The 57671-nt window shown below is 34.5% G+C and carries 56 protein-coding genes (1 of these 56 only partly in view); 28 read left to right on the forward strand and 28 right to left on the reverse strand.

Annotation, left to right across the window (positions count from 1 at the left end; all coding sequences use genetic code 11):
- Positions 1 to 184 precede the first annotated feature (184 nt).
- Together IWX84_RS08715 and IWX84_RS08720 are read left to right on the forward strand one after the other, a co-directional pair.
- Positions 185 to 1180 (forward strand): NAD(P)H-dependent glycerol-3-phosphate dehydrogenase, encoded by a 996-nt coding sequence (locus IWX84_RS08715; RefSeq protein WP_196850354.1) that lies wholly within the window; start codon positions 185 to 187, stop codon positions 1178 to 1180.
- A 38-nt stretch (positions 1181 to 1218) separates the two neighbouring features.
- Positions 1219 to 1434: a hypothetical protein gene (locus IWX84_RS08720; protein WP_196850355.1), complete on the forward strand. Its 216-nt coding sequence runs from the start codon at positions 1219 to 1221 to the stop codon at positions 1432 to 1434.
- Between the two features lie 214 nt (positions 1435 to 1648).
- On the opposite strand, the gene IWX84_RS08725 is transcribed toward IWX84_RS08720, so the two are convergent.
- The 3 genes from IWX84_RS08725 to IWX84_RS08735 form a co-directional block, all read right to left on the reverse strand.
- Positions 1649 to 2056 carry a hypothetical protein gene (locus IWX84_RS08725; RefSeq protein WP_196850356.1) on the reverse strand — a complete coding sequence of 136 codons (408 nt, stop codon included), beginning with the start codon at positions 2054 to 2056 and terminating at the stop codon, positions 1649 to 1651.
- Between the two features lie 189 nt (positions 2057 to 2245).
- Positions 2246 to 3265: a phenylalanine--tRNA ligase subunit alpha gene (gene pheS, locus IWX84_RS08730; RefSeq protein WP_196850357.1), complete on the reverse strand. Its 1020-nt coding sequence runs from the start codon at positions 3263 to 3265 to the stop codon at positions 2246 to 2248.
- Between the two features lie 126 nt (positions 3266 to 3391).
- Positions 3392 to 3748, reverse strand: coding sequence for a hypothetical protein (locus tag IWX84_RS08735; RefSeq protein WP_196850358.1), 357 nt, complete (start codon positions 3746 to 3748; stop codon positions 3392 to 3394).
- A 188-nt stretch (positions 3749 to 3936) separates the two neighbouring features.
- On the opposite strand from IWX84_RS08735, the gene IWX84_RS08740 reads away from it, so the two are divergent.
- On the forward strand, positions 3937 to 4443 hold the full coding sequence (locus tag IWX84_RS08740) for a CvpA family protein (RefSeq protein ID WP_196850359.1): 507 nt from the start codon (positions 3937 to 3939) through the stop codon (positions 4441 to 4443).
- Between the two features lie 100 nt (positions 4444 to 4543).
- Here the strand turns inward: IWX84_RS08740 and IWX84_RS08745 are convergent, their stop codons facing one another.
- From IWX84_RS08745 to IWX84_RS08790, 10 genes are all read right to left on the reverse strand, one after another.
- Complete coding sequence (locus IWX84_RS08745) at positions 4544 to 4849, reverse strand: type II toxin-antitoxin system RelE/ParE family toxin (RefSeq protein ID WP_196850360.1); 306 nt, start codon at positions 4847 to 4849, stop codon at positions 4544 to 4546.
- Positions 4839 to 5072 carry a hypothetical protein gene (locus IWX84_RS08750; protein ID WP_196850361.1) on the reverse strand — a complete coding sequence of 78 codons (234 nt, stop codon included), beginning with the start codon at positions 5070 to 5072 and terminating at the stop codon, positions 4839 to 4841. The genes IWX84_RS08745 and IWX84_RS08750 overlap by 11 nt, the downstream gene beginning before the upstream one ends.
- A 208-nt stretch (positions 5073 to 5280) precedes the next feature.
- Entirely contained in the window at positions 5281 to 6024 is a 744-nt protein-coding gene (locus IWX84_RS08755; RefSeq protein WP_196850362.1) for a tetratricopeptide repeat protein, read from the reverse strand.
- Positions 6025 to 6081: 57 nt separating this feature from the next.
- The gene (locus IWX84_RS08760) at positions 6082 to 7824 is read right to left on the reverse strand and encodes a BatD family protein (RefSeq protein WP_196850363.1); all 1743 of its coding nucleotides are present in this window, start codon (positions 7822 to 7824) and stop codon (positions 6082 to 6084) included.
- Between the two features lie 20 nt (positions 7825 to 7844).
- Positions 7845 to 8594 carry a tetratricopeptide repeat protein gene (locus tag IWX84_RS08765; protein WP_196850364.1) on the reverse strand — a complete coding sequence of 250 codons (750 nt, stop codon included), beginning with the start codon at positions 8592 to 8594 and terminating at the stop codon, positions 7845 to 7847.
- Between the two features lie 85 nt (positions 8595 to 8679).
- Entirely contained in the window at positions 8680 to 9711 is a 1032-nt protein-coding gene (locus tag IWX84_RS08770; RefSeq protein WP_196850365.1) for a VWA domain-containing protein, read from the reverse strand.
- A 69-nt stretch (positions 9712 to 9780) separates the two neighbouring features.
- Positions 9781 to 10782: a vWA domain-containing protein gene (locus IWX84_RS08775; protein ID WP_196850366.1), complete on the reverse strand. Its 1002-nt coding sequence runs from the start codon at positions 10780 to 10782 to the stop codon at positions 9781 to 9783.
- Positions 10782 to 12413, reverse strand: coding sequence for a hypothetical protein (locus IWX84_RS08780; RefSeq protein ID WP_196850367.1), 1632 nt, complete (start codon positions 12411 to 12413; stop codon positions 10782 to 10784). The genes IWX84_RS08775 and IWX84_RS08780 overlap by 1 nt, the downstream gene beginning before the upstream one ends.
- 18 nt (positions 12414 to 12431) lie before the next feature.
- Positions 12432 to 13295, reverse strand: a complete 864-nt coding sequence (locus IWX84_RS08785) for a DUF58 domain-containing protein (RefSeq protein ID WP_196850368.1) — start codon at positions 13293 to 13295, stop codon at positions 12432 to 12434.
- A gap of 81 nt (positions 13296 to 13376) precedes the next feature.
- Positions 13377 to 14381, reverse strand: a complete 1005-nt coding sequence (locus IWX84_RS08790; protein WP_196850369.1) for an AAA family ATPase — start codon at positions 14379 to 14381, stop codon at positions 13377 to 13379.
- A gap of 212 nt (positions 14382 to 14593) precedes the next feature.
- On the opposite strand from IWX84_RS08790, the gene IWX84_RS08795 reads away from it, so the two are divergent.
- The 5 genes from IWX84_RS08795 to IWX84_RS08815 all read left to right on the forward strand — a co-directional run bounded on the left by IWX84_RS08795 (position 14594) and on the right by IWX84_RS08815 (position 19026).
- Positions 14594 to 15466, forward strand: a complete 873-nt coding sequence (locus IWX84_RS08795; protein ID WP_196850370.1) for an aldo/keto reductase family oxidoreductase — start codon at positions 14594 to 14596, stop codon at positions 15464 to 15466.
- Between the two features lie 79 nt (positions 15467 to 15545).
- Entirely contained in the window at positions 15546 to 16307 is a 762-nt protein-coding gene (locus tag IWX84_RS08800; protein ID WP_196850371.1) for an SDR family NAD(P)-dependent oxidoreductase, read from the forward strand.
- A 5-nt stretch (positions 16308 to 16312) separates the two neighbouring features.
- Positions 16313 to 17452, forward strand: a complete 1140-nt coding sequence (locus IWX84_RS08805; RefSeq protein ID WP_196850372.1) for an ATP-binding protein — start codon at positions 16313 to 16315, stop codon at positions 17450 to 17452.
- A 306-nt stretch (positions 17453 to 17758) separates the two neighbouring features.
- Positions 17759 to 18484 carry a metallophosphoesterase gene (locus IWX84_RS08810; RefSeq protein WP_196850373.1) on the forward strand — a complete coding sequence of 242 codons (726 nt, stop codon included), beginning with the start codon at positions 17759 to 17761 and terminating at the stop codon, positions 18482 to 18484.
- Between the two features lie 44 nt (positions 18485 to 18528).
- On the forward strand, positions 18529 to 19026 hold the full coding sequence (locus IWX84_RS08815) for a DUF6646 family protein (RefSeq protein ID WP_196850374.1): 498 nt from the start codon (positions 18529 to 18531) through the stop codon (positions 19024 to 19026).
- A gap of 180 nt (positions 19027 to 19206) precedes the next feature.
- On the opposite strand, the gene IWX84_RS08820 is transcribed toward IWX84_RS08815, so the two are convergent.
- The 3 genes from IWX84_RS08820 to IWX84_RS08830 form a co-directional block, all read right to left on the reverse strand.
- Positions 19207 to 19863 (reverse strand): HIRAN domain-containing protein, encoded by a 657-nt coding sequence (locus tag IWX84_RS08820; protein WP_196850375.1) that lies wholly within the window; start codon positions 19861 to 19863, stop codon positions 19207 to 19209.
- A complete protein-coding gene (locus IWX84_RS08825) occupies positions 19860 to 20942 on the reverse strand; it encodes a hypothetical protein (RefSeq protein WP_196850376.1) in 1083 nt (360 codons plus the stop codon). The genes IWX84_RS08820 and IWX84_RS08825 overlap by 4 nt, the downstream gene beginning before the upstream one ends.
- 80 nt (positions 20943 to 21022) lie before the next feature.
- On the reverse strand, positions 21023 to 22576 hold the full coding sequence (locus tag IWX84_RS08830) for an aldehyde dehydrogenase family protein (protein ID WP_196850377.1): 1554 nt from the start codon (positions 22574 to 22576) through the stop codon (positions 21023 to 21025).
- Positions 22577 to 22776: 200 nt separating this feature from the next.
- Here IWX84_RS08830 and IWX84_RS08835 point away from each other — a divergent pair, with 200 nt between their 5' ends.
- On the forward strand, positions 22777 to 23736 hold the full coding sequence (locus IWX84_RS08835; RefSeq protein ID WP_196850378.1) for an MBL fold metallo-hydrolase: 960 nt from the start codon (positions 22777 to 22779) through the stop codon (positions 23734 to 23736).
- Positions 23737 to 23989: 253 nt separating this feature from the next.
- Here the strand turns inward: IWX84_RS08835 and IWX84_RS08840 are convergent, their stop codons facing one another.
- Positions 23990 to 24529 (reverse strand): 3-hydroxyanthranilate 3,4-dioxygenase, encoded by a 540-nt coding sequence (locus IWX84_RS08840; protein WP_196850379.1) that lies wholly within the window; start codon positions 24527 to 24529, stop codon positions 23990 to 23992.
- Positions 24530 to 24617: 88 nt separating this feature from the next.
- Positions 24618 to 25727, reverse strand: coding sequence for an endonuclease/exonuclease/phosphatase family protein (locus IWX84_RS08845; RefSeq protein ID WP_196850380.1), 1110 nt, complete (start codon positions 25725 to 25727; stop codon positions 24618 to 24620).
- A 265-nt stretch (positions 25728 to 25992) separates the two neighbouring features.
- Between IWX84_RS08845 and IWX84_RS08850 the strand changes: the two genes are divergently transcribed.
- The 3 genes from IWX84_RS08850 (at position 25993) to IWX84_RS08860 (ending at position 28318) form a co-directional block, all read left to right on the forward strand.
- Positions 25993 to 26889, forward strand: a complete 897-nt coding sequence (locus tag IWX84_RS08850; RefSeq protein ID WP_231385452.1) for an LD-carboxypeptidase — start codon at positions 25993 to 25995, stop codon at positions 26887 to 26889.
- Between the two features lie 293 nt (positions 26890 to 27182).
- Positions 27183 to 27542: a YraN family protein gene (locus IWX84_RS08855; protein ID WP_196850381.1), complete on the forward strand. Its 360-nt coding sequence runs from the start codon at positions 27183 to 27185 to the stop codon at positions 27540 to 27542.
- A gap of 119 nt (positions 27543 to 27661) precedes the next feature.
- Positions 27662 to 28318: an aspartate kinase gene (locus tag IWX84_RS08860; RefSeq protein ID WP_196850382.1), complete on the forward strand. Its 657-nt coding sequence runs from the start codon at positions 27662 to 27664 to the stop codon at positions 28316 to 28318.
- 86 nt (positions 28319 to 28404) lie between these two features.
- On the opposite strand, the gene mfd is transcribed toward IWX84_RS08860, so the two are convergent.
- Positions 28405 to 31863: a transcription-repair coupling factor gene (gene mfd / locus IWX84_RS08865; RefSeq protein ID WP_196850383.1), complete on the reverse strand. Its 3459-nt coding sequence runs from the start codon at positions 31861 to 31863 to the stop codon at positions 28405 to 28407.
- Positions 31856 to 32458, reverse strand: coding sequence for a hypothetical protein (locus tag IWX84_RS08870; RefSeq protein ID WP_196850384.1), 603 nt, complete (start codon positions 32456 to 32458; stop codon positions 31856 to 31858). The genes mfd and IWX84_RS08870 overlap by 8 nt, the downstream gene beginning before the upstream one ends.
- 223 nt (positions 32459 to 32681) lie before the next feature.
- Here IWX84_RS08870 and IWX84_RS08875 point away from each other — a divergent pair, with 223 nt between their 5' ends.
- The 3 genes from IWX84_RS08875 (at position 32682) to IWX84_RS08885 (ending at position 36176) form a co-directional block, all read left to right on the forward strand.
- Positions 32682 to 33620 carry an L-threonine 3-dehydrogenase gene (locus tag IWX84_RS08875; protein ID WP_196850385.1) on the forward strand — a complete coding sequence of 313 codons (939 nt, stop codon included), beginning with the start codon at positions 32682 to 32684 and terminating at the stop codon, positions 33618 to 33620.
- A 249-nt stretch (positions 33621 to 33869) separates the two neighbouring features.
- Positions 33870 to 35621, forward strand: a complete 1752-nt coding sequence (locus tag IWX84_RS08880; RefSeq protein ID WP_196850386.1) for a DUF885 domain-containing protein — start codon at positions 33870 to 33872, stop codon at positions 35619 to 35621.
- A gap of 177 nt (positions 35622 to 35798) precedes the next feature.
- The gene (locus IWX84_RS08885) at positions 35799 to 36176 is read left to right on the forward strand and encodes a hypothetical protein (protein WP_196850387.1); all 378 of its coding nucleotides are present in this window, start codon (positions 35799 to 35801) and stop codon (positions 36174 to 36176) included.
- 121 nt (positions 36177 to 36297) lie between these two features.
- Here the strand turns inward: IWX84_RS08885 and IWX84_RS08890 are convergent, their stop codons facing one another.
- From IWX84_RS08890 to IWX84_RS08905, 4 genes are all read right to left on the reverse strand, one after another.
- The gene (locus IWX84_RS08890) at positions 36298 to 38172 is read right to left on the reverse strand and encodes a M1 family metallopeptidase (protein ID WP_196850435.1); all 1875 of its coding nucleotides are present in this window, start codon (positions 38170 to 38172) and stop codon (positions 36298 to 36300) included.
- Between the two features lie 64 nt (positions 38173 to 38236).
- On the reverse strand, positions 38237 to 39850 hold the full coding sequence (locus IWX84_RS08895) for a S8 family peptidase (RefSeq protein ID WP_196850388.1): 1614 nt from the start codon (positions 39848 to 39850) through the stop codon (positions 38237 to 38239).
- A 190-nt stretch (positions 39851 to 40040) separates the two neighbouring features.
- The gene (locus tag IWX84_RS08900) at positions 40041 to 41666 is read right to left on the reverse strand and encodes a S8 family peptidase (protein ID WP_196850389.1); all 1626 of its coding nucleotides are present in this window, start codon (positions 41664 to 41666) and stop codon (positions 40041 to 40043) included.
- A gap of 71 nt (positions 41667 to 41737) precedes the next feature.
- Positions 41738 to 42598, reverse strand: a complete 861-nt coding sequence (locus tag IWX84_RS08905) for an MBL fold metallo-hydrolase (protein WP_196850390.1) — start codon at positions 42596 to 42598, stop codon at positions 41738 to 41740.
- 170 nt (positions 42599 to 42768) lie between these two features.
- Here IWX84_RS08905 and IWX84_RS08910 point away from each other — a divergent pair, with 170 nt between their 5' ends.
- From IWX84_RS08910 to sufD, 5 genes are all read left to right on the forward strand, one after another.
- Complete coding sequence (locus tag IWX84_RS08910) at positions 42769 to 43098, forward strand: HesB/IscA family protein (protein WP_196850391.1); 330 nt, start codon at positions 42769 to 42771, stop codon at positions 43096 to 43098.
- A gap of 91 nt (positions 43099 to 43189) precedes the next feature.
- Entirely contained in the window at positions 43190 to 44638 is a 1449-nt protein-coding gene (sufB, locus tag IWX84_RS08915) for a Fe-S cluster assembly protein SufB (protein ID WP_196850392.1), read from the forward strand.
- Between the two features lie 7 nt (positions 44639 to 44645).
- Positions 44646 to 45134 (forward strand): flavodoxin family protein, encoded by a 489-nt coding sequence (locus tag IWX84_RS08920; protein WP_196850393.1) that lies wholly within the window; start codon positions 44646 to 44648, stop codon positions 45132 to 45134.
- A gap of 35 nt (positions 45135 to 45169) precedes the next feature.
- Positions 45170 to 45922, forward strand: a complete 753-nt coding sequence (gene sufC / locus IWX84_RS08925) for a Fe-S cluster assembly ATPase SufC (protein ID WP_196850394.1) — start codon at positions 45170 to 45172, stop codon at positions 45920 to 45922.
- 82 nt (positions 45923 to 46004) lie between these two features.
- Positions 46005 to 47321 carry a Fe-S cluster assembly protein SufD gene (gene sufD / locus IWX84_RS08930; RefSeq protein WP_196850395.1) on the forward strand — a complete coding sequence of 439 codons (1317 nt, stop codon included), beginning with the start codon at positions 46005 to 46007 and terminating at the stop codon, positions 47319 to 47321.
- A gap of 73 nt (positions 47322 to 47394) precedes the next feature.
- Here sufD and IWX84_RS08935 read toward each other — a convergent pair whose 3' ends face one another.
- Positions 47395 to 48747, reverse strand: coding sequence for a serine hydrolase domain-containing protein (locus IWX84_RS08935; RefSeq protein ID WP_196850396.1), 1353 nt, complete (start codon positions 48745 to 48747; stop codon positions 47395 to 47397).
- Between the two features lie 164 nt (positions 48748 to 48911).
- Between IWX84_RS08935 and IWX84_RS08940 the strand changes: the two genes are divergently transcribed.
- The 7 genes from IWX84_RS08940 to IWX84_RS08970 all read left to right on the forward strand — a co-directional run bounded on the left by IWX84_RS08940 (position 48912) and on the right by IWX84_RS08970 (position 53659).
- Positions 48912 to 50126, forward strand: coding sequence for an aminotransferase class V-fold PLP-dependent enzyme (locus IWX84_RS08940; protein WP_196850397.1), 1215 nt, complete (start codon positions 48912 to 48914; stop codon positions 50124 to 50126).
- A gap of 98 nt (positions 50127 to 50224) precedes the next feature.
- Positions 50225 to 50659, forward strand: a complete 435-nt coding sequence (locus tag IWX84_RS08945; RefSeq protein ID WP_196850398.1) for a hypothetical protein — start codon at positions 50225 to 50227, stop codon at positions 50657 to 50659.
- Positions 50660 to 50682: 23 nt separating this feature from the next.
- Positions 50683 to 51102 carry a SufE family protein gene (locus IWX84_RS08950; RefSeq protein ID WP_196850399.1) on the forward strand — a complete coding sequence of 140 codons (420 nt, stop codon included), beginning with the start codon at positions 50683 to 50685 and terminating at the stop codon, positions 51100 to 51102.
- A 13-nt stretch (positions 51103 to 51115) separates the two neighbouring features.
- On the forward strand, positions 51116 to 51832 hold the full coding sequence (locus IWX84_RS08955) for a hypothetical protein (RefSeq protein ID WP_196850400.1): 717 nt from the start codon (positions 51116 to 51118) through the stop codon (positions 51830 to 51832).
- 20 nt (positions 51833 to 51852) lie between these two features.
- Positions 51853 to 52176 carry an SUF system Fe-S cluster assembly protein gene (locus IWX84_RS08960; protein ID WP_126455787.1) on the forward strand — a complete coding sequence of 108 codons (324 nt, stop codon included), beginning with the start codon at positions 51853 to 51855 and terminating at the stop codon, positions 52174 to 52176.
- 75 nt (positions 52177 to 52251) lie between these two features.
- Entirely contained in the window at positions 52252 to 52764 is a 513-nt protein-coding gene (locus IWX84_RS08965; RefSeq protein WP_196850401.1) for a DUF2480 family protein, read from the forward strand.
- Positions 52765 to 52813: 49 nt separating this feature from the next.
- On the forward strand, positions 52814 to 53659 hold the full coding sequence (locus IWX84_RS08970) for a DUF3078 domain-containing protein (protein ID WP_196850402.1): 846 nt from the start codon (positions 52814 to 52816) through the stop codon (positions 53657 to 53659).
- 220 nt (positions 53660 to 53879) lie between these two features.
- On the opposite strand, the gene IWX84_RS08975 is transcribed toward IWX84_RS08970, so the two are convergent.
- From IWX84_RS08975 to hflX, 3 genes are all read right to left on the reverse strand, one after another.
- Positions 53880 to 54329 carry a hypothetical protein gene (locus IWX84_RS08975; RefSeq protein ID WP_196850403.1) on the reverse strand — a complete coding sequence of 150 codons (450 nt, stop codon included), beginning with the start codon at positions 54327 to 54329 and terminating at the stop codon, positions 53880 to 53882.
- A 157-nt stretch (positions 54330 to 54486) separates the two neighbouring features.
- Positions 54487 to 55173: a hypothetical protein gene (locus IWX84_RS08980; protein WP_196850404.1), complete on the reverse strand. Its 687-nt coding sequence runs from the start codon at positions 55171 to 55173 to the stop codon at positions 54487 to 54489.
- Positions 55174 to 55510: 337 nt separating this feature from the next.
- Entirely contained in the window at positions 55511 to 56758 is a 1248-nt protein-coding gene (gene hflX, locus IWX84_RS08985; RefSeq protein ID WP_196850405.1) for a GTPase HflX, read from the reverse strand.
- Positions 56759 to 56970: 212 nt separating this feature from the next.
- Here hflX and IWX84_RS08990 point away from each other — a divergent pair, with 212 nt between their 5' ends.
- A protein-coding gene (locus tag IWX84_RS08990) for a DUF6377 domain-containing protein (RefSeq protein ID WP_196850406.1) crosses the window boundary here: on the forward strand, positions 56971 to 57671 show its start. 946 nt of this gene lie beyond the right edge of the window; 701 of the gene's 1647 nt are visible here — the first part of the coding sequence; its start codon is at positions 56971 to 56973; its stop codon lies off the right edge, out of view.

Below are 57671 nucleotides of genomic sequence, written 5' to 3' on the forward strand. Positions count from 1 at the left end.
TTATAATTACTTATAACGAAAATTTGTTGCGCATATTGCGTTAAAAAATATAAATGTTTTGAATAATTCTAAGTTGTTGTGATTGTTACATCCTGAAACCGCTAAAACTCTAAGGTTTCTGTTTAAATTTTATTTGCTTAATCAATGGTTTTTTAAGTACTTTTGATTAAATTTAATAAAAAAGATGGCCGAAAGTATAAAATTCGCAGTGATTGGTGGTGGTAGTTGGGCAACAGCGATTGCAAAAATGTTGTGTGTAAATCTTTCAGAAATTTCGTGGTACATGCGCAATGATGCTGCTATTGAACACATTAAAACCTACAAACACAATCCAAATTACTTAAGTTCAGTTGAATTTGACACCAAAAAACTTAAACTTACTAATGATATAAATGAGGCTGTAGCTTACGCTGATTATATCATTTTTGCTATTCCGTCGGCATTTTTAAATGCAGAATTGGAAAAACTAACCGTTTCTTTGAAGGATAAGATTATATTTTCAGCGATTAAAGGAATTGTTCCGGAAACAAGTTTGATTGTGGGCGAGCATTTTCATGTACAATATGACATTCCTTATTATAACATTGGCGTTATTACTGGACCTTGTCACGCAGAAGAAGTGGCTATGGAGCGATTGTCTTATCTTACCATTGCTTGCGGTGATGAAGAAAAAGCAAAAGTTGTGGCTAAAAATCTATCAGGAAATTACATAAAAACCAAGATCACTGACGATATTATAGGAACCGAATATGCAGCCATGTTGAAAAACATTTATGCTATTGCTGCAGGAATGGCTCATGGACTGGGTTATGGCGATAATTTCCAGTCGGTGTTGATGAGTAATGGAATTCGCGAGATGAAAAAATTCATTAAGAAAGTCCATAAAATGAAACGTAACATCAATGACTCGGCTTATTTAGGCGATTTATTAGTAACGGGTTATTCCATTTTCTCCAGAAATAGAATGTTTGGGAATATGATAGGTAAAGGCTACACGGTGAAAGCGGCGATGATGGAAATGAGCATGGTTGCCGAAGGATATTATGCCGTGAAAAGCGCATATAAACTTAATCAGGGTTATGGTGCCAAAACTCCAATTATAGATGCCGTTTACGCTATTTTATATGAGGGTCAGGATGCGAAATCTGTGTTTAAAAAACTGACTGACAAACTGGATTAACTTAGCTGCCAATTTAATAAGTAAACAACAATCAGTTCATGAGCGAAAGATGGAAATATCAGATTAAAATGGGTGGGATTTGGGGTGTATTTATGACGGTTTTCAATGTCTTATTCGAAATTAAAGAAATCCCTTTTTTAGAACAAGTATCTAAACCTAGCTTTTATATTCGTGCCGCGGCCTATATAGTTGTAGGGATATTTGTTTTAGGATATTTTACTTGGAAAGCCAAACTAAAACAACAAAATCAATAAGTCAACCACTATAACCAAAAGATGGAAATATCAGATTTTAACAGCTTGTGGCTGGGGGATTTTTACAACCGTTTTTACGATTCTATTTGAAATAAAAGAAATCTCTTTTTAAAACAGGTATCAAAATCGGGTTTTTTTATTCGTGCCGTTAGTATATTTATTATGGGTTATTTTAATTGGAAAGCCAAAAATAAAAGACCCAACAATCACTAATTTACCTCATAATAACGCCGTCAACAAATAAAATAGGTACTTCTTCAACGAAGTCCTCGTTGATGGAATGCGCTTTGAAAATATATTTTTTATCGTATAATTTGTCTCCAATGAAAAAAGTCAACATGAATTCATTGTTGAGTGCCAAAACACTTTTTTCAATCATTTCGATCTTCATCACAGAAACCGGCGGAACCTCTACAAAAGCATGACGTAAAAGCGATGTTTTTTTCATTTCGCCGTCAATAGTTCCAAAAGCTTTGGAAACCACCATAACACTTTCAATCAGAAAATCACTGTCATTTATCAAATAGGCGTACCAGACTTTTTCCATGAAATCGTCGCTCCATTCTTGAACTGCAGCTAGGAAAACGTTTTCCACTTCGGGGATGATGATGTCTTTTTTCATGTTATTGCCAAGAATGAAGCAATCTCTTCATTCATTTTTTATTAATATTTAGTATTAAAAACTTAAATTTCTTGTCAACCTAAATGCATAGCCCAGATAGCAGTGAAAATCCTTTTTTGAGGCTTTTTGCCTCAAAAAAGATTGCAACGGATAGCTGGAAATAGCTCCTAAAAATATAATTTATAACTCTTATATACTTGATTTGAATTGCTCAAGGAAACGAACGTCATTTTCGTAGAACATACGGATATCGCCGATTTGATATAGCAACATTGCGATTCTTTCGATTCCCATTCCGAATGCAAAACCATTGTATTCATCAGGATTGATGCCACAGTTTTTCAAAACATTTGGATCGACCATTCCACAACCCATGATTTCTAACCAACCGGTTCCTTTGGTGATTCTGTAATCGGTTTCGGTTTTTAGTCCCCAATAAATATCAACCTCAGCGCTTGGTTCCGTAAATGGAAAGTAAGACGGGCGTAAACGGATTTTTGATTTTCCGAACATCTCTTTGGTGAAATACAAAAGCGTTTGTTTCAAATCAGCAAAAGAAACGTCTTTATCGATGTATAATCCTTCCACTTGATGAAAAATACAGTGCGAACGGGACGATACGGCTTCATTACGGAAAACTCTTCCCGGAGAAATCGTTCGAATAGGCGGTTTGTTGTTCTCCATGTAACGTACTTGTACGGATGAAGTGTGCGTGCGCAACAAAATATCGGGATTTGTTTGTATGAAAAACGTGTCCTGCATGTCACGCGCCGGATGGTATTCCGGTAAGTTCAATGCGGTGAAATTATGCCAGTCATCTTCAATTTCCGGCCCTTCAGAAACATTGAAACCGATGTTTGAAAAGATATCTATAATTTGGTTTTTTACCAATGAAATAGGGTGACGGGAACCAATGGTAATTGGTTCAGAAGAACGCGTTAAATCGCCATAAAACCCTTTACTTTCCTCTTTACTTTCTAAAGATTCCTGGATGGTTTTTACTTTTTCTTCGGCAGAAGTTTTTAGCAAGTTAATTACCTGTCCAAATTCTTTTTTCTGGTCATTAGGAACATTCTTAAATTCGGCAAAAAGTTCTTTCAAAAGCCCTTTGCTTCCTAAGAATTTGATTCGGAATGTTTCTAATTCTGCAGTATTTTGTGTTGTAAAAGCTTGTGCTTCGCCAATATATTCTTTTATCTTGTCTATCATTTTCATCCAATAATTGAGAGTGCAAATTTAAGTAATTTGTTCCAAGTTTAATGTTTAAAGTTTAAAGTTTCCGTTCTAAATTGTGAGATTGTTTCGTCCCTCTCACAATGACGGAAAATTAAATCCTTAATCTATAAGTTCTCTTTCGAGGAAATAATTAACAATGGCTTCCTTCATTAAAACGGATTGTTCCCCTGCTTTTAGTGGTGGCAACTCCTCTTTGACCTTGTAGTGTGGCCAACCGTCCTCATCAAAAAATTCGAATTCATAGAAACCGTATGGCTCTAATAATCGACAAATTGCAATGTGCATGAGGTTTAGTTTCTCGTCTTTTTTGTATTCATTGTGCACTTTCCCTAGTTCCTGCACCCCGATTAAGTAAATAATGGAGTCTAAATCTAAATCTTCCCCTTGTGAAAATTGATCGGAAAGTATCGTTACAAGCTGTTCCCAGCGTTCTTTAAGTTGTGTGTCTCTTGACATTTTTTAATTTAGGATTTTAGATTTTAGATTTTAGATTTTGAGCTGAAGTCGCAATTAGGATATTTTTAAATCACAACTCTGCAATCTGAATTCTAAAATTATTTTGGCAAAGATAAGAACTTGAAAATTGGCAATTGATAATCACAATTCTTTTATATTTGTACTTTTATTTATTTTACTACATCACCATGGAATTCATAGATATTATTTTGGGGGCTTTATTCGCTTTGGCTTTGTTTAAAGGAATTAGAAACGGTCTTTTTATCGAATTGGCTTCACTGCTTTCATTACTGATTGGAATTTATTTTGCAGTAAAATTTTCTTCGTTTATGAAAAATATACTTGTAGGGTTTGTGCACTGGAATCCGCATACTATTCAGGTTGCTGCCTTTGTCTTTACATTTATTGCCGTTGTGATTGGAATTTCAATATTGGCAAAAATCCTTACTCAAGTCAACAATTTAGCTTTTCTGGGGTGGTTAAACAAATTGGGGGGTGGTGTGTTTCGAGTACTGAAAACCGTGTTGATAGTTAGCGTTGTTTTTACTATTTTCGAAAAAATAAACTTCCATAACTATTTGGCCAAGAAAGAAGCTTTGGATCGTTCCTTATTTTACAATCCAATTCAAAAAACAGCTGGCTATATTTTTCCTTCACTAGAAAAATGGTATGATGACTTGAAGAAGAAAGGTTAGCCTAATAAAAATGCTTGGGCTTAAAACTTTCAATAAAGACTGAAAGTTGTCTAATTATTAAATGCAAATCAACAATCTTTTTTAATCAAATAAAAAATAACTATTTATTTTCTTTTTTCCAACTATCAGGTTCTTGAGAAGTGTGAAATATAGCATTCAAAAAAACAGTTTTCGATAATTCATCTACAATGAAAAAAGCCACATAAGGAAATTTACTAAAAGGTAGGAATCGGTAATTAACATCATGAAATTGATGCAACGGATTAATTTTTAATGCTTGGTATGTTTTTCTATAATCTTTCAAAAAATCAAGAGCTACTTTTTTACTGGCTTTATAGATGTAAAATTCAACTGCATCTTCTATGTTTTTTGAGGCTATTGGCGAAACAATAATCTTATAACTCATACTTGCTTTTTAAATCAGAAAATAATTTATCTGCATCATTATAAAGGCTTTTGTCTGAGTTTAATTGACTGTCAAGAATTTTTTGTTGTGTTTTAGATATAGTATATGATTCTTTATTTTCTATATCAATCAGCGCATCGACATATCCCATGACTCTTTCTAAGATGCTTTGAGGTGCATCTTTTAATTTTTTAGTCAACAATTCTAAGGTTGGTGTTACCATCTTTATTCCAATTTAATATTGTTCTTTCCTAAAAAAGCTGACAATTTTTTTGTTATTCTGTATATCCAAATTTACAAAAAGGAATCCAAAAAATAATTCATTTTAGAAATATTTATAAAGTCTCACCGTCGAAAAAAGTACAAGAACTTAAATTTGCAATCCAGAAAAACTGAAACTGTTCTAGAAGATTTGGGAAAAAACCCTAATACTACTTCACTTCCTTAATGGTATTGCTTTCAATCCAACCTTCAGTACCATCCGTTAACTGCACTTTTTTCCAATTATCTGCTTTTTCCTGTAAAAAGACTTTTGTTCCTTCATGCAACACAATAATAATGGAACTAGCCTTTTGCGGCTCGGTTCTGACCTCAGCAATTTCGGCAAAAACAATAGCGGGTTTTTCATTATCAAAATGGCTTTTTTCAAAAATAGCCCCGAAAATACTGATAAAAACCAGAAAAACAAGTACAAACATTCCCAAAAAGAAAATTCTTTTGAGCATCGTCGTTTGTGAAAAATAGTAACCCACAAAAAACAATAGAAAAGAAGTCGCTAACACTACTGAAATCCAAGCCCAAGTATTGTAATGCCAGATTCCAGTGAAATCACGAAGCAACTTTCCAAAACCTACTTTTGGCACTGTTTTAATTTCGTCAATAGTTCTTTTTTGAGCAAATTTAAGGTTGTTAGCGCTTTCTCTATCACTGGGATTAAGCACTAATGCTTTTTCATAATTATAAATCGAGGGCGCCACTTTATTCAATTTATAGTAGGTATTCCCAAGATTGAAATACAGTTCCGCCGATTGTTTATTGTCTTTCAATATGCTTTCATAGGCTATGGCAGCCTGTTCGTATTTCCCATTTTTATACAATTCATTCCCTGTATCAAAACCGCTTTGGGCAAAGAAAATCTGGGTTGTCAGTAATAATATATAAACTATGTTTTTCATTTTAATGGTATAAGTTGTCGATAAACTATTCGTAAATCTAAAATCGTAAATCTAAAATTATATCTGTTTTTCTAAGTCTGAAATAATTAAAACGGCTTTGTCAAAATCCTGTTGTATAGCGAAACTTGACGATGGCGCATAACGCGCCACTTCGCAGTTTTCAGTCAATGCAATGAAATCATTTACGGCTTCCGGATTAGCATTTCTAGACAATAAAAGTTCCTGAATGTTATCCTTACTCATTTCTGAGGTTTCAATATGTAATTTAGCTTTCAAGAAGTTATGCATGGCTTTTTCAAGAGCGATATAAAATAATTCTTTATTGTTGATTTGTTTTTTGGCTTCCGATAAATATTTTTTGGCCAATTTATTGTTCATTCTTATTCTGTTACCAGTAACATCTCCATCAAGTGCTTCTTTTTTCTTTTTAAGCAATACAATCACAGGAAGAATTAAAAAAGGTAAAAACAACAAACCTAAATATAAATTAGAGCCAAAGAAATCTTGCTTATTTATTTTTAAAAGCTTCGTTTTTAACTTGATGTCTTTAAATTGTTCAACTTTATCAATTTTATTTTTGTCGCTACCTGAATTTGATGCTACAGTAGCGGTTGGTCCATCGAGAACATTAATCATTATTTCGGAAGAACTTAGGGTTTTATATGTTTTTGACCCCAAATCAAAATAAGAAAATTTTAATGGTTTTATTGGATAATTCCCTTTGTACTGCGGGACAATGGTATAACTGTCTGAAACCTTGCCAACCATTCCTGAAAGCGGCGTGTCAACTTGTTCGCTATGAACGGCGTCGTACATTTCGAGCGCATTAGGCACAATTGGTTTTGGCAAACTGAATAATTTCATATTCCCTTTTCCGGTTACACTGACAACCAAATCAAGACTTTCCCCGTTTTTTAAATTGGTTTTTGTTGGCGTTACTTTGAAATCAAAATTACCAACGGCGCCAGAGAAATCTTCTGGTTTTCCAGCTTCTGGGAGTGGCTTAACATTTATTATTTTTGTTCCTGCAGAAACTCTTTTATTTCCTTCAGTAATAACTACACGACCAAACATATCTCTTTGATTTGAAGGCAACTGTACGGCAATATCCAGCGACAAAGGCTCAATAGTGAGTTTCCCTGATTTTTGAGGATATAACACAATCTTTTTCAAAACAATATAACGATATTTTTCTCCTTTAAAAAGTCCTTCCTCTGCAACTAATTGTTTTATAGGAATATCCTGACTCCAAAAATCATTGTATTTTGGCTTGCTTGCTTCTGTAGAATTAGAAATCCCAATATTGTTAAAATACAATTTATAGACCACCGTAATGGGTTCGTTGATGTACGGATTTGTTTTAGAAACATCAGCAATAAGATAAAGATTGCCTTCTGCAGAAACCTGAGTGTCATTTGGATCTCTAGGTTGTGCAGTCGCTGCCGTAACATTTATTCTAATAGCCGCAGTTTTATAAACTTGTCCATTGAATTCTATCGTAGCTGGCCTAATTACTAATGTACCTTTTTGATTTGGCAAAAGGTAATACGAATATACTTTCTCAAAAGAGCTTCTCCCGTTTACCCAGGATTGACTCACCTGCTGACTTGGACCGGCGATAATTCTAAATCCATCAAAATTTGGCTGCACAAAATTATCCCCATCAACATTCATTATAAAATCGATACGAAGTCTTTCGTTTAGGCCTAGCGTAGTTTTACTTACTTTGGCTTCAAATTGTACTTGAGCGCTCAGTGAGGTGCCTATTATTAAAAGAATCGCTACTATAAATCTTTTCATTTTAAAATATCTTAATTGACTTACCAATCTTTATCCGTTTGAACTGGTTTTCCTTTTACTTTTTGGGCATTAACTTTATCTTGAACTTTTTTCTCTTCCTTATTCACCGCATTCAAAAGACTTTCTAACCTTTGTTTAGATATTCCTCCGGGCATCGGTTTTGGCTCCCCTTTTTCATCCTGTTTTGGATCTTTCTTGTCTTTATCTTTGTCTCCTTTATCGTCTTTCTTGTCCTTATCTTTATCCTTCTTATCGTCTTTTTTATCTTTATCCTTTTTCTTGTCGTCCTTTTTATCGTCTTTCTTATCCTTTTTCTTGTCGTCTTTCTTATCATCCTTAGGAGGATTTTCCTTTAGCATTTTTTTTGCCAAAGCATAATTATAACGTGTTTCCTCATCCGAAGGATCGTTTCGCAAGGCATTTTTATAAGCGTCCACCGCTTGAGTATAATCCTTTTCTTTCATGAAAACATTTCCCAAATTGTGAAATGCTTTGTGTTTTTCTGTTCTCGATTTTGAGTTTTTCAATGCTTTGGCAAAAGCAAATTTGGCTTCTGATGGCTGGTTTTGCTTATAAATTGAATTCCCTAAATTATAAGACGCCGCACTTCTATTCGGAAATTTTGAATTTGAAATTCTATAATCCGCTTCAGCATCGACAAACTTATTTTCGGCATATTCCTCGTTAGCTTTAGGCAATATCCTATCCTTTTGTTGCGCGTTTGCAACAAAAGAAAAAAGCAGTAACAGATGTAAAATTATTTTCTTCATTTTATTTTTAAATGTAAATGTCTGCGTAAATTTTTTTAATAGCATCGGCGATGGAGCCATTTTTAACAACGCGGCACTTTATATTTTATTTATTTTCGTTAAATAAATTCATTTTATTTACCCAACTTGTTTTTCTGTCTAAAAGGAAAATATCAACAAATAACAGCAAAAAAGCGAAAGCTAAAAACCATTGAAATTGCGATTGAAAATCCGCCATTTCCGTAGCTTCAAATTCTGTTTTTTGGATTTTATCCAATGTGTTTTTGATATAATCGATCACCTCTTTGGTACTATTCCCATTTACGTAACCGCCTTTGGTAGCTTTTGCAATGGCAATCAAAGCCGCTTGATTCAATTTAGTTATAACAACTTGATTGTTATTGTCTTTTTTAAAGCCTTCAACAACGCCATTTCTTTTCAATGGAATCGTACTTCCTTTTTCAGTTCCAACACCAATGGTAATAATTTTTATCCCTAATTTATTGGCCTCCTCTGCAGCAGCTGCAGCTCCGTCAGAATGATCCTCTCCATCTGAAATCAAAATTAGCAGCTTACTGGTTTTTTTATCATCATAATAGGTTGACGATAATTTTATCGCGTCATCCAATGAAGTTCCCACAGATGAAACCATATCGGTATTCATACTTTGCAAAAACATTTTGGCTACGCTGTAATCCGTAGTAATAGGCAAAACGGGAAAAGCACTTCCAGCATACGCCACTATTCCTATTCTGTCACTTCCCAGCTGATTAATAATTTGAGAAACGATTTGCTTACTTTTTTCCAATCGGTTAGGCGCTACATCCTCAGCAAGCATACTTTTGGAAACATCCATTGCAAAAACAATATCAATTCCTTCTCGTTTTACGGTTTCCATTTTAGTTCCTATTTTTGGATTTACTAATCCGAAAATAATTCCAACCAACGCCAAAAGCAACAATACCAACTTCAAAACCGGTTTAAAAACAGAGCTTTCAGGGCTAAGTCTTTTTACCAGTTCCAAATCACCAAATTCGCGCTGTTTTTTTCTTTTCCAATATAAATTAACTAGAAAAACCAACACCACGAAGGGTAGTATAAAAAGTAGATATAAATATTTTTTCTCGTCTAATTCCATTTTTTACTATTAGTCGCAGTTTTCAGTCACAGTTTTCAGTTTACGACTGAAATGCGACTGCAACTGTCATTATATAAAGCTTTTAAAAACTGTTTTTCTCATTCCAATTTCTGCCAATAATAAAAAACCGGCAAACCAAACAAAGGGTCTGAATTTTTCATCATAATCGTAGAATTTTAACTCTTCAATTTCTGTTGTTTCCAGTTTGTTGATGGAAGCATAAATTTCGGCCAATTTACTATTGCTTGTTGCTCTAAAATATTTTCCATCCGTTTTTCTGGCAATACTTTTCAATAAGGCTTCGTCGATTTCCACTTTCATCATTTGAAATAAAAACTGGCCATTTGGAGCGACAGCGTAAGGAAACATTGCCATTCCGTTACTACCAATTCCTATGGTATATACTTTAATCCCATATTGTTTCGCAATATCAGATGCCGTTTCTGGTTCGATAAACCCTGCATTATTTACACCATCGGTTAAAAGAATAACTACTTTGCTTTTGGCTTTACTGTCCTTTAAACGATTTACGGCAGTCGCCAATCCCATTCCAATTCCAGTTCCGTCTTGCAAAACAGTATCATATTTAATCCCGTTGATAGCGTCCAAAATGACCGCTTTATCACTCGTCACCGGAGTTTTTGTATAGGCTTCGGAAGCATAAACCACCAATCCGATTCTATCATTTGGTCTTTCTTCCACAAAGTCAGCGGCCACTCTTTTCAGCGCTTCCATTCGGTTTGGTTTCAAATCTTTGGCAAGCATACTTCCGGAAACATCGACTGCCATAACAATGTCAATTCCTTTAGTAGTTTTCGTTTTATTGCTTATATCGACGGTTCTAGGTCTTGCCATAGCAACAATTAATGACGATAAAGCCAACAGTCGAAACACGTTCAAAATTGGTTTTAGCTTCACTAAAAAAGATTCGGAGTTCTTAAATCCTTGAATGGAACTGATCTTTAAAGTGGCGGATTGCTGATTTTTTTTCAAAAACAACCAAGCAATTGCAACTGGAATCAGAAGAAACAACCAAAAAAATTCTGGGTTTAAAAAAGTGATTTTATCCATTATTTACTTACTTGTTTTAGTTCAACTGATCTCAAAACCCGTTCTGATATTTGGTTGGCATAATCATCCCCTTCTTCATGGAAAATAATAATTTGCTGCAATCCGCCTTCCTGACTAAACAGTAATGCTTCATAATATAATTTAGCACTGATGCCTTTATTGCTATCTATTTTCGAAAATGTTCCGTATGCTTTGAGTCCCTTAATTCCTTCTTTGGTTTCAAAATCTTCCTGTTTGACAATCATGTTTTGAGCTCCTTGAGATTCTAAGGATTGCAACGCACCATCCATTGATTTTGCCAAATCAATTTCTCCTTCTTGTTTGTATTTTAAAGTAGAAACCATAAGGTAGAAATTGTCTTGAACACTTCCGTAAGCAAAAGATTGCATTTCTTTAATCAAAGCCATTCCATCTTTGGGTAATGTCTTGGTCAAATCTACTCTCTTGAGCACTTTTGGTGTTTCTATAATTATTCCAGGATTTCCATAATCACTTTTTACCCATTCGCCTTCCAATAATTCTTTAGTAGGATTACCAATAATATTATCTTTTACATAATCGAATCCCTTCAAAATGATGAAAAAAGCGGTGGTTGCCACCAATATAAAAGCAACCGAAGAAATAGTGAGAACAATACGTTTCTTTCTCTTTTTTCGCAGTTGAATTTCGATTTGTTTTTGTCTTTGTGCTTCATTCAACAAAGTATCTTCTTCAACTGGAACCTCAACCGGAATCGAACTGTCTAAAGTTAAAATAGCTTTTTGAATTTTATTTCGATCTTCGGTAATTTCAAAATCCAATGGTTTTGACTTAGCAAATTTCACTAAATCCGCTTGTTTCAAAACTCTTTCCAGATTTACAATCGTTTCTTGAGAAAGTGCCATTTTCTTTTTAACAGATGCCATTCTTAACCCTTCAATCAATTCAGAAGTCGTGCTTTCCATGGCTGGAATTTCAATCGCTTCCTCGATATAATTTCGTGCAATATCGGTCAATTCACTATAATACGCCTTAACTTCTCCTTTTTGCCAAAGTTCTTTCTTTTCCAAAGTATTCAGCAAGCTGGTCGCTTTTTCAATTGGTGTTTTGAAAATTTCTGCTTCTAATTTTTTCTTTTGATGTTTTTTAATATACCAATAAATGAAGGCTCCAAGACCGATAATCAACCCTACTATAAGAAGGTATTTCCACCAATTTCCTAATGAATCATCCGCAGCAGCAATGCCCTTGATATCGAACATTTTTTGTTTTAAAGTATCCACTTTAACATTAGCAACTTCAACCAAAAGCGAATCCGTCATAAACGGCTTACTATTGATAAAAATCTTTATACTCGGAATAACATATCTACCGGAATCAAATTGGGTTAAACCGTATTTTTTTATTAATTCATAACGACCATCCATTTTAACGGTGTCAATAGGATACGACTGAATTACTTCCAGCGCGCCAAAATTTTTCAACTTAGGGAAAATCACTTTAGCCGAAGTATCTACAGTAGTTTTTATTGATAGTTTGAATTCGGCACCAATTTTATTTTTAATCGTATCTATACTTGTAATCACCTGCTTTTGTTGTGCAAAAACAGCCGTTGAAAGCAGTATAATTAGTAGGTATAATTGTTTTTTCATCTTTTATTATTGAACCCTTTATCTCGATTTAAAATAGCTTAATAATTTAGTCACATAACTTTCGTCCACTCTGGTATTTACAACCCCTGAACCTGATTTACTGAATGTTTCTTTAAAAAAGGTTACTTTTTCCTGATACAGTTTCTCATAATTCATTCGCACGGATTTAGAACCTGTGTTTACTAATTGTATTTCTCCAGTTTCGGCATCTAGCATGGAAACCATTCCTAAATTTGGCATCTTTTCTTCTCGAATATCATATACTCTTATTCCTGTGATATCATGTTTTTTAGAAGCGATTTTCAAGACATGTTCGTAATCCTCCGACATGAAATCGGAGATAATAAACACAATGGCTTTCTTTTTTTGGGTTCCCGATAAAAATTTCAAAGCCTGAGCAATATCTGTTTTTTGACTTTTTGGCTGAAATTCAATCAATTCACGAATGATGCGCAATACATGCGACCTTCCCTTTTTGGGCGGGATATACAATTCGATTTCATCTGAAAATAAAATCAAACCTATTTTATCGTTGTTTTGTGTAGCTGAAAAAGCCATTGTCGCCGCAATTTCAGTAACGATATCTTTCTTGAATTGGTTTTTAGAACCAAAACTTTCCGAACCTGAAATATCCACCATCAACATCATCGTCAATTCGCGCTCTTCCTCAAAAACTTTTACATGCGCTTCATTATAACGTGCGGTCACATTCCAATCGATTGCACGAATATCATCTCCATATTGATACTGACGTACTTCGCTGAAAGTCATTCCCCGTCCTTTGAAAGAAGTGTGGTATTCCCCCGAAAAGATATGATCACTCAATCTTCGGGTTTTGATTTCTATTTTTCGTACTTTTTTTAAAAGCTCTTTTGTATCCATTTTTAATTTGTTTAAAGTTTAAAAATTTAACGTTCCAAGTTCGTAATACAACAACTTGAAACTTTAAACATTAAACAAACTTTAAGGTACTTCAATCTCGTTTACGATTTTGTTTATGATATCTACTGAAGTGACGTTTTCGGCTTCCGCTTCATACGTAATTCCAATTCTATGACGCAATACATCGTGAACCACGGCGCGAACATCTTCTGGGATTACATATCCACGACGTTTGATAAACGCGTAACATTTAGCCGCATTGGCTAAATTTATACTTCCACGTGGCGAAGCTCCAAAACTGATTAACGGTTTCAATTCGGCTAATTTGTATTTCTCCGGGTAACGTGTCGCAAAAATAATATCAAGAATGTATTTCTCAATTTTTTCGTCCATATAAACTTCACGAACCGCTTCTTGCGCGCGTAAAATTTGTTCGACAGTAACAACAGGATTTACTTTTTCATAACTTCCTTTTAGGTTTTGACGAATAACTAAGCGTTCGTCCTCCATTTTTGGATAGTCGATAACTGTTTTCAACATGAAACGATCGACCTGCGCTTCCGGAAGTTGGTATGTTCCTTCTTGTTCAATTGGGTTTTGAGTAGCCAGAACTAAAAATGGTCGGTCCAACTTGAAAGTGGTATCCCCTATAGTTACTTGTTTTTCCTGCATGGCTTCTAATAATGCTGATTGCACTTTGGCAGGAGCACGATTTATCTCATCCGCTAGGACGAAATTAGCAAAAATTGGTCCTTTTTTAATCGAAAATTCATTTTGCTTTATGTTATAAATCATCGTTCCCACAACATCTGCAGGCAATAAATCAGGAGTAAATTGTATTCTGCTGAAAGATCCATGAACAGCTTGTGAAAGTGTATTAATGGCCAAAGTTTTTGCTAATCCGGGAACCCCTTCCAACAAAATATGTCCTTGACCCAAAAGTCCAATTAATAAACGTTCCACCATGTGCTTTTGACCCACAATGACTTTGTTCATTTCCATGGTGAGGAGGTCTATAAAAGCACTCTCTCTTTCAATTTTTTCATTGATTGCTCTAATGTCTAAAGTCGCTGTATTTTCTTCCATTTTATTATTTTTAAAACCTTGTATTTAATGCCTTGCTTTTGAGAGTGCAAATTGAAATTTTTTTTAGAGGTAAGATGTTAAAAAATGGTTAAAACTTCTAGAAATACCCTAATTTTAAGGACGAATTATGATACAATTTTCTTATTTTTAAGAACTTTGAAAAATATACTTTGAAATCGCAGATTCACCGATTTCATTAAAAAATTAAAACCATGAGTAAAACAACATTATCACCAATTGTAGCTGGTGTCATGAATTGGGGAATTTGGGATAAAAATCTCAATACCAAAGAAATGGAAAACATGATTAATATTTGTTTAGAAAACAAAATTACCACTTTTGACCACGCTGATATATATGGTGATTATACTACCGAATCCGAATTTGGAAAAGCATTTGCGTCAAGCAAGATTGCAAGAGAAAAAATGCAATTGATATCTAAATGCGGCATCCAAATGCTGACCGAAAATCGTAACAATACCATAAAACACTATGATTATTCAAAAGACTATATTATTTGGTCCGTTGAAAATTCATTGAAAAATTTAAAAACAGATTATCTGGATGTGCTTTTGCTTCACAGACCCAGCCCTTTGATGCAGGCGGATGAAATTGCGGAGGCTGTTCTAAAATTAAAATCGGATGGGAAAATTATAGATTTTGGTGTTTCTAATTTTACTTCTTCGCAAACCGAATTAATCCGTCAAAAAACTGAAATCAGCTATAATCAAGTGCAATTTTCGGCGACTAATTTTGAACCTATGGTTGACGGAAGTTTTGATTACATGCAAGTCCATAACATTCGTCCAATGTCATGGAACCCTCTAGGATTTGTTTTCAGAGAAGACATTCCTCAAACCCACAGATTGAAAAAATTATTGGCAACTTTAGTTTCGAAATACCATTTGGGTTCCGACACGATTTTGCTTTCCTGGATTTTACAACATCCGGCAAAAGTTATTCCAATCGCTGGAACGGTAAATGTGGCTAGAATACAATCGCTGATGAAAGCTGTAGAACTAAAATTAGAAAAAGAAGATTGGTTTGCAATATGGACCGAAAGTATGGGTAATACTGTAGCTTAATCAAAATTCGGATTGTAGAATTTAAATTTAAAAACACAAGAAATCTAAGATTCACGATTTCAATTACAAACAATAAACCATGAGTAAAATAGCATTAATAACTGGTGCAACTAGCGGAATTGGCAGAGCAACAGCAAGAATATTAGCCAATAACAACTATAAAATCATTCTTTGCGGACGTCGTGAAGACCGACTAGCAGAACTGAAAAAAGAACTTTCGGAATTTACAGAAGTTCATACTTTATCATTTGACGTTCGAGACAAAAAAGCCGTTTTTGAAAGTATCAATTCTTTGCCTGAGGCTTTTTCGAAAATTGAAGTTTTAATTAATAATGCCGGAAATGCACACGGTTTAGATTCAATTCAAAATGGGGATTTAGACGATTGGGACGCGATGATTGACATCAATGTAAAAGGACTTTTATATGTTTCAAAAGCAATAATTCCGAAAATGATCGAACAAAAATCTGGACATATCATTAACATTGGCTCCATTGCCGGAAAAGAAGTTTATCCAAACGGAAACGTATATTGCGCCTCGAAACACGCCGTTGACGCCTTGAATCAAGCCATGCGAATGGATCTGAATCCTCATGGAATTAGGGTGGGGGCTATAAATCCAGGAATGGTGGAAACCGAATTTAGTGAAGTACGTTTCAAAGGTGATGCGGAGAGAGCTGCCAATGTTTACAAAGGAATCAAAGCGTTGCAACCAGAGGATATTGCTGACATCATCCATTTTGTAGTTTCCAGACCATATCACGTGAATATTGCTGATTTAATTGTATTTCCTACGGCACAAGCCTCGGCGGGGATTTTGAATCGCTCTTTAGATAATTAATCCCAATGATCAACAAACGTATTTTAATTAAGAACCTTCTCGCTCACAATGATGAGAGCAGTTTTTATGATAAAAAACGGCAGTTGAATTTGCATACGCGAGAGGGAAAAGCCAAGTTTTTGAAACACATCTGCGCCTTGTCAAATTCTAATCCTACGAACAATTCTTATATAGTTGTGGGGGTTGAAGATCATGACAATGCCATTGTGGGGGACGATTTTTTTGATGATAGCCGAATTCAGAATTTAGTGAATGCGTTTCTGGAAAATCCACCGAAAATTCAATATGAAAATGTGCCTTTCCCGAACTTGCCGAAAGACAAAGTCATTGGACTCGTAACGATAAAACCCAAAAGTAAAACCTCCTATTTCAAAAAAGGAATTCACACCATTACTGCCAACTCCGTTTTTATAAGGCGAGGCAGTAACACAATGCCCGTGGATGGTGAAGTGGAAAAGAATTATCAGAACACCGAAACCGTAATTGGTATCGAAAACAATTCCAGAAACAGTATCGAATACACGCTTGATGGCGTAATTGATTTCATGAATTTCAGGCATAAAGATATGTCGCCAAAATATAAAGTATTCAAAGAATTATTTGTGATTTGCTGGGCTGGAATTGCTAAAAGATCTCGAGACAAAACCTATTTATCCCGTGTTGACATCGAACTGATAAACGAGCAAATTAAGCTTTTTTACTCTGCTCAAGATGTGGTTGAAATCATTTATGACGAAGATAGTTTCACGATTATTGAATATGTTCCATTAGGATTGAATGACAAAACAAGTTATTATCCTTTAGAGAAACAAACCATTCATTTTCATGACAATGGCTATTACAAAATTGATAGGGAAATGCTTTTTCAGCCACCGGAATTCAACAGAAAAATGTTGTTTCATATTTACAATACGAATCTTTCACTGCTAAACAAACTCCAAAAGGGATTTTCTTTATCTGAACGCGAACACAAAGATTTAGAGAATTTGCCTTCTACATTTATGATTTGCTACCTCAACGGTTTTGAAGATGCCAAACAAAAACTGATTGACGCCAAACCACTTTTGAAACCTTTCACGCCTATTTATTTATCTTTTAAAGAAGCATTACGGATTTTACGAAAAATGAAATACGATGTACAATAAATTCTTAACATCATTCTGATTTGGTTTTACCCAAATATAATTTTCAATATATAAAACACAAAACCAGCAAGAAGCAGCGATAAAGCAATAATTACATTCATTTTGAAAGTATTTTAAATTCGTTGTAAAACTACCTTGAAAAACAATACCAAACAATCACCTAAAACAGTGATTTTTTGTTTTTTTTAAAAAAAATAATTTGAGTTATAATTTACCCAAATTGTATTATGAAATTTAATTTTAGATTATGAAAAAAACACTGATTTTCTGCTATTTTTGTAAAACAATAAATTGATACAACATTAAATGAGAACACTCGTCATAGGCGATATACACGGTGGATTACATGCGCTACACCAAATTATGGAAAGAGCAAAAATCACTACTAAAGACACCTTAATTTTTTTGGGAGATTATGTAGATGGTTGGAGCCAATCCCCTCAAGTAATCGATTTTTTAATCGAATTAAACAAAACAAATAATTGTGTTTTCATCCGCGGAAATCATGATGAGTTGTTGCGCACCTGGCTCGATGAAAGCAGAGACAATCTATTATGGTATAAACATGGCGGTGAAGCCACGGTTTTGGCGTACGCCGATGTAAGTGTAGCGACCAAACAAAAACATATTGAATTTCTACATGCATTGGAAGATTATTATCTGGACGAAGAAAACCGTTTGTTTATTCATGCTGGTTTTACCAACATGAACGGGATTGACTTTGAATATTTTCCAAAACTTTTTTATTGGGACAGAACATTATGGGAAACGGCTTTGGCATTGGACAAAAACATAAAAATAGGCGATTTAATGTATCCAAAACGCTTGACGCTTTACAAAGAAATCTATATAGGCCATACACCAGTATCCAGAATTGGAGAAACTATTCCGGTTCAAATGGCTTGTGTTTGGAATATTGATACTGGTGCCGCCTTTAAAGGTCCATTAACTATTATGGATGTTGACACAAAAGAATTTTGGCAAAGTGAACCATTACCGGCTTTATACCCGTATGAAAAAGGTAGGAATTAGTTTATTTAAACTATTTTTGTATAAAATTATAAAAATTTAAGAGTATGAAAAAGAGTATTACATTGTTATTATTATTGTTAGCTGGTTTCGTAAATGCACAAGCTTACAAAGGAAAAGGAGACGTAAAATTTAACGTTGGGGCAAATATTCAAAACGGTGGATCTGGAATTGGTATTTCTTCAGATTTTGGCCTTGGAGAAAATATGTCATACGGTTTTGCTGCTTCTTATCTATTATCTGCTAGCTCAGATGATTTAGGAAACAAACCGGATTTTGGAGATAGAATTGATGCAAAATTTAGATTCAATGCTAATTTAGGAAATGTTCTTAAATTAGATCCTAAAATGGATGTTTATCCAGGACTTGACCTAGGTTTAAGAAATTTTGGAGCGCATTTAGGCTTCCGTTATTTCTTTACTGAAGGTTTTGGAATTTTTACTGAAGCTGGAGTTCCAATAGCTAGTTATAAAACGAACCCAATAGGTTTTGATAAATTAAACAACCAGTTTGTGTTTAATATTGGTGCTTCTTTCAATTTATAATATTTGTTAGAACACGAAATTCACAAGAATTTTTAAAATAAAAAGAGGCAATTTGAAATATTCAAATTGCCTCTTTTAGTTAATGATTTTTAGTACTTAGAAACCAAACTGAATTCCTTGTGCAAACGCAATTTTGCCCTGTAATTGAGGGTATTCGCTTATCCTTTATTAATTAAATTATCAATAAAGACTTGCTTTAACAAATATTCTTTTCAAAACTCCATTTTTTTCAACTCCTTGAACAACTAATTTAAATTTTTTTTGAGTTTTATGAAACACTTTACAATGAATAAGTTTAATATGTCCTAAATAAAAATCGTCTTTAAATACTTTAACTGCATTTTTATCAAAGGGATTTTCAGGCTCTAACTGATAATTTAAAACATCTCCTATTGAAATTTTATAAGAAGGAATTTTAGCTTCACTTAATCCTGTTATTTCCGTAACAAATGACAAATCGTCTTTTGGATTGAAATCAGCTAAAAATTCAAAACTATCTGTAGGCAGTAAACCTTGTGTAAAAGCCAGCATATAGTATTTGTCTTCTTTCTTTTTTAAATCGATACCCCAAAAATCATAAAAATCTTTTAAATCAGGTCTCTCACTTCTCATTAAACGTTGTCCAAAAATTTCTATTACATTTTCAGAATAGATTATATTTGTCTCAGGAAACCCTTCATAATGTATAAATCCCAATTCTTGTGCTTTGACTAAACCTTCTTTATTATATTGAAAGCGAATTCCTTCTGAGGTACTTTTTTTAATTGTACCAACAGATATCCGACTACCGCCTTTACCTGGTCTCCAGATAAGGTGTATGTTTCCTATCGCTTTCATAAAAGTTTAATTAAATTTTTGATGCGCAAAGTTATCAATTTAAACATCAATTGCTTTCTAGTTTCCGATAATTTAAAGTTAACTAAATTTCCAGGAAGATTTATATCAATATTGTCTATGAGTTCTTGTAACAATTCAGGCTTATATCTTTCTTGAACTCTTAAAATATAATTTCTAGTTTCATTTGGATACTTTTGTAATAAAAGTGATACTAACTCTAAATGTTTTCTTTTTGCTAAACCATCTTCCCAGTGAATTTCAGATTCCCCTCTATTAATGTAAGCATTTAGCATTTGAGAATCATTTAACATCTTTATAACTCTTTCATCCGTATGTTCCCTTCCTAAACAACAACCGCTATCGTAAATTGGAGCAAACTTATGTAATCTCTCAATTTTGACGTTAAAATTATTGTCGCTGATTACTCGTTCAAATTCTTCGTTTTCGTCAGTGAAAAATCTCCGAGATAATCTTCTAATTTTTCTAAATAAACTGCGTTCTTGTGGTTTATATGAAATGTCGTTTTCTACTTTTTTTTCTACGAATATTTTATGTTTCGTTATGATCCCCCAATTTTCTTGATGTCGATCTGAATTTCCAATTATGCTGTCGAAAACAATAATCTCGACAATGTTTTTAATATAATCATCTAAAGAAAACCGTTTCAAAGCATTGCAAATAAATTGAAAAGTATAATCTTTTTTATCTGTGTCAGGATCGTATTGTGCATTAAACCCTGTTAAGTACGTTTTCCCCTCTGTCAATTTATTGTTCGAGCTTAAAACCATTGATTTTGAAAGGCAACCAATCTTTTGTCTATGATTTTTATTAAATGCTATATTATAATCCAACATTGGGAAACCCAAAAATTGGCCAATTTTAGACGAAGCAATTTCAGACCAAAATTCAGTAGGATATCTAATTTCTCCACTTGGTGTTTCTTTAGATCCTTTAAAAAAGTATTCATCATTTGTCTCTGGTTCTAGAGTAATATATTTACTTCTTGTTCCACCAGTGCTATAAAATTCATTTTTATGCCAGTTGGAAATATTTGTAAATGTTGCTTGAAATTGATTCATTAGATAAATTTAGTAATAAAAAAACGCTTAATCTAATATAGAAAAAGCGTTTGATATAATCATTCTTTTTATTTTGTTACTTAGAACCCAAATTGAATTCCTTGCGCCAATGGCAACGATGTCCCATAGTTAATCGTATTGGTTTGACGACGCATATACACTTTCCATGCATCAGAACCTGATTCTCTACCTCCTCCTGTTTCTTTTTCACCACCAAAAGCACCACCGATTTCCGCGCCGGAAGTTCCGATGTTTACATTAGCAATACCACAATCAGAACCTACAGCAGATAAGAAATATTCTGCTTCTCTTAAATTGTTAGTCATAATCGCTGAGGACAATCCTTGAGCCACTCCGTTTTGAACATCAACAGCATTTTCTATAGTACCCGAATATTTTATTAAGTATAAAACAGGAGCAAAAGTTTCGTGTTGCACGATTTCGAATGAGTTGTCTGCTTCTGCAATCGCAGGTTTCACATAACATCCGCTTTCGTAACCTTCACCAGAAAATACGCCACCTTCAACAAGGATTTTTCCACCTTCTGCAACTACTTTAGTCAAAGCTTTATTGTACATTTCAACTGCATGTGTATCGATTAGCGGTCCAACGTGATTTTTTTCGTCCAATGGATTTCCGATATTCAATTGTTTGTAAGCGGCAACTACTGCATCTTTTACTTTATCGTAAACACTTTCGTGAATAATTAAACGACGAGTTGAAGTACAACGTTGTCCTGCAGTTCCTACTGCTCCAAAAACAGCGCCGATAACGGTCATTTTAATATCAGCATCCGGTGTTACAATAATCGCATTGTTTCCGCCTAATTCCAATAATGATCTTCCTAAACGACCCGCCACCGTTTGCGCAACGATTTTCCCCATATGAGTCGAACCTGTAGCAGAAATCAACGGCACGCGTTTATCATTAGTCATCATCTCTCCCACTTTATAATCTCCGTTTATCAAGCAAGAAATCCCTTCTGGCAGGTTATTTTCTTTGATTACTTCAGCAATTATATTTTGACAGGCAATTCCACAAAGTGGTGTTTTTTCTGAAGGTTTCCAAACACAAACATCACCACAAATCCATGCTAAAGCGGTATTCCAAGCCCAAACCGCCACTGGAAAGTTAAACGCTGAGATAATCCCAACAACTCCCAAGGAGTGATACTGCTCGTACATTCTGTGTTGTGGACGTTCAGAATGCATGGTTAACCCGTGCAACTGACGAGAAAGACCGACTGCAAAATCGCAGATATCAATCATTTCCTGAACTTCTCCGTATCCTTCTTGTAATGATTTCCCCATTTCATAGGAAACCAATTTACCCAAAGCTTCTTTGTTTTTACGTAATTTTTCTCCAAACTGACGCACGATTTCACCACGTTGTGGTGCTGGCATCAATCTGAATGTTTTAAAAGCTTCGGTTGCGGTTTGCATTACTTTTTCGTAATCGGCAGCGGTACTTGTTTTTACTGATGCGATTAATTGTCCGTCAACTGGCGAATGACTTTCAAGAATTTCTCCGTTTGAAAAATGGTTTACACCTGTTGAAGTTCCTTCGTTTATGGCTTTTACACCCAATTGCGCCAATGCTTCTTTCATTCCAAATTGATCTGCTATTGTTATCATTGTAACTTTTTTAATTAAAATTGTTATATTTTTTTGTAAAGATATTATTTCAAGTTGAATTTCTAACGAATTAAATTATTAAAATCGAAGTAAATTTAGACGAATTTAATCAGTTGGTATCGATTCTACAAAATAAATGCTCCAAGTCCAAAAGAAGAAACTAATTTTATGCTCTGAAAATTAATTCAAAATTTAAAACTATGACATTATTTAATCGGCTCTGGATTTGTTTGTTTTTAATTTCAATAAGTATAACTGCACAAAAAGAACAAAAATCAGCATTTCAGGTAATTCCTTTGGGTGTAAAAGGAGGTACTGACGAAAAAAATCTTTCGGCTTACTTGCTTGCGCCGTCAAATACCAACGATTTTATTTGCCTTGATGCTGGGACAATATATTCCGGAATTGAAAAAGCGATTGAAAATAAAGTTTTCAAACTCTCTGCAACTGAAGTTTTAAAAAAATACATCAAAGGCTATTTTATTTCACATGCGCATTTAGACCATGTCTCTGGTTTAATTATTAATTCGCCTACAGATTCATCAAAAACAGTTTACGCCATCAAGAGCTGCATGGAAATGATGGACAAACATTATTTTAATGGACAAACTTGGGCAAATTTTGGAGATGAAGGAACTGGATTCCAAATAAAAAAATACCATTTTCAAACATTAAATACAGGAAAAGAAACGTTGATTACAAATACAACAATGACCGTAAAAGCGTTTGCGCTAAGTCATGGAAGTCCTTATGAAAGTACCGCTTTTCTAATAAAAAATGGAGATGCCTATGCTTTGTATTTAGGCGACACCGGACCCGATTTTGTTGAAAAAAGTAACAAATTGAGTTTGCTTTGGACCGAAATTGCGCCTTTAATTAAAAACAAACAATTAAAAGGAATTTTCATTGAGGTTTCGTTTCCTAACGAGCAACCCGATTCTCTGTTGTATGGCCACTTAACGCCTAATTATCTTTTAAAAGAACTTCATACTTTAAGTGCGCTTAATGGAAAAGATGCTTTAAAAGATTTTAAAATAATTGTTACACATTTAAAACCGCCAGTTGAAAATATGTTGAAAATTAAAGCGCAGTTAAAAAAGCAGAATGATTTGGGCCTGAAACTTATTTTTCCTGAACAAGGCAAACGATTTGAATTGTAGATTATGTTTTGTTAATATACCTTCCATTTTCCAATTTAAATTATACTTTAAACTCGTTTTTTACCTACTTGAAAAGCATATTCAAACATGAAATCTATTTCTTTTTTAAAATGTGTTCCAATATTTATTTTAAAAAAAAATATCATTTATATCAACCAACCCTAGCCCCGGTAGTAGCGGTATCCTTTTGTGGTCTCGTTCTTTAACGAGACCAAAAAAGATATAGCGAATGACGGGAAATTGCTCCTGAATATTATTTTTTGGCTATGAATGTTGGGTCAGCCTCCATTACGGTTCCGCAATTCTCGCAGGTTCTCAACTTTTCTGAATTGTAAAAATGCTCAAAATGAGGCAAAAAATCATTTTCGATGTTGTGAAGCTCGAAATAAACTTCATACAATTTATGATTGCAGCTATCGCAAAACCATAATAAACCGTCCTTATAGCCTAGTCCAGCGCGTTTACGTTCGATTACTAATCCTATAGAACCTTCGGAACGCACTGGTGAGTGGGGTGTTTTGGCCGGATGAAGGTACATATCGCCTGCATGAAGTTCCATTTCTTTTCGCTCGCCGTTATCTTGAACGATTACTTTTATCGAACCTTCGAGTTGGTAAAACAATTCTTCGGTTTCGTTGTAATGATAATCTTTCCGAGCATTGGGACCAGCGACAATCATGACGATATAATCCCCCGATTCAGTATATAGATTTTTATTTCCTACCGGCGGTTTTAGAAGATGACGGTTTTCGTCTATCCATTTATTGAGGTTGAAAGGTTTTGCTATTGCCATGTTTTCTAATTTTAGTGTAAAGTTATGAAATAAAAAAATAGGTAGAGAGGCACTAGTTAGAGATGCACTGCAGTGCATCTCTACAAGATCATTTTTTTTCTTTGATCAAATAAATATAGACTGGAAAATGGTCGCTGAAGCCAATTTCTGTCGGCGAGTGTCTCAAAGGATATCCTTTGTATTGTCCACTGGTTTGTATCAAAAAAGCTTTGTTATAAATCCCGGCTTTCCAATAGGAAAAAGAAGTTTTACTAGTTGCCAATAAAGATTCGGAAACCATTATTTGATCGAAAATATCCCATGCGTCGCGAAAAGCGATAGTTCCCATTCCGTTTTTGGCCATTTCTTCAAATGGATTGTAAATACCGAGTGGCTGGACATCTGCTTTTTTGGCTTTGGCACCAAGCGCAATTTTAACGCTCCTATTATATGGACCATCATTCAAATCGCCAAGGGTTATGACTTTTGCATTTGGGTTTATTCTTTGCAAGGAATCGATTATTTTTCTATTTAATGCTCCCGCCGCTTCTCTAAAAGGACTGGTTTTTTTCTCACCGCCAGAACGGGATGGCCAGTGATTTACAATGATATTAATTTCTTCTCCATCGAGAAAACCAGTTACCAGAAGCTGATCTCTGGTGTAAATACGATGATTTTGATTGCTTACTTGCAAAACATCATCGGTCTTTTCTTCCGATTCTGTTTTTAAAACTTCCTTCGTTTTTGAGTCATTCTTATAAACAAACAAAGGAATATTTGAAAAACTGGTGGGTTGAAACTGCTTTTTTTGATACAACAAGGCGACGTCAATTCCTCTTTTGTCAGGAGAATCAAAATGAATAATTCCATAGTCTTTATTAATCAGTTTGGGTTGTTTGATTAAATCTTCCAAAACTCCTCTGTTTTCAATTTCGGAACCGCCTATGAATGTGGGAGAATCTGAATTTTCCCCTGACCCAATTTCAGATAAAACTCTTGCTAAGTTGGCAAGTTTATGATGATATTTTGTAGAATTCCAGCGTTGCGCTCCTGTTGGCGTCCATTCATCATCATTGGTAACTGGGTCATTTATAGTGTCGAAGCAATTTTCGAAATTATAAAAAGCCACCGTATGAATGATATAATTTTTCTGTTGTGCCGATGAAGTTGCATTGGAGAAAAATAAAATAAACAGGAGAATCAAAGGAGTTATTCTCATAAATTTTTTAAATTATACAATTAAATTGACTTGTTCGCTATTTGTAAAAATACTCCATTTAAATATGGAACTCTACATTATTTTCAAAAAACCTATCTTTGTGTTCGTTTATACTGACGCTTACTTCTTAGAATTTGATATATTTATAAAAAAAACAAAAATGCATTCGAATCGATCCACTTTTATAAACATCCATTTTGTTTTATATAAATTCCTATTTCTTATTTTTGTTTTACAATCCTTCAACTGCAAAGCCGAAACACCGATGATTACACCACCTATTTTACAAAAAGGAGATACAATAGCCATTTTGGCAACAGCCAGAAAAAATATAGACGATAACCTCAAACCTGCGATAGATTTAATGCACAGTTGGGGTCTTGAAGTCGTTATTGGCAGTACAATTGGTTTAGATGACAATCAATTAGCCGGCACCGATGAACAACGTGCAGCCGATTTTCAGAAACAATTAGACAACCCAAACATCAAAGCGATTTGGTGTGTAAAAGGCGGATATGGCACGGTGCGAATGATTGATTTATTGGATTTTACCAAGTTTAAACAAAATCCAAAATGGATTATAGGTTTTAGCGATGTTACCGTTTTGCACAATCATTTGAATACTTTAGGTTTCAAATCCATCCACGGAATTATGCCAATAAGTATTCCCAGAGCAACAAAAGAAGCTATAGAATCGTTACGCGTTGCAATGTTTGGGCAACCTCTTGCTTATAAAGTGCCCCCATTTGCAATGAATAAATTGGGGACTGCCGCCGGTCAATTAGTTGGCGGAAATTTATCCATTTTATACAGTTTATTTGGTTCTAAATCAGCAATTGATTGCACGGATAAAATTTTATTCATCGAAGATTTAGACGAATATTTATATCATATCGACCGCATGATGATGAACTTGAAACGCAATGGCTGTCTGGAAAGCATAAAAGGAATTGTGGTGGGTTCCATGACAAAAATGAAAGACAATGATATTCCATGGGGGAAAAATGCCATTGAAATAATTGATGATGTCACAAAAAAATACAACATTCCCGTTTTGTATAATTTTCCCGCAGGTCATATTCAAGACAATAGAGCCTTGGTTCTAGGAAGTAAAGTGACGATTGATGTAAATGATAAATTGAGTACTGTTATATTTGAATAAGAAATCGCTTTTCCCGAAAAAGTAGAGAATAGAAGGAAGTAGTTGGAGAATGTATATTGTAAACTGAATACAATTTTTTTGATTTTCGATTTTTGATTTTCGATTTTTAATTTCAGAAGTTTGGAAACTGAGCACTATATATTGAACACTGAAATTGATTGCAGATTGAGGATCAGCGATTTTCGATTTCAGAAGTTTTTAAAACCGGATAGAAAACACTATTTTTAATCGAAAGTCTATTCAAATTGAATACTGCTCCCGAAGCTTCGGGATGAACACTGAACACTATTCTCATGGCTGAACACAACGAACTTGGAAAACTTGGGGAAGAAATGGCAGTCGAATTTCTTCGGAAAGACGGCTATACTATTTTAGAAACCAACTGGACCTTTCAAAAAGCGGAAATCGATATCCTTGCCCAAAAAGAAAATACGCTTGCCGTTGTGGAAGTAAAAACCCGTTCTTCCCTAGAATTTGGATTGCCACAAGATTTTGTAAAACCAAAAAAAATTCAACTTCTTGTAAAAGCGGTAGATGCTTTTGTAAATGCAAAAGATTTAGACATTGAAGTTCGTTTTGACATTATCGCCATCCACAAAGAAGGCAAATCTTTTGTAATTGAGCACCTTATGGATGCTTTTTACCATTTTTAAATAAATTTTAATGTGTTATATTTGTAACAAATTGTTTTTTTATTATATTTGCAGTAGTTTTTAACACAACTATTTACTAACTACAACCTTTTACAACAAAAAACTAAAAACTTATAGCTATGAAAACTGTTTCTTCTATTGTAGAAAATTACATCAAAACCAAGCCTTTTTTATTGAATGCCTTATCGCTCGGAATTATTAATCTGACTTCACTATCGCGTAATATAATGACCGAATTGGAAAGTGAATTTGGCAAAGAAGTGAAGCAGGGCGCAGTTGTCATGGCATTAAAAAGATTAACCGAAGAATTAGATTTTCGACTAAATCATAAAATCAATAAAGTCATAAAAAACATTGGAGAAATTACCGTTCGCTCCGCGTTGACCGATTATACTTTTGCGGCGTCAGACACCGTTTTAAACAAACAAGCTGATTTAATTACTGATATTAATTCGTTTCCAGATATTTTTTATACCTCATCAAGAGGCGTTAATGAAACTAATATTGTGGTAAGCAACAGTGTAACCCATTTGGTTGATAAACACTTTGCATCCGAGAAATTAATTCAAAAACTAGACAATCTAGCTTCAATAACTGTAAAATTACCAAAAGAAAACATCGTTGTTCCAGGGATTTATTATTTCATTTTCCAGCGTTTGGCTTGGGAAGGAATTATTATCAATGAGGTGATTTCGACCTCAAATGAATTTACCATTTTGGTAAGTGAAGAACAAGTGGATGTGGCTTTTAAAGTGATTAAGGATTTGAAGAATTAGGAATCCTCCCCCTGCCCCCTCCGAAGGAGGGGAGACCAGGTGGAACTATATTTACTGTAATTAATTTACTAAAATTTAATTTCATTCTACTTCCCTCCCAACATCTCCATCAATTCCAAAGCTGTCCTCGTATTCTTCACATTGTCAAAAGTCAACAATAACCTTAAACCCGCTGGTGTTTGTTTTTCTTTCATTTTACAAATAGAACTGTGTTTTTGTACAAACTGCAACACGTCTTGAAAACGGTTCGACTGGTAATAATCCGATTGTTGGTCGGATATGAAATACCCAATCATTTTGCCTTGTTTCATCACCAATTTCTCGATTCCAATGCGAGTGGCAATCCATTTTATGCGAATACTATTCATTAACGCTTTGGCGCGTGGTGGCATAGGACCAAAACGGTCAATCAATTTATTTTGGAAAATAATGAGTTCTTCTTCATTTTTTACACCGCCCAATTCATTGTATAAACTCAATCGCTCGGAGACATTATTGATGTATTCGTCCGAAAACAACAACTCAAAATCGGTATCGATTTGAAGGTCTTTTACATATTCTTTGGTTTCCAAATTGTTTTCTTCAGGATATAAATCCTTGAATTCATTTTCCTTCAATTCATCAATAGCTTCGTTCAGAATTTTTTGGTACGTATCAAAACCTATCTCATTGATAAAACCACTTTGTTCACCACCTAATAAATCTCCTGCACCACGAATCTCTAAATCTTTCATCGCAATATTAAAACCGCTTCCCAATTCACTGAATTGTTCCAAGGCTTGAATTCGTTTTCTCGCATCATCAGTCATGGCAGAATAGGGTGGACAGATAAAATAGCAAAACGCTTTTTTATTACTACGCCCTACTCGACCTCGCATTTGATGCAAATCAGACAAACCAAAATTATTGGCATTATTGATAAAAATCGTATTGGCATTAGGAACGTCCAGTCCGCTTTCGATGATGGTGGTTGCCACCAAAACATCAAATTCACCGTTCATAAAAGCCAACATCAACTCTTCCAGTTTTCTGCCTTCCATTTGTCCGTGACCAATTCCCACTCTGGCATTGGGAACCAAACGCTGAATCATTCCGGCCACTTCTTTTATATTTTCGATTCTGTTATTGATGAAAAATACCTGCCCGTTACGCTGAATTTCATATGAAATCGCATCCCGAATCAACTCTTCACTGAAGCCCACCACATTGGTTTCGATAGGATAACGATTGGGCGGAGGCGTTGTAATTACTGATAAATCGCGTGCAGCCATCAACGAAAACTGCAAAGTTCTCGGGATTGGAGTTGCTGTTAAGGTCAGCGTATCTACATTGGCTGCAATGGTTTTAAGTTTGTCTTTTACGTTGACACCAAATTTTTGTTCCTCGTCCACAATCAGCAATCCTAAATCTTTGAAAACCACATTTTTATTGACCAATTGATGTGTTCCAATAACAATATCCAGTTTTCCTTCGGCTAATAATTTTAAGGTTTCCGCTTTTTGTTTGGCAGTTCTAAAACGGTTTAAATACCCCACAGAAACCGGCATATCTTTCAATCTTTCGGTGAAAGTACGGTAATGTTGGTAAGCCAAAATCGTTGTTGGTACTAAAATGGCCACTTGTTTACTGTTATCAACCGCTTTGAAAGCCGCACGAATAGCGACTTCGGTTTTACCAAAACCCACATCACCGCAAACTAAGCGATCCATTGGGCGGTCACTTTCCATATCGGCTTTTACTTCTGCCGTCGATTTAGTTTGGTCGGGCGTATCTTCGTATATAAACGAACTTTCCAATTCGTTTTGCAAATAGCTATCCGGCGCAAACTTGAATCCTTTATCCAATCTTCTTTTGGCATACAGCTGAATCAGGTTGAAGGCAACATGTTTAACGCGTGCCTTGGTTTTTTGTTTTAAAATCTTCCAAGCATTCGAACCCAGCTTGTAAATCTTGGGTGGCGCACCGTCTTTTCCGTTGTACTTTGAAATTTTATGCAGCGAGTGAATGCTCACATACACAATATCATTATCGGCATACACGAGCTTTATGGCTTCTTGAGTCTTGTTTTCGACTTGTATTTTTTGCAATCCGCCAAATCGTCCAATCCCGTGGTCAATATGTGTTACATAATCGCCAACGGATAAAGTTGTAAGTTCCTTTAAAGTAATATTTTGCTTTTTCGAATAGCCGCTTTTAATGTTGAATTTATGGTAGCGCTCAAAAATTTGATGGTCGGTGTAACAAGTGATTTGGTTTTCTTCGTCGATAAATCCTTGGTACAAAGGCAAAACGATTGTGTTGTATTGCTTTCGGATATTCTCCGCATTCGCTTCATCCAAGGTTTTTCCCCCTTTTTTAATTGTTTTTAAATGGTGGTCAAGAACCGTCTCACTAGTATTTCCCTTCGAATTAAAATCTTCACTTAAGACGGTTTCGAAAATATCATGAAACCGCTTCGCCTGAGCTTCATTTGAACAAAACAAATAGTTTTTATATCCGTTAAAATGATTCTCGTTCAAGTTATTCAACAACAAATCAAATTGCTTATTGAATGACGGTTGCGGCTTAATGTGATACTCGAATTTTTTAGTGGTTCTAAAAATGGGTTTCGAATTCAATTCCACAATCGAAAAGTCCAACGCTCTTTTTATAAAACTCGCTTGATTCAAGAATAATTGTTCGGGAGTGGAATGTTTTATGTCTTTTGACAATTTTTCAAAAGCTTCTTCTGCTTTGGCAAATTGTTTGTCTAATTGTGATAAAAAATATTCCGTGTTTTGAATAAAAATAACCGTTTTCTCCGAAATATAATCCAAGAAGCTTTCTCTGTTTTCCTGAAAAAATTTATTCTCGACATTCGGGATTATTGTAATTTTTTTTTGTTTTTCCAATGACAATTGCGTCGCAACATCAAAGCTGCGAATGCTTTCCACTTCGTCTCCAAAAAATTCTATACGGTACGGATTATCATTCGAAAAAGAAAACACATCGACTATTCCTCCACGCACCGAGAATTCTCCTGGTTCTGTTATGAAATCAACCCTTTTGAATTCATATTCGAATAAAACTTCGTTGATAAAATCGATAGATATTTTGTCGCCTACATTTACTTTCAGCGTGTTATTGTCTAATTCTCTTCTGGTTACCACTTTTTCAAAAATGGCTTCGGGATAAGTGACAATAATGGCCGGTTTTTTGCGGGAATTAATTCTGTTGAGGACTTCGGCGCGAAGCAGAACATTAGCGTTATCAGTTTCTTCAATTTGGTAGGGACGACGATACGAACCTGGATAAAACAACACATCCTGGTCGCCAATCATTTGTTCCAAGTCATTCAAATAGTAAGCTGCCTCTTCTTTATTGTCTAAAATAATTAAAAAAGGCTGCTCTGCTTTTTTAAAAACAGCTCGGATAACAAATGAAAGTGCAGATCCTAACAATCCATTAAGATGTATTTTCACCTGATTATTTTCGTGCAACCGGGCAACAATTTGCTCTGTTTTAGGCGAATTATCGTAACTGTTGTATAAGGCTTTTTTACTCAACTTGAGGGGTATTTGGGTCGACTGGCGTGTTTGGAATTGCTCTCGAGGCATCCATCATTTTCTTTAATTCAGATTCTCCTTCTTCGACAGGAATTTTACTTTTTTCCACAATTTTGTCCATTTGTCTTTGCAAGGACACCAATTCTAAATTAATTTCTGAAACCAAAATAGTCACTTTTTTATCAGGGATATTATCCAAGTTAATGAATAAATCCAGCATTTGAACTTTTGTGATTAAAGTGGATACTCTGCTTTTTATTTGTGGTTGGTTGAATTGACTCGGAATGTTGTCATTTAAAGCCATTACTTTTTTAGTCAATGCTTTTGATTTTTTTTGAAAAGCTCCTAAGGTTTTTTTAGGTTTAATAGCTAATTCAGCTAGAAAAATTCTCCATTCGTTCCAAGTTGATATCGATGCCTCTGAAGTTGCATTAATAGGTGTGTCGTAAAAAACCCAGCCTTTGTTGATATTTGAAAAAATAACTTCGTTTTTCTTAGCTTGTTTTTGATTTTCTGCCAGTCGTTTTTGATTATCATTTTTGCATGAAGAAAGAATGATAATCAGAAAAAAGAGGCATGATAATTTATATTTCATAGTTGAATATATTAAAGGACAAAGTTACAAAGTAAATTTATAATAACGAATTACAGTTCAGGAATAACAATCTAATGTCTTAGAAGTGCTTTTATGTATTAAAAAACATAAAAATTAAGAAATAAACCAACTTTATAAATGCTTTTTCAAGAAATTTCATACTTTTTTTTCAAAATAATAATATATACGAAAACGTTATATTTGCATTTCTAAAACAGACAAAATGAGTACTAAAATATTGATTATAGGCGCTTGCGGACAAATTGGAACGGAGCTTACCCATAAATTACGAAAGATATATGGAACTGAGAATGTAATTGCTTCCGATATTCGAAAACTGAACAATGACGTAGTGAATTCAGGCCCTTTTGAAGTAGTAAATGCATTGGATTTCAATCAAATTGAGCATCTTGTCGAAGTGCATCAAATTGATGAAATTTATTTAATGGCTGCCTTATTATCTGCAACAGCGGAGAAAAACCCAGCATTTGCTTGGGATTTGAATATGAATTCGTTGTTTCACGTTTTGAATTTGGCTAAAGCCAAAAAAATAAAAAAAATATTCTGGCCATCAAGTATTGCTGTTTTTGGTCCTACAACACCTAAAGAAAATACCCCTCAATATACAATCATGGAACCTTCTACGGTTTACGGAATCAGTAAACAATCTGGTGAAAGATGGTGTGAATACTACCATAACATTTTTGGAGTTGATGTGCGTAGCGTGCGTTATCCGGGATTAATTAGCTGGTCGTCCCCTCCGGGCGGTGGAACCACTGATTATGCTGTAGATATTTATCACAAAGCTTTAAGCGATGGAAAATACGAATGTTTTTTATCCTCTGAAACTAAGATGCCAATGATGTACATGGATGATGCCATTGCCGCAACAATACAAATTATGCAAGCACCAGCCGAACAAATAAAAATTCGTTCTGCTTATAACCTGGCCGCAATGAGTTTTACCCCAACTGAAATTGCCGCTGAGATTAAAAAACACATTCCAGAATTTACTATTTCTTACGAACCAGACTTCCGTCAAAAAATAGCCGACAGTTGGCCAGCAAGTATCGATGACGCCGAAGCCAGAAAAGATTGGAAATGGAAACACGAGTTTGATTTAGAATCAATGACAAAAGATATGCTGGAACATTTGAAATAATTTTTTGTCTATTCTTTTAGGTGATTAAAGCCGACAGACATTGAAATAAAAAATGTCTAATTGTACAAACCCAGGAATCCAACCTGTTTTTACAATTAGACATTTTTACGTTAGTGGATATTATGGTACAATTCTGTTAAATAAATAAAAACCATATTGTTATAAAAATTCTTACTTTTGATTAGCTATAATTTTAATCGGAATAATAGCAATAAACAAACCGCTGTTTTAATCTTAACTTCTTCGAATATGAAAAAAATTATTCTATTACAATTCGTTTTTATCTTTACTTTAATTGGTTGCAACCAAAATAAAAAAAGTGCTGCCTCAGGCGATACTGTTTTTGAAAAACTTTCCGAAGACTACCTGAATGGATATTTAGCCTGGCGTCCACAAATGGGAGTGGCTCTGGGACTTCATGAATATGACGGGAAAATTACTGATTTCAGCAAAGCTTCATTAGATAAGGAAGTAGCAAGACTAAAAGAGTTTGATAAAAATCTTTCGCAAATAGATTCCGCTTCTTTAAGCAAAAAAAATTATTATGATTGGAAAATGATGCGTTCCAACATTAAGAATGAGTTATTTTCTTTTGAAGATTTAAAAATATACACTAAAAATCCAATGACTTACGCCGGATTAATCGATGTGAATATTTATATCAAAAGAAATTTTGCCCCAATAGAACAACAGATTAAATCCATCATTGCTATCGAGAATGAAGCACCAAAGATTTACGAAGCTGCTAAGGTAAATCTACAGGATTCATTGGCATTACCACACATTCAGTTGGCAATTGAAATTGCAAAAGGCTCCGCTTCCTTTCTTGGAACCGATCTTTTAATTGCATTGAAAGACGTTAAAAATGATACATTAATGAAGGCTTTCAACAATGCCAATAAAAAAGCCATTGATGCCATAAACGATTACGCTTCGTTTTTGGAAAAAGAAAAATTAGCCAAGGCAAACAATAAATATGCGATTGGCAAAGCTAATTACCAAAAAATGCTGTTGTATGGCGAAGGAATCACAATGTCAGCAGATGATATTTTAGCTGTTGGAATGAAAGAATTGAAGAAAGAACAAGAATCGTTTAATGCGGCTGCAAAAATTATCAATCCTAACAAAAAACCCCTTGACGTATATAACGAAATGCAAAAGGAACATCCTACAGCCGCAAGTTTAATACCCGATGCCAGAAAAAATTTGGAGTCAATTCGCCAGTTTTTGATTGACAAGAAAATCGTTACCATGCCTTCTGAAGTGCGGGTAATGGTAAAAGAAACGCCAACTTATGCGCGCTCAACTAGTACGGCTTCGATGGATACTCCTGGCCCTTTTGAAACAAAAGCAACAGAAGCTTACTACTATATAACACCGGTAGACCCAAAATGGACACCAAAACAACAGGAAGATTGGTTGGCACAATTTAATTTTTACACGACGGATGTGGTTTCAATCCATGAAGCTTATCCGGGGCATTACACCCAATTTTTACATTTAAATGCTTCGGATGCCTCCAAGATTCAGAAGATATTTGGAAGCTATGCTTTCATTGAAGGTTGGGCGCATTATACTGAAAAAATGATGCTAGATGCCGGTTTTGGAAACACTGGCGACCCAATTAAGGCGGCAAAATATCGTTTAGCCCAATCTGGAGATGCATTGTTGCGTATTTGCCGTTTGTGTGTCTCAATTAACACGCATTGTCACGGAATGAATGTTGATGACGCTACTAAATTTTTTATAAACAACTGGTATCAAGGCGATAAACCGTCTAGACAAGAAGCTTTGCGCGGAACCTACGACCCTGGTTATTTATTCTATACTTTGGGTAAATTACAAATCCTGAAATTACGTGAAGATTACAAAAAACAAGAAGGCGACAAGTACAGCTTACAAAAATTTAACGATGCGATGATGGATAACGGTATGCCGCCAATTCAAATTATGAGGGAAGTATTATTGAAAGACAATAAATCATGGAGTAAAATTTTATAAAATGTTTGCCTGGCCAATTTCACTAATTTAGGATGAATCTATAAATTAATTTGCCTGTAAATTACTTTTTTGATTGACAATAAATATAAAATTTGGGTTAAGCGCTAATCACAATCTTAACCCAAAAAATGAAATTAGCATTCTATAAAGGCTATCTTTAAAAAAAATAAAATTATTATGTCAGAAAAAAATAAAAAACAGTTTGGTGTTTGGATGGATTCTAATCATGCAACCATTGTAGGAAGAGAAAATGTTGATAACGGGGATTTCGTAGTCTTAGGTCATGTAAAAACCGAAGATCCAGGTCATAATTCAAGTGAAAAAACAGCGAACAATCAAGAAATTGGCTTAACGCAAAAATTTTTCAAGGACATTGCCAGCATAATGCCAAATGTGGATGAAATTCATCTAACTGGAACAGGCCAAGTTCAAGAACAATTCACAAAGTTTCTTTCTGAAACTGCTCAATATAAAAATGCAGTATCGACAGATAGCACTTCTAATAAAATGAGTGATGAAAATCTGGTTACTTATATTAAGAATTATTTCGAATAGTTAAATCAGAACATTGAATATAAAAACCCCCGAAATCTTTGGTTTTCGGGGGTTTTTTGTTTAAAATCTGGGATGTGAAATTAAATTTTTAGAAACAGAAATTTTTGATTTTAATGAAATATTACTTAATCTCGTATGTATTATTAGCTGATTTGACATCTGCCATTAAACCACTTGAATCTATGGCGATTTTCTTTATTGAAGTTCTAGGCTTTGAAATAGCAAACTCATACGTAGGATGAGCCCATGTCCAATCTTTTAAAACTGTTCTTTTTATAGCTGGATTTGGATTCTCTTTTTCAAAACTCATCATGCGCAACGGGATGTAAAAACTTTCTGTACTCCCATCTGTATATTCCACCGTCAAATCAATTGGCATTGGCATTCTACCAATTCTTTCCAAAGTAACTAGCGTTTGGTCTTTATTTTCTTTTACGTCTTTAATTCCGTAATCAATTGTATTAGTAGTTTCAGCCCAATCCACCAAATACCAATCTAAATTTGCGCCAGAAACTCTTTCAGCAGTTCTTTTGATATCATTTGGAGTCGGGTGCTTGAACTTGAAATCATGAAAATATCTTTTGATGGTTTCCTCTAATTTATCCTTTCCAATCACGTAATTTAATTGCGACAAAAAGAGACTTCCTTTTACGTATGAAGAAATACTGTACGGCCTATTTTCATCATAACGATCTCCATGAGTGGTTTGCGGTTGTTCCTTGCCTGATTCAACCAATTTATAGTACGCGTTATAATTCCCTTGGAAAGGGTTTTCCACTTTTTTAGTGCCTAATTCATTAAGCGCCCAATCTTCAACGTAAGTTGTAAACCCTTCATCCATCCAAGGATGTTTTGACTCATTTGAAGCCAAGATGTGTTGAAACCAAGAATGTCCCAACTCATGCGTAGCAGTACCTAAAATTCCTTCTAAAGTTCCGTTTCCTAACATCAAAGTACACATGGCATATTCCATTCCGCCATCACCACCTTGTATAAAAGAGTATTGTTTATAAGGGTAATTTCCAATTTTCTGATTGTAAAAATCCATCACATTAACCATTAAAGGTTCTAGCTTTTTCCAATTTTCTACTGTCTTTGGATTGTTTTTATACAAGAAATGCAAATCAACATTATTTGGTCCTTTTACCACATCGTGCATATAATTTTTATCGGCAGCCCAAGCGAAATCATGTACCATAGGCGCTATAAAATGCCAAGTCAATGTTTTCATTTTCTTTGGCGTAGTCACGGTAACACCTGCATCTTGGTAACCGTGTCCTATTTCATTTTGGTTTTGCAAATAGCCTGAACCTCCAAGTGTGTACCCTTTATCAATGGTAATATTCACATCAAAATTCCCCCAAACACCGTGAAATTCTCTGGCGATATAAGGATCTGCATGCCAACCTTCGAAGTCAAATTCGGCCATTTTAGGATACCATTGTGACATTGATAATTCCACTCCTTCCACATTATTTCTTCCTGAACGACGAATTTGTACTGGAACCTGACCGTCAAAATTCAATGTGAAAGTGCTTTTTGAATTGGGTAATATTGGCTTAGCCAAAGTAACTTCAAGAATAGTCCCCACCTCTTTGGCAGTTGCATCAACACCATCTTGCTTGAAATTTGAAATTCGCAAATAGCCAATTTCATTTGGTTTCAAAGTCTTGATTCGGCTTTCTTTTACATCTTTACCATCCACTTTCATTTTGTTGACCATTCTCGCGTCTGGATCTATAATCTTCTGAATTCTGGCGTCCATTTCACTTCCGGGTTGGAATGCATTTGGAAACAAATGATAAAACACTTTTTTCAAAGTATCAGCAGAATTATTGGTGTAAACCAATTCCTGTTTTCCTTTGTATTGGTAGTTCTTAACATTCATGTTCACATCCATTTTGTAATCGACTTGTTGTTGCCAATAACCGGTGCTTTGGGCCGATGCAGCACAAAAATTAAGTGTGATAAAAGATAGTAAAAAGAGTTTTCTCATCATTTTTGTAATAAAAAATGGAAGAACATTGTGCCCTTCCATTGGATTAGTAAATTAATTTATTTTAAATGCTTTTAGATAATGTTTCTGCAAGAATCAAAGCATTGTAGGCGTTGATCATTTTTCCTGATTTTGAAGTATCAGTTGCCGATTTTTTTTCATTATTTTCCCCTAATTCTACTGACGCTGGAAGTGGTGTTCCAGAATCCATTAGGATTTGTTTCACTTGCTTTGCAGATAATTTTGGATAATAGGAACGAACTAATGCTGCAACTCCGGCTGCATTTGGCGAAGCCATAGAAGTTCCTTGTTCGTATTTGTATTTATTATTTGGAACCGAAGCATAAATTTCCATTCCTGGAGCATATACATCTACATTGATAGTTCCATAATTAGAAAATGGCGCAACCACCTTTTGTCCGTAAACATCATTCAATGCCCCAACAGTAAGGACATTACTCGCAAATTCTATTTTATTGTCTTCTGAATCATTTGGAAAATTGATGTTTTTCGCTACATCAATATCATTTCCATCGTTTCCTGACGCATGTACAAACAAAACGTCTTTCTTTTCCGCATATTTTATTGCATCAAAAACCCATTGCTTGTGTGGCGAGTAACTTTTTCCAAAACTTCCATTGATTACTTTTGCTCCATTATCTACGGCATATCTTATTGCCAAAGCAATATCTTTATCATACTCATCACCATTAGGAACGGCTCTTACGGACATAATTTCCACATTATTTGCAATTCCGTCTCCACCAATATTGTTATTTCTAACTTGGGCTATGATTCCGGCAACGTGCGTTCCATGCATTGCTTCTTCTTTATCCGGTCCGTACACAATGTTGTTTCCGTATTTAGTGTCTTTGATGTCATCCGGATTATCGCCAACCACTTTTCTGCCATTGAATTCTTTGTTCAAATTGTAATTCAATTGGTCATAGATATATTTTCTGTATTCTTCGATGTCTGCGTTGAAATTTGGACCTCCTTGTGCAATAACACTAGTCATAATTGTTTTACTTCTATTCAATTTATCGTCAGAAGTGACAATTGCTTTCAATTCGTCTAACGTGTAATTGTCCTTTTTCAAATAAGTCTGAATAGATTTATTTGTGCTCATTAGAAAGTCCACTTGTTGTTTTCCTTCTAATGCTTTATTGTATTTATCTTCGTAATCCGCTTTAGCTGCTTTATAAGCAACAGAACCATCGTCTGCTTTTTTCAGCATTCTGGTCATTTCTAAATTCTCAAATCCGGAATCGCCAAGGAAATTCCACCCGTGAATATCATCGATAAACCCATTTTTGTCATCATCAATTCCGTTGCCAGAAATTTCTTTTGCATTGGTCCAAATTACCGCTTTAAGATCTTCATGGTCAATATCGACACCTGAATCAACAATTCCTACAATGACTTTTGCGCCTTTTTTACCTTTCAATAATTCAGCATATGCTTTGTCAACGCTCATTCCTGGAATAGTATCTTTTACCAAATCTAAATGACTCCAACGTTTCAAATCGTTTTCACTTATGGGAGCAATTTTCTTAATTATTTGAGGAGCAGTTACTGTGATTGGTGCGGCAGTATGAGAAACTTTCTTTTGTGCACTACAACTAACTAATGCTAAAAGCGCAAAAGCCGAAAAGTAGATAGGTTTAATATGATTCATTTATGATTTTTTTAAAATTAAATGCGCGCCTAAATTATGTTTTTTTGTTACAAAAATTAAATAGATTAACACTCTATTATGATTTGCGGACAAGTGTATAAGGGAATAAATCTGAGGAAAAGTTGTATGGATCAAAATAAAAATGGAAGGACAATTTGCCCTTCCATTTATAAATAATTTAAACTATTTATTATTTAGACATTTTTTCTGCCATCAATATCGCATTGTAAGCATTTACTATTTTTCCAGATTGAGACAAGGTAGTAAAAGATCGAGTGTCATTTGGTTTTCCTCCAACAATAACATCTGCTGTAATCGCTACTCCTGAGTCCATTAAAATATGTTTTACCTGTTTTGCAGATAATTTTGGATAATAAGAACGAATTAATGCTGCAACTCCGGCAACATTTGGTGAAGCCATTGACGTTCCCTGCAAATATTTATACATATCATTTGGTGTCGTAGCATAAATTTTTACTCCCGGTCCAAAAGTGTCAACATTGATTTTTCCATAATTAGAAAAACGCGCCACTACTTTGTTTCCGTATTCAAAATTCAATGCTCCAATTGTGATTACATTATCAGCAAATTCAGTTACTTTATCATCAGAATCATTTGGGAAATTATTCTCTGTATCGATGTTTTTCGCATCATTTCCAGCTGCATGGACAATCAACACATCCTTTTTCTCTGCATATTTGATAGCGTCGTAAACCCATTGTTTGTGTGGTGAAAAGCTTTTCCCAAAACTTCCGTTAATTACTTTAGCACCATTATCAACTGCATAACGAATTCCAAGAGCAATATCTTTGTCGTATTCATCACCATCTGGCACAGCGCGAACCGTTAGAATTTCAACATTATTTGCTATTCCGTCCCCACCTAAAGCGTTATTTCTAGTTTGAGCAACAATTCCAGCAACATGGGTTCCGTGAAGAATTCCATTTTTATCCGGGCCCATTACGTTATTGTTTCCGTATTTTGTATCCGTAATATCTTCCGGGTTATCGCCTACAATTTTTCTGTAATCGGTTTTTAGGTTGTCCCCTTTTAAAGTCGCATCAAAACCATCCAATTGTTTTTGAACAGCAATTTTCAAATCCGCTACGGGCATGCCATAAGAAAGCATTTGTTCCATTGAAGCCTTGCTTTTTTGCATTAATGGTTCTTGTGAAACAATTGCTTTAACTTCTTCCATGGTGTAAACTGGTTTTCCAAAATGCTTTGCCAAAGTAGCATCACCATCTTTTAGAGCTGCTAACATTTGCTCAGAGCGTGTTTTCCCTGAAGCTGCATCGGCAACTTTTTTATCATTTAATGCTTTTGCAGCTTGATAAGTTACGGCATCAACTAAGTTTTTATTCTTTAAAATTCTCTCGTATTCCAAATTTTCTTTGGTAATATCTCCAAGAAAATTCCAACCGTGAATATCATCGATATATCCGTTTTTATCGTCATCAATTCCGTTTCCGGCAATTTCCTTTTTATTGGTCCAAACCACCGATTTCAAATCTTGATGTTCGATATCAACTCCCGAATCTACAATCCCCACGATAACTTTTACTCCTTTTTTATTTTTCAATAATTCGGCATACGCACGATCAACGCTCATTCCTGGAATCGTATCTTTTACGATATCTAAATGACTCCAACGTTTTAGATCGTTTTCAGTTATTGGTGCCTTTTTTTTAATGTTTAATGGGGCACTTATGGCATTAGTATTTGCCATAGAATTAGAAACTTGTTTTGAAGCGCCACATCCTGCCAAAACTAATAGGGCAAATGCAGATAAATAAATTGGTTTAATGCTATTCATGAATATTATATTAAATTTTAAGTGTTTGTCTAAAAAAAACTGTTTTGTTACAAAAATTTTTATGACTGATATTATTTTAGGATTTGTTCACAACTGAAAACTTCCTTCAATCTAACCCCTTTTTCCGTTTTTTCAACGGTAATGATTTCGTTATGCGCATCGTGTTCCAAGAATAAATAGTAATTATTTTCGGCAGCGGCATTTAGAAATTTTGCTTTTTCTGGCATGGTCAACAAAGGTCTGGTATCATAGCCCATCACATAAGCAATAGGAACGTGTCCGGCTGTTGCCAATAAATCAGCGCAGAAAACAATCGTTTTATCCTTATATTGAATGTGTGGAATCATTTGTTTTTCGGTATGACCATCGGCAAAGAAAATACCAAATCCCAACTCTGATTTTTCAAGGAAATCGCCCTCGGGTCTTTGGATAAAATTTAGTTGCCCGCTTTCCTGCATCGGCAAAATATTTTCAGACAAGAATGACGCTTTCTCTCTCGGATTTGGTTTTGTAGCCCATTCCCAGTGATTTTCATTAGACCAGAATTTAGCATTTTTAAAAGCCGGTTCGTATCCTGTTTTGTCGGCGTTCCATTGCACACTTCCGCCACAATGGTCAAAATGTAAGTGCGTCATAAAAACATCGGTAATATCATCCCGATGAAAGCCGTGTTTCGCCAAAGATTTATCCATCGAATGGCTTCCCCAAAGTGAGTAATACCCAAAAAATTTCTCGGATTGCTTGTTACCCATTCCGGTATCAATTAAAATTAATTGGTTTCCATCTTCAATTAATAGACATCGGGCAGCAATGTCAATTAAATTGTTTTCATCTGCAGGATTGGTTTTATTCCAAATGGTTTTTGGTACAACGCCAAACATAGCGCCACCATCGAGTTTAAAATTTCCGGTTTCTATAGGATATAGTTTCATGTTCTTTTATGTTTTTTGACAGGTTCCAAAGTTAAGGAATTCAAATGCTTTTAGTGGTTTCAAATAGCTTTTTTCTATTTTGGCATTGGTTATAAAAATGTTTTCAATTATGGAAAAAGGTTTTTATATAGTATCTTTGCGGTTAATTTAGACAAAATCAAAATAACGATATGATAAAAGTTTCTGATACTGCAAAAAAGAAAATCATCGACCTTATGAAAGATGATGGTTTTGATGCTGCGGTCGACTACGTTAGAGTTGGCGTGAAAAGCGGCGGATGTTCTGGATTGTCTTATGATTTAAAATTTGATAAAACAAAGAGCGAAGATGATAAAATCTTCGTTGATAACGATATAACGATTGCTGTTGAAAAAAAATCTTTCCTTTATTTAGCCGGGACCATATTAGAATTCTCAGGAGGAATAAACGGAAAAGGGTTTATTTTTAATAATCCAAATGCCAACAGAACTTGTGGTTGTGGAGAATCGTTTTCGCTATAAACGAATAACAAAAGATTTAAACCATTAAGAAATTAAGCCAATTAAGCCTTTATAAATCTTAATTTCTTAATGGTTTTAAAAAAGAAAAAAAATGAGTAAATATACAGAAGACGATTTAAAAATCGAACTCGAAACTAAAGAATACGAATACGGATTTTACACTGAATTAGAATCGGAAACGTTTCCTATTGGTTTAAATGAAGATATCGTTCGCGCTATTTCACAAAAAAAAGGAGAACCTCAATGGATGACCGATTGGCGTCTGGAGGCTTTTCGTGCTTGGGAGCAAATGACCGAGCCAGAGTGGGCAAATGTGCATTATACCAAACCTGATTTTCAGGCCATTTCTTATTATTCGGCGCCAAAAGCGGTAGATCCAAATAAAACATTAGACGATGTAGATCCCGAACTTTTAGAAATGTACAAAAAGTTAGGCATCTCTGTCGATGAGCAAAAAATGATGAATAATGTGGCTATGGATATTGTAGTCGATTCGGTTTCAGTAGCAACAACATTCAAGAAAACATTGGGCGAAAAAGGAATTATTTTTATGAGTATTTCTGAAGCCATCAAAGAACATCCAGAATTAGTTCGTAAATATTTAGGAACGGTCGTGCCGCAAAAAGATAATTTCTATGCCGCATTAAATTCGGCTGTTTTCTCCGATGGATCTTTCTGTTATATCCCAAAAGGAGTTCGTTGCCCAATGGAACTTTCGACTTATTTTAGAATAAATCAAGCCGGAACAGGACAATTCGAAAGAACATTATTAATTGCTGACGAAGGGAGTTATGTAAGTTACCTTGAAGGTTGTACCGCTCCAAGTCGTGATGAAAATCAGTTGCACGCTGCTGTAGTGGAACTAATCGCTTTGGACGATGCCGAAATCAAATATTCTACTGTTCAAAACTGGTATCCTGGAAACAAAGAAGGTAAGGGTGGCGTTTTCAATTTTGTGACTAAAAGAGGAATCTGCGAGAAAAACGCAAAAATTTCTTGGACACAAGTAGAGACCGGTTCTGCCATTACTTGGAAATATCCTTCCGTAATATTAAAAGGAGACAATTCAACAGGCGAATTTTATTCGATTGCTGTTACTAATAATTTCCAACAAGCCGATACGGGAACAAAAATGATCCATTTAGGTAAAAACACTAAATCGACTATTATTTCTAAAGGAATTTCTGCTGGAAAATCACAAAACAGTTACCGTGGTTTAGTAAGAATTTCACCAAATGCAGATAACGCCAGAAACTTTTCTCAATGTGACTCGTTACTTATGGGAAATAATTGTGGCGCGCATACTTTTCCTTATATCGAAAGTAAAAATCCATCAGCCAAAATAGAACATGAGGCTACAACAAGTAAAATTGGCGAAGACCAAGTTTTCTATTGCAACCAACGTGGAATTCCTACTGAAAAAGCCATTGCTTTAATCGTAAACGGTTTCAGTAAAGATGTATTGAATAAATTGCCAATGGAATTTGCTGTAGAAGCTCAAAAATTATTAGAAATTTCTCTTGAGGGAAGCGTTGGATAATTTGAATATGGGAAACAAGAAAGTTATTATTGTCGGTTCTTCCAGAAGCAATGGAAATACTTCAAAAATAGTTGATAAAATTTCCACACAGATAAATGCTGATATTATTGATTTAAGAGATTATTCGATTTCCTATTATGATTATGAAAGTCATAATAGAGCCGATGATTTTTTGCCTTTAATAGCTTCAATTATTGAAAAATATGACACACTGGTTTTCGCAACACCCGTTTACTGGTATAGCATGAGTGGGATAATGAAAGTATTTTTTGATCGCTTTTCTGATTTAATTAGAATCGAAAAAGAATTAGGTCGAAAATTAAGAGGTAAAAATATGTTTGTGATTTCAAATTCTGATGATGATACATTAGATTATGATTTTCAATTGCCCTTCCGATTATCCGCAGAATATTTAGGAATGAAATATTTAGGAGAAAAGCATTTATCCTATCAAACAATAAAAGACCACGAACATATAAATAGTATTTTAGAATAAAAGAGAATTTAAATCCTTTTAAAATTAAAGAAAACATGTTAAGTATAAAAAATTTACACGCCTCCATTGGAGACAAAGAAATATTAAAAGGAATTAACCTTGAAGTAAAAGCGGGAGAAATTCATGCGATTATGGGACCAAACGGTGCCGGAAAAAGTACGCTCTCAGCAATCATTGCAGGAAATGAGAATTACGAAGTAACCGAAGGGGAAATCCTTTTAGAAGGCGAAGATATTTCTGAATTGGCTCCCGAAGAGAGAGCACATAAGGGCGTATTCTTATCGTTTCAATATCCAGTGGAAATCCCAGGAGTTTCTGTGACTAACTTTATGAGAACAGCAATAAACGAAACTCGTAAAGCACAAGGTTTAGAGGAAATGCCTGCGAATCAAATGCTGAAAGTGATTCGTGAAAAATCAGAATTATTAGAAATTGACAGAAAATTTTTGTCCCGTTCTCTTAACGAAGGTTTTTCTGGTGGGGAGAAAAAACGTAACGAGATTTTCCAAATGGCGATGTTAGAACCAAAATTGGCTATTCTTGATGAAACTGATTCTGGACTAGATATTGACGCACTTAGAATTGTTGCCAATGGAGTGAACAAACTGAAAAGTGATAAAAATGCTATTATCCTAATCACACACTACCAAAGATTATTGGATTATATCGTTCCTGATTTTGTTCACGTATTGTACAACGGAAAAATTGTAAAATCCGGCGATGCAAGTCTAGCATTAGAATTAGAAGAAAAAGGGTACGACTGGATTAAACAAGAACAAGAAGCTTAAAATTTTGTTTGAAGTTTAAAGTTTAAAGTTGCCATCAGATAACTTTAAACATTTAAACCTTAAACTTTAAACAATAAAGAAAATGGATTTAAAAGAAAAATTATTATCGTCTTTTATGGCTTTTGAAGAGCGCATCGATGTTCTTTCAGAACTTCATGATGTGAGAACTTCGGCTATAAAAAACTTTGAAGATAAAGGGTTCCCAACCAAAAAAGATGAAGCTTGGAAATACACTTCGCTAAACGCCATCTTGAAAAATGACTTTACCGTTTTTCCAAAGCACGAAAGTTCAATTGAATTTAACCAAGTAAAAAAATATTTTTTACACGAAGTAGATACTTATAAAGTAGTGTTTGTCGACGGTGTTTTCAATTCGCATTTATCGTCAACAACTCACGATGGGATTGACGTTTGCCTAATGTCTTCGGCATTGAACAAACCAAAATACAAAATGGTAATTGATACTTATTTTAACCAAATTGCAAACAAAGACGAGAGTTTGACTTCGTTGAATACGGCTTTCGCCAATGAAGGAGCATATATCAACATCCCGAAAAGCAAAGTTGCTGACAAGCCTATCGAGATTATGTATTTCTCAACAGGAAGTGAAGCAGCGCTTATGGTGCAACCAAGAAACTTGGTAATTGTTGGCGAGAATTCTCATGTTCAAATTATCGAACGTCATCAAAGTTTGAATGAAAATCCGGTGTTAACGAATTCCGTTACCGAGATTTTTGCTCAAAAACGGGCGATAGTTGATTATTACAAAATACAAAATGATACACTTGAAGCGAATTTAATTGATAACACCTACGTTTCTCAGAAACAGGAAAGTCACGTTTCGGTTCATACTTTTTCTTTTGGAGGAAACTTGACCAGAAACAACTTGAATTTCTATCACTTTGGTGAAAGATTGACAAGCACCTTAAATGGAATCACCATTATAGGCGAAAAACAACACGTAGATCATTATACTTTGGTAAAACATTCGACTCCAAATTGCGAAAGTTTCCAGGATTATAAAGGAATTTATTCGGATCGTTCTACAGGAGTTTTCAACGGAAAAGTGTATGTGGAGAAAGAGGCACAGAAAACAAATGCGTTCCAAAAAAGCAATAACATTTTATTGAGCGACAAAGCGACCATAAATGCCAAACCACAATTGGAAATTTTTGCAGATGATGTCAAATGTTCTCACGGTTGTACCGTTGGACAACTCGATGAAACCGCCATGTTCTACATGCAACAACGTGGAATTCCACAAAAAGAAGCCAAAGCTTTGTTGATGTATGCGTTCACCAATGCGGTTATTGAAAACATCAAAATACCAGAATTAAAACAACGAATCACCAAAATTATCGCTACGAAATTAGGAGTAAAAATGGGATTTGATTTGTAGTTTTTAACCGCAAAGGTCACAAAGTTATACGCAAAGGGCGCAAAGTTTATATAGCTTTGCGCCCTTTGTAATTTTACTTAGTGTGCTTTATGGAAGCGATTATCCCACTCAACATTCCATTAAAATCAAATTTTGGGTCTTCCACTAAACCCATTCGTACAATCACCAAATCCAGCGATGGAATAATAGCCACCATTTGACCTTGATAACCACTACAGAAATACATATCTCTGGGAACATCTGGAAATCTACCGCCGGCATTCAGCCAAAAATGGGCTCCATATTTTCCATTGGAACCGGCCGTAGGTGTTGCCACATATTTTGCCCAACTTTCGTCAAAAAGTGTTGTTCCATTCCAATTTCCTTTGTGCAAATACAACAAACCAAGTTTTGACCAGTCGCGCGTTGTAGCCCAACCATACGACGAGCCCACAAAATTCCCTGCCATATCCGTTTCAACTACCATAGAGTTCATTCCAATTTTATCAATCAAAGCCGAGTACCAAAAATCAAGATATTCCTGGTGTGTTTTAAATTGCTTTCTCAAAATCCCTGATAACAAATTAGTCGTTCCCGAAGAATAATTCCAATGCGCGTTGGGTTTAAAAGCTGTTGGTTTCTCCAATTGTATTCGGGTCATATCTTTCGCTTGGAAAAGCATGTTGGTAGCGTCACAAATCGTACTGTAATTTTCTTCCCATTCCAGTCCTGAATTCATATGAAGCAAATCATTTGTGGTGATTATTTTGCGGTCGTCCTTTTGCCATTGCGGTATAGGAGCCGGTTTGTAAATATCATATTTTCCTTGTTTCTGCAGAATTCCAAAGAGAGTTGCCGTAACACTTTTAGTCATCGACCAGCCTAGAATTTTGCTGTCTTTATTGAAACCGGTATCATATTTTTCGGCAATAATTTTGTCTTTGTAGATGACCAAAACCGATCGGCTTCTTTTACTAAGTTCTCCTTTTTTATCGAAAGCATTGGCAACAGCCACATTCAATTTTGCATAATCGACATTGGTAAAAACAGTGTCCAAAGGGTCTTTATTCCCATAAGGAAAAGGTAAATTATTGTTTAATTTTATTCTTTTGGGAACTTCATACGGTTTTGTCACATCAAAATCATTCGTAATTAATGTCGCACCCAATCCTTCTCTGTAAATTGCTTTTCTTTCTTTCAAACCATAAACTGAAGCCACAGCAAATTTTCCCGCATCATTTATACTATTTTCAGCATAATCAATCATTTTGATATCATTATCTCCTTTTTCAATTGTTGATTGTGAACGATGATCGATGAAATGTCCCGAAGCAATACTTTTGGCTGAAAAGCCAGAAATTAAATCCAGTTTTGGATAAGTAGTGAATCCTAAATAAAAAACACCAATAAAAGAAGCGAAACCAACAAGCTTGAAGAATTTTTTCATTTTGATAAGGAATTAATTTATTGCAATTTAATAAAATAAACAATCAGTAATTCAATAAAATATTTCTATGAAAGCATAAGAAACAAGCATAAAAATTAATCGATTCGTTGCCTAAACGGTGTGGTTTTTCATTACTTTTGTATTTAGAACTTTTCTAAATAATTATGCTAGATATAAATAAAATTAGAGCCGATTTTCCCATACTTTCGCAAAAAGTAAACGGAAAACCATTGGTTTATTTCGATAACGGTGCTACTTCGCAAAAACCACAAGTGGTAATTGACGCGATATCAAAATATTATCAGGAGATTAATGCGAATATTCATCGTGGCGTTCATACGCTAAGTCAATTGGCAACCGATGCTTATGAAGCTTCTCGTGGTAAAATTCAAAATCACATTAATGCTAAATTTGCACATGAAGTGCTTTTTACTTCGGGAACTACGCACGGAATTAACTTGGTTACAAATGGATTCGCTTCTATTTTAAAACCGGGTGATGAAGTTTTGGTATCGGCATTGGAACACCACAGCAATATTGTGCCTTGGCAAATGTTATGCGAGAAAACCGGTGCAATTTTACGCGTAATTCCTATGAATCAAGATGGTGAATTGATCATGGCGGAATATGATAAACTGCTTTCGGATAAAACTAAAGTTGTTACCGTAAATCATATTTCAAATGCCCTTGGAACTGTCAATCCAATAAAATACATGATTGATGAAGCGCACAAATTTGGCGCTGCAGTTTTGATTGATGGAGCGCAAGCGGTTGCACATTTAAAACCTGATGTTCGGGAATTGGATTGTGATTTCTATGCTTTTTCAGGACATAAAATTTGCGGACCTACGGGAACCGGGATTTTATACGGAAAAGAAGCGTGGTTGAATAAATTAACGCCGTATCAAGGCGGAGGTGAAATGATTAAGGAAGTAACCTTCGAAAAAACAACTTATGCTGAATTACCTCATAAATTTGAAGCTGGAACGCCTAACATTGCAGGCGGAATTGTTCTGGGAACAGCTGTAGATTATATGAACGAAGTTGGTTTTGACAACATTCAACAACAGGAATTAGAATTGCTAGAATATGGAACCAAACGATTATTGGAAATTGAAGGTTTGAAAATTTTTGGCACAGCCAAGGAAAAAACTTCCGTAATTTCGTTTAATATTGAAGGAATTCATCCCTATGATATTGGTACGATAATTGACAAATTAGGAATAGCCGTAAGAACGGGTCATCATTGCGCGCAACCTATTATGACTTTCTTTAATATTCCCGGAACGATAAGAGCTTCATTTGCTTTTTATAATACCAAGGAAGAAATTGATGCTATGGTAGCAGCAGTGAAAAAAGCGCAACTCATGTTATCCTAAAAATATAAAATTATGACATTACCATAATTCAAAATCATAAACAATAAAGGAAGAATGGCGATACCATGTTCCTATAATCAACCAAATATTATCAACACATGAAAATACTTTCTTTATTATTCCTGACTATTTTTCTTGGAAAAGGTTGCGATAGCGCCAAAGCTCAAGATATTGAAACCGCTGTTATTGAATACACTGCGAATACCAGAGGTTTTTATCAAAAAATAACAGTCAAAAATCAAATGGTGACAGTTTCAAAAGACAGAAATGGAACTGACAACGCTGTCGCTAAAAAAATATCCGAGGCTGACTGGAATGAATTGGTGACTTGTTTTAAGAAAGTGAAATTGGATAGTTTGGCTAAATTAAAAGCGCCTACCGCAAAACGTTTATACGACGGTGCACCTATTGCCAATTTGAAAATCACCTACAAAGATAAAACCTACGAATCCATTAGTTTTGACCATGGTTTTCCACCAAAAGAAATTAAGAAATTCGTTACCAAAATTAATTCATTTGTTAAAAAAGAATAACACCGAAATAAATTCAGCATACTATGAAAATTAAAGAGATACAAGAAGAAATAGTTGACGAGTTTTCGATGTTTGATGATTGGATGGAACGTTATGAATACATCATCGAATTAGGAAAAAAACTTCCTTTAATCAAAGAAGAGTTCAAAACCGAAAACAATCTGATTAAAGGCTGTCAATCAAAAGTGTGGTTGCAGGGTGAACAAAATGATGATAAAGTTGTTTTTACCGCTGATAGCGATGCCATTTTAACCAAGGGCATTATTGCCATCTTGATACGTACTTTTTCTAATCAAAGTGCTAAAGATATTCTGGAAGCCGACATGGAATTTATTGACGACATAGGTCTTAAAGAACATTTATCACCTACTCGCGCCAATGGATTGGTTTCGATGATAAAAAATATTAAGATGTATGCATTGGCATTCAACTCACAAAATTAAAGTTATTATTCGAATGGAAAAAATAATTTTTTTTATATTAATTTTAGTTGGTAATATTGCTTCTTCGCAAAAAAGCATACCCGAAAGCTACTCAAAAATCAAATTCGTTTATGAGCAAAAATCTAACTTTTTCACTGTAGATAACAAAGTGTACGCCGATACATTATTGCTCAAAGTTGAATTTCCGAAAACAAAATTTACAAAAGTAGTAAGTCCTCAAGATTCTTTAAAGATAATTGGGTCCGTTAAAATAAAAAGTCTTAGTAAGGAAGAAATAAAGAGATTAGAAAGTCAATTATATCATAACACTCATCTTATACAAGGAATTCATAATCTAAAAACAAACAAGACAACGCTTTTTTTTAAAAGAGGAAGTGGAGAATTAATTAAAACTTTTAGAGAGAATTTCGGGCATAACTTTACGCCTTTTGCATATAAAATTATAATTGATTATAACAAAAAAACAATAAACACGAATTATCCTAAGGTTAATTATTCGAAATCATTTCAATCAGAATTAAAAAAAATCGACTTTGTTGATGCAGAGAAAGAAATGGGATCATGTAGTTACCAAACGGCTAACGGTATCATGACTGATATAGTTAATTTTAATAAGTTGTACAATATTAAAGTCGCTACTGATATGATATTTTCTAATAATGATTACGGAGTTGAAAAAATAGTTAGCTTTTTTGATACAACTACATTAACATCTGTAACCTACGAGTAAAACAATATAAATAGAAAAAAATGACACAAGAAATAGACACCACTGAATTAGGAGAATCAATCGTAAAAATATTAAAAACAATTTATGATCCGGAGATTCCTGTAGATATTTACGAATTAGGATTGATTTATGACGTAATGGTAAATACGGATTATGAAGTGAAAATTTTGATGACACTTACTTCTCCAAACTGTCCTGTGGCAGAGAGTTTACCTCGAGAAGTGGAAGAAAAAGTAAAATCGATTGAGCATGTAAAAGACGCCGAAGTTGAAATCACATTTGACCCGCCTTGGAGCAAAGATTTAATGAGCGAAGAAGCTAAATTAGAATTGGGAATGCTTTAGAAAGTATTCAGTTTGCAGTCGCAGTTTTCAGTTCTACAACTAAGACTGCGACTGCGACTGTAAACTAAAAAAAAAATGGAAGAAATAATAAATAAAGTTGCGAATAGTGTTTTGGTCGTATTTGATTTGGAGGATTATTATCCAAAGGAAATTCGTACGCAAATCGATATTTCTCAATGGCTTTTGGAAGGTTTTTTATTGAAAGAAAAAGACTTTAGAGAACATTTAAAAAATCACGATTGGTCACAATATCAAGATCAATATGTCGCGATTGGATGTAGCACAGATGCTATTATTCCGGCTTGGGCTTCGATTTTGGTGGCCATTCAATTAGCGCCATATGCAAAGAAAATCATCAACGGATCAATAGAAGATTTAGACGCTTCACTTTACGAAGAATTGCTGCCTAAAATTGATTACTCGGTATATGAGAATAAACCCGTAATTATAAAAGGGTGTTCTAGAAAACCAGTTCCAATGCGTGCTTATGTATTGGCTGCCAATTATTTACAGCCTTTCGCTAGAAGCATCATGTATGGAGAGGCTTGTTCTGCGGTTCCTTTATACAAAGCACCCAAAAAAGGATAATTAATCCCATTTTTTTCTTACTTTTATATTAGAATCTAAATAAAAGATTATGAAAAAAACAGTACTTTCAATCGTTTTTCTTTTGATTATAGTTTCTGTCAATGCACAAGAAACTTCAAATGACACCATAAAATTTTGGACAAAAAAAGGAAATATTTCTTTGCTTTTTAATCAAACTGCTTATAACAGCAAATGGTTGGGCGGTGGAACTTCAAACCTTGCAGGGAATTTTGGTTTGAATTATGATTTCAATTACAAAAAAGAAGATATAATTTGGGACAATAAATTCATCGCAGCCTATGGCTTAACCAAAGTAAAAGGTTCTAAAGTCGCAAAAACAGATGATAGATTAGAGCTGAATTCGCTTTGGGGTAAAAAAGCCAAAGGCGACTGGTACTATTCTATGTTTTTCAATATGAAAACACAAATGGATGTTGGTTATGACAACGACGGAAATGGCATTTCTCATTTCTTCTCGCCTGCATATTTTCAATTAGGGCCTGGTATGTTGTGGAAAAAAAGCAATAATTTAAGTGTGAATTTTTCTCCGGCAACTGCAAAATTAATTTTGGTACACAAGCATTTTACGGATTTCGGTTCTTCTTTTGGCGTATTACAAGGAGATAGCTCCCGTTTTGAATTTGGCGCCAGTATTTCCGCCTATTACAAACTCAATGTAATGACAAATATTTCTATTGAAAATCGATTGAATTTATATTCCAATTATTTAGACAAACCACAAAACGTTGATATCGATTATCAAATGAATGTGGTTATGAGAATCAACAAATATGTAACTGCGAATCTAGCAATACAGGGAATTTATGATGATAATACAATCAAAGCGGTTCAAGTACGAGAAGTGTTTGGCTTAGCGGCCAATTACGGTTTTTAGAAACAGGATTTTTAATAAAAAAGAACTTTAGAAAATAGTTTTCAAAAGGGATTTTTTTTAGTTTGTAATGTTTTGAAATGGAGCTTTTTAAGCTATCCGCGTTGCAAACGCTATGATTTGTCTCTTAATTTAAGTAGGTACTCGTCGCAGACGAGCACCAGAGGGGATTCCATTAAACCCACAATCTTGCTAAACGGCGGTTATGCTTAGCCTTTTTTATTTATTTTGGTTCGTTTTCTAACTTGATTTTTATTTTAGCTAATATTTCTTCTTCAAGTGCTTTTTTTATTTTTCTGTTTTCAAAATAGCCAAAATCATTATTTAAATTTTTCCATTCTGCATTATCATCTTGCATTCTGACAAAAGCAAATGTTGTACTATTTTTTCCATTCGGTCTTGTCCACGTTAACAGCATTTTGTTGTGAAAATTAAAATAAATATGATGCCAATGGTCAGTTGTGTCTTTATCTTCCCAACCTTTCCCAATATGTAAGTAGATATTTTCTTTTCTTACATTTTCAGCTGCTTCAATTACTTTTTCTTCAGGGTAGTTTAGCTCGTAATGTTCGGCATAAGGATAACTTCCAGGTGCAAATGCACTTCCTAATTTGTAAAAGAAAAACAGAAATAATATTAATCCTCCAATAATATAAATATTTTTTCTTTTCATTTAAGTTTCGTTTTTTTAAGGTTAAGCACAACGTTATGCCACTTTGAGATGGCTGGAAGTTCGTAACCACTCAATTTTCGGCTTAACGAAAACTTGATGCGAAACGGTAATTCCACTAAATTCCAGCTAGCTCAAAATGGCGGTTGGCATTAGTTATTTAGTATTTATCTTGAGTTCCGTTTTCTATTCTTTGTTGCTTAATTTTACCTTTGTTATTCGTGATATATTCAATTCCTTCCGCCAAATCATTTTCTTTATTAGTTTTCTCTATCTCAAGATTTTTTTCATCCACAAATTTCACTTTCTTATAAATGTCTTTGTATGATTGAATGCTTTTAACTTCGGCTTTTACTCTTTTATAAACGGCAAGTCCTTTCTCAACATCATTAAATTCATATCCATTCATATATTCTCCAATTAGTTGATTAAATGAATTAAAAAGTTGTTTTAATTCAAATGCTTCTGAACCAATGCCTCCCATTCTTTTTTTATCCAGCATATTCATAAATATTCTGGCTCTTGCTTGAGCGGTCATAAACCAATAAAAGGCATCATCTTTTTTCCCTAAATCGTATAGTCTAACCGATAAAATATAAAGGCTTGCAATGTCAGTATTGTTTAAATCATTTTTAATTTTTGTTTCTAATGTTTCTAATTCTGAAATATCGTTTGAGAGAAGTTCTTTCTGATATTTTCCAATAGTAATTGTTAATGGTTCGTAATTGTAATATGGCAATGCGTAAAATGGAATTCGTCCATTTTGACTTTGCCCATATCCAAAGGAGCTTATAAAAATAAAAATTATGAGAGGTAAAAGATTGTTTTTTGTTTTTATTAATTTCATTTTTCTATGTTTTCGATTGTTTATAATTACTGCCAACTTGTATATAGGTCTGACAAAATAAGACTTATCGCCCCAAAATTGGGTAGCTATGTCTGATAAACGTCAGAATTTATTTATGATCAAATGTATACTTTTTTAAACAAATGTGCCAAAAAACAATCTACTAGTAATTGTGAAAATCAATAGCAATTCTATCACCCAAATCCCGCATGAGGGATGGTCCCGAAGTGTCGGGATTCTGACGCAGCTGCAACGATAGTGAAAGCTGGGACATGACCCAAAAAAATCCCTCTTGAAATTCAAAAGGGATTTGGTGTGTTATAATGAGAGGAATTGCTTATTCTTCTTCGGTTTCTTCTTTGTCTTCTTTCTCAACCGCATCTTTATAATCCGGATACAAGAACTTATTATAAGGAAAACGCGTGATATGAATGTGTCTAACCGCTTCATAAACGCGTTCTCTGAATTCTTCGAAATTTTCTTTGTTTGTTGCCGAAATAAACAGTGCATTTTGTTCTCCAACCTTATTCATCCAAGTTGACTTCCATTCTTCCAAAGTAAAATGTCTTGGCGTTTTTTCGGTCATTAAATCATCTTCATCAATTGTCAATGGTTTGTAAGCATCGATTTTATTAAAAACCATAATGACCGGTTTGTCATTGCATTTAATGTCCGATAATGTTTTATTCACCGATTCGATTTGATCTTCAAATTCAGGGTGCGAAATATCAACAGCATGCAATAATAAATCGGCTTCACGAACCTCATCCAAGGTGCTTTTAAAAGAATCCACCAATTGTGTTGGTAATTTTCTAATAAATCCTACGGTGTCCGAAAGCAAAAAAGGTAGGTTTTTAATCACTACTTTCCGAACGGTGGTATCCAATGTCGCAAAAAGTTTGTTTTCTACAAAAACATCACTTTTCCCAACCGCATTCATCAAGGTTGATTTCCCAACATTCGTATATCCTACCAAAGCAACACGAACCATAGCACCGCGATTACCTCGCTGCGTACCCATTTGTTTATCGATGCTTTTTATTTTTTCTTTCAATAAAGCAATCCTGTCGCGAACAATACGTCTATCGGTTTCAATCTCCGTTTCTCCAGGTCCACGCATTCCAATTCCCCCTTTTTGACGTTCCAGGTGAGTCCACATTCCAGAAAGTCTTGGCAGCAAATATTGACATTGAGCTAATTCTACTTGGGTTCTTGCGTAAGATGTTTCGGCACGTTGCGCAAAAATATCCAAGATAAGATGCGTCCTGTCCAGAATTTTACAATCTATAATTTTAGAAATATTTTTTTGTTGAGAAGGCGACAATTCATCATCAAATACCAAAGTCGAAATATCATTCTCTTTTACAAAAAGATTGATTTCCTCTATTTTTCCGGTACCCACAAAAGTTTTGGGATTTGGGCGTTCCATTTTTTGAGAAAAGCGTTTGATTACTTTCCCACCTGCGGTAAAAGTCAAAAACTCTAATTCATCAAGATATTCGTTTAGTTTCTCTTCACTTTGATTTTGAGTTACTATACCTACAATGGCCGTTTTTTCGAAATTTATTACTTCTTTTTCTAACATGATTTTAAATAAGCTACAAATTTAATGATTTGCTTCGTACTTATGAAGTTCTGTGATTATAAAAAAGCAGAAGGTGTGAATAATGATAATTTCACGGTCCCATTTAAGATTTTTTTAATTGTAATACTATAAACAGATTCCGCATTTAGTTGTGGGGATTGAGAGTTAATTTATATTTTTAGTTAATTTTACAGGAACTTAAACCTAATTTAATGCATCGATTTTTGCCTTTCCTTTTTGTGTTATTTTTTCCAATATTAATGTTAGCTCAGGATAATTCTGAGTCTTTATTGATTCAATTGGACCAAACAATAGAGAATCACCAAGTGTATTCGGACCAAAAAGAGAATAAAATAAATTCATTCAAAAAACTTTTGAAATCTAATTCGAATGACCTTCAAAAACTTGAAATTTACGGCAAACTCTTCGACGAATATCGATTATATAAATCGGATTCTGCATTAGTTTTTGCACGAAAGAGTTTGCAGATAGCCATTAAACTAAAAGATAAAAAAAAGAGCAGTCTTGCTGCACTCAATCTAGCCTCGATAATGGGTACTTTAGGAATGTACAAAGAAGCAATTGATATACTTCCAAAAGACACGTTTGCTGATTCTCCCGAACTGAAAGGTTCTTATTATAGTGTAAATCGAATTATTTATGGATACATGAATGATTATGCCACGTCTAGTTATGAGAAAAATAAATATGCTTTATTAACAAAAAAATATAGGGATTCCGCGTTACAGTATTTTCCCAAACAATCTTGGGAATATAATATTACCCAATCGGAAATATTAATTGATACGGGTCATTACGACCAATCCTTACAATTATTGCAAACTATTTTCCCGACTATTCCTCTCACGGATCCAAATCGTGCGGTCTTTGCTTATATAATTTCTCATGTGTA

Source organism: Flavobacterium sp. CG_9.10 (assembly GCF_015752245.1).
GTDB lineage: Bacteria > Bacteroidota > Bacteroidia > Flavobacteriales > Flavobacteriaceae > Flavobacterium.

Bases quoted from the DNA above. Each gene is read 5' to 3' on its own strand.
- IWX84_RS08790 (WP_196850369.1), bottom strand. From the start codon at position 14,381: ATGGAAGAAAATACAGCGACTTTAGACATTAGAGCAATCAATGAAAAA.
- IWX84_RS08955 (WP_196850400.1), top strand. From the start codon at position 51,116: ATGGAAAAAATAATTTTTTTTATATTAATTTTAGTTGGTAATATTGCT.
- IWX84_RS08880 (WP_196850386.1), top strand. From the start codon at position 33,870: ATGAAAAAAATTATTCTATTACAATTCGTTTTTATCTTTACTTTAATT.
- sufD (WP_196850395.1), top strand. From the start codon at position 46,005: ATGGATTTAAAAGAAAAATTATTATCGTCTTTTATGGCTTTTGAAGAG.
- IWX84_RS08980 (WP_196850404.1), bottom strand. From the start codon at position 55,173: ATGAAATTAATAAAAACAAAAAACAATCTTTTACCTCTCATAATTTTT.
- sufC (WP_196850394.1), top strand. From the start codon at position 45,170: ATGTTAAGTATAAAAAATTTACACGCCTCCATTGGAGACAAAGAAATA.
- IWX84_RS08750 (WP_196850361.1), bottom strand. From the start codon at position 5,072: ATGGTAACACCAACCTTAGAATTGTTGACTAAAAAATTAAAAGATGCA.
- IWX84_RS08950 (WP_196850399.1), top strand. From the start codon at position 50,683: ATGAAAATTAAAGAGATACAAGAAGAAATAGTTGACGAGTTTTCGATG.
- IWX84_RS08770 (WP_196850365.1), bottom strand. From the start codon at position 9,711: ATGGAATTAGACGAGAAAAAATATTTATATCTACTTTTTATACTACCC.
- IWX84_RS08970 (WP_196850402.1), top strand. From the start codon at position 52,814: ATGAAAAAAACAGTACTTTCAATCGTTTTTCTTTTGATTATAGTTTCT.
- IWX84_RS08800 (WP_196850371.1), top strand. From the start codon at position 15,546: ATGAGTAAAATAGCATTAATAACTGGTGCAACTAGCGGAATTGGCAGA.
- IWX84_RS08835 (WP_196850378.1), top strand. From the start codon at position 22,777: ATGACATTATTTAATCGGCTCTGGATTTGTTTGTTTTTAATTTCAATA.
- IWX84_RS08820 (WP_196850375.1), bottom strand. From the start codon at position 19,863: ATGAAAGCGATAGGAAACATACACCTTATCTGGAGACCAGGTAAAGGC.
- IWX84_RS08875 (WP_196850385.1), top strand. From the start codon at position 32,682: ATGAGTACTAAAATATTGATTATAGGCGCTTGCGGACAAATTGGAACG.
- IWX84_RS08795 (WP_196850370.1), top strand. From the start codon at position 14,594: ATGAGTAAAACAACATTATCACCAATTGTAGCTGGTGTCATGAATTGG.
- IWX84_RS08775 (WP_196850366.1), bottom strand. From the start codon at position 10,782: ATGGATAAAATCACTTTTTTAAACCCAGAATTTTTTTGGTTGTTTCTT.
- IWX84_RS08885 (WP_196850387.1), top strand. From the start codon at position 35,799: ATGTCAGAAAAAAATAAAAAACAGTTTGGTGTTTGGATGGATTCTAAT.
- IWX84_RS08855 (WP_196850381.1), top strand. From the start codon at position 27,183: ATGGCTGAACACAACGAACTTGGAAAACTTGGGGAAGAAATGGCAGTC.
- sufB (WP_196850392.1), top strand. From the start codon at position 43,190: ATGAGTAAATATACAGAAGACGATTTAAAAATCGAACTCGAAACTAAA.
- IWX84_RS08755 (WP_196850362.1), bottom strand. From the start codon at position 6,024: ATGAAAAACATAGTTTATATATTATTACTGACAACCCAGATTTTCTTT.
- IWX84_RS08850 (WP_231385452.1), top strand. From the start codon at position 25,993: ATGATTACACCACCTATTTTACAAAAAGGAGATACAATAGCCATTTTG.
- IWX84_RS08805 (WP_196850372.1), top strand. From the start codon at position 16,313: ATGATCAACAAACGTATTTTAATTAAGAACCTTCTCGCTCACAATGAT.
- hflX (WP_196850405.1), bottom strand. From the start codon at position 56,758: ATGTTAGAAAAAGAAGTAATAAATTTCGAAAAAACGGCCATTGTAGGT.
- IWX84_RS08905 (WP_196850390.1), bottom strand. From the start codon at position 42,598: ATGAAACTATATCCTATAGAAACCGGAAATTTTAAACTCGATGGTGGC.
- IWX84_RS08725 (WP_196850356.1), bottom strand. From the start codon at position 2,056: ATGAAAAAAGACATCATCATCCCCGAAGTGGAAAACGTTTTCCTAGCT.
- IWX84_RS08715 (WP_196850354.1), top strand. From the start codon at position 185: ATGGCCGAAAGTATAAAATTCGCAGTGATTGGTGGTGGTAGTTGGGCA.
- IWX84_RS08975 (WP_196850403.1), bottom strand. From the start codon at position 54,329: ATGAAAAGAAAAAATATTTATATTATTGGAGGATTAATATTATTTCTG.
- IWX84_RS08840 (WP_196850379.1), bottom strand. From the start codon at position 24,529: ATGGCAATAGCAAAACCTTTCAACCTCAATAAATGGATAGACGAAAAC.
- IWX84_RS08765 (WP_196850364.1), bottom strand. From the start codon at position 8,594: ATGAAGAAAATAATTTTACATCTGTTACTGCTTTTTTCTTTTGTTGCA.
- IWX84_RS08945 (WP_196850398.1), top strand. From the start codon at position 50,225: ATGAAAATACTTTCTTTATTATTCCTGACTATTTTTCTTGGAAAAGGT.
- IWX84_RS08780 (WP_196850367.1), bottom strand. From the start codon at position 12,413: ATGAAAAAACAATTATACCTACTAATTATACTGCTTTCAACGGCTGTT.
- IWX84_RS08910 (WP_196850391.1), top strand. From the start codon at position 42,769: ATGATAAAAGTTTCTGATACTGCAAAAAAGAAAATCATCGACCTTATG.
- IWX84_RS08900 (WP_196850389.1), bottom strand. From the start codon at position 41,666: ATGAATAGCATTAAACCAATTTATTTATCTGCATTTGCCCTATTAGTT.
- IWX84_RS08810 (WP_196850373.1), top strand. From the start codon at position 17,759: ATGAGAACACTCGTCATAGGCGATATACACGGTGGATTACATGCGCTA.
- IWX84_RS08745 (WP_196850360.1), bottom strand. From the start codon at position 4,849: ATGAGTTATAAGATTATTGTTTCGCCAATAGCCTCAAAAAACATAGAA.
- IWX84_RS08830 (WP_196850377.1), bottom strand. From the start codon at position 22,576: ATGATAACAATAGCAGATCAATTTGGAATGAAAGAAGCATTGGCGCAA.
- IWX84_RS08785 (WP_196850368.1), bottom strand. From the start codon at position 13,295: ATGGATACAAAAGAGCTTTTAAAAAAAGTACGAAAAATAGAAATCAAA.
- IWX84_RS08890 (WP_196850435.1), bottom strand. From the start codon at position 38,172: ATGAGAAAACTCTTTTTACTATCTTTTATCACACTTAATTTTTGTGCT.
- IWX84_RS08825 (WP_196850376.1), bottom strand. From the start codon at position 20,942: ATGAATCAATTTCAAGCAACATTTACAAATATTTCCAACTGGCATAAA.
- IWX84_RS08845 (WP_196850380.1), bottom strand. From the start codon at position 25,727: ATGAGAATAACTCCTTTGATTCTCCTGTTTATTTTATTTTTCTCCAAT.
- IWX84_RS08870 (WP_196850384.1), bottom strand. From the start codon at position 32,458: ATGAAATATAAATTATCATGCCTCTTTTTTCTGATTATCATTCTTTCT.
- IWX84_RS08965 (WP_196850401.1), top strand. From the start codon at position 52,252: ATGGAAGAAATAATAAATAAAGTTGCGAATAGTGTTTTGGTCGTATTT.
- IWX84_RS08895 (WP_196850388.1), bottom strand. From the start codon at position 39,850: ATGAATCATATTAAACCTATCTACTTTTCGGCTTTTGCGCTTTTAGCA.
- IWX84_RS08935 (WP_196850396.1), bottom strand. From the start codon at position 48,747: ATGAAAAAATTCTTCAAGCTTGTTGGTTTCGCTTCTTTTATTGGTGTT.
- IWX84_RS08960 (WP_126455787.1), top strand. From the start codon at position 51,853: ATGACACAAGAAATAGACACCACTGAATTAGGAGAATCAATCGTAAAA.
- IWX84_RS08815 (WP_196850374.1), top strand. From the start codon at position 18,529: ATGAAAAAGAGTATTACATTGTTATTATTATTGTTAGCTGGTTTCGTA.
- pheS (WP_196850357.1), bottom strand. From the start codon at position 3,265: ATGATAGACAAGATAAAAGAATATATTGGCGAAGCACAAGCTTTTACA.
- IWX84_RS08735 (WP_196850358.1), bottom strand. From the start codon at position 3,748: ATGTCAAGAGACACACAACTTAAAGAACGCTGGGAACAGCTTGTAACG.
- IWX84_RS08740 (WP_196850359.1), top strand. From the start codon at position 3,937: ATGGAATTCATAGATATTATTTTGGGGGCTTTATTCGCTTTGGCTTTG.
- IWX84_RS08860 (WP_196850382.1), top strand. From the start codon at position 27,662: ATGAAAACTGTTTCTTCTATTGTAGAAAATTACATCAAAACCAAGCCT.
- IWX84_RS08720 (WP_196850355.1), top strand. From the start codon at position 1,219: ATGAGCGAAAGATGGAAATATCAGATTAAAATGGGTGGGATTTGGGGT.
- IWX84_RS08940 (WP_196850397.1), top strand. From the start codon at position 48,912: ATGCTAGATATAAATAAAATTAGAGCCGATTTTCCCATACTTTCGCAA.
- IWX84_RS08760 (WP_196850363.1), bottom strand. From the start codon at position 7,824: ATGAAAAGATTTATAGTAGCGATTCTTTTAATAATAGGCACCTCACTG.
- IWX84_RS08920 (WP_196850393.1), top strand. From the start codon at position 44,646: ATGGGAAACAAGAAAGTTATTATTGTCGGTTCTTCCAGAAGCAATGGA.